Here is a 56,355-nt window from a genome sequence, read left to right on the forward strand (position 1 = left end):
TCAACCCCGACACGCGCACGCAGTTCCACACCCTGCGGCACACCGACTCGACGTCCACCGCCACGAACACCACCAGCATCGCGCTCGACCTCGCCGCGCACTCGGGCTACACCTACGACGACCGCGCCGCGGAGGTCGCCTACACCGGCACGTGGAGCCACGTCGGCACCGAGGTCAACTACACCGGCGGCGACTACCAGCACACCGAGTCGTTCTCCGAGACCACCGGTGACAGCGTGAGCATCCCCTTCACCGGCACCGGGATCCGCTGGGTGACGTCGAAGGAGACCAACCACGGCATCGCCGACGTCTACCTCGACGGCACGAAGGTCAGCTCGGTGGACCTGTACGCGCCGAGCAAGCAGAACCAGGTGAGCGGCTACGAGGTCCGCGGCCTGCCGTCCGGGGCGCACACGCTGAAGATCGTCGTCAGCGGCCAGAAAAACCCCGCCGCGAACGGGCAGTTCGTCGTGGTGGACGCCGTCGACCTGCTCTCCGGCAGCGCCGACTACTACCCGGTCGTGCCGCAGCAGCCCGGCACCGGCGTCACGCTCAACGGCCGCCAGTCGAAGATCCTCGTCGCCGGGTACGACCTCGGGCAGACGCGGATGCAGTACTCGACGTCGGAGATCATGACGTCCGCGACCATCGGCGGCCGGGACGTCGCGGTCCTCTACGGGGACCACGGCGGCCCGGGGGAGACCGTCCTGCGGTTCGCGCAGCAGCCGTCCGTGCGGGTGCTCGACGGGAACGCGGTGGCCACTTGGGACTCCGCACGCGGTGATCTCCGGCTGAACTACACGCACGACGGCCTGACGCGCGTACTCGTCACCGCACCCGGTGCGCGGCCGCTGCTCCTGCTGCTCGCGGACAAGGCGACTGCGGCGACGTTCTGGCGCCAGGACACCGCGGCCGGCCCGGTGCTCGTCCGCGGCACCCACCTCGTGCGGACCGCGGCCGACCAGCACGGCGTCCTCGCGCTGACCGGCGACACCGGCACCGACGGTGCCTTCGAGGTCTTCAGCTCGGCGAAAGCCGTGCTGTGGAACGGTTTCCCGGTGCCGGTGCGGCCCACGCCGAGTGGCAGCCTGGCCGGGACGCTCCCGACCGCGCAGCCCGTGAAGCTGCCCGCGCTGACCGGCTGGAAGCAGCAGCAGGAGTCCCCGGAGAGCCAGCCGGGGTTCGACGACTCGTCGTGGCCGGTGGCCGACAAGGACACCAGCAACAGCTCGACCACGGTCGGCACGAAGCCGGTGCTCTTCGCCGACGACTACGGCTTCCACACCGGCAACACGTGGTACCGCGGCCGGTTCACCGGTGACGGGCGGCAGACCGGGATCACGCTGGCGAGCCAGAGCGGTGGTCCGGCCGGCGCGTTCTCGGTGTGGCTCAACGGGGTCTTCCTCGGCAGCTCGAAGGACCTCCAGCACACGTTCGACTTCCCGCCGGGCGTCCTGCGGCAGGGGGAGAACGAGATTTCCGTGCTGACGGTGAACATGGGCCACGAGGAGGACTACAACGCCGGCAACGGCAACAAGGCCGCGCGCGGGCTCACCTCCGCCCGGCTCACCGGGGCGCCGCTGACGTCGGTGACCTGGCGGCTGCAGGGCGTCCGCGGCGGCGAAACCGGCCTCGACCCGGTCCGCGGCCCCCTGAACACCGGCGGGCTGTACGGCGAGCGCGCGGGTTGGTCGCTGCCCGGGTTCCCGGACGGGAGCTGGAACCGGGTCACCCTCCCGGCGAAGAACACGACCCCCGGGGTGAGCTGGTACCGGACCACCGCGGACCTCGACCTGCCGCGTGGTCAGGACACCTCGCTGGGCCTGACCATCACCGACGACCCCGCGCGGCAGTACCGTGCGCTGATCTTCGTCAACGGCTGGCAGCTCGGCCAGTACGTCAACTACCTCGGGCCGCAGCACAGCTTCCCGGTCCCCACCGGGATCCTGAACCCCAACGGCCGCAACACGATCGCCATCGCCGTGTGGAACCTCGACGGCAGCACCGGCGGGCTCGGCAAGGTCGAGTGGACGAACTACGGCAGCTACCGCTCGCCGCTGGCGGTCCGGCAGAACGTCTCGCCCGGCTACGACCCCGCGCGGTACGCCATGCCGCCGGCCCCGGCGGCCGGGGTGTCGCTGGCCGTGCCGGACACGGCCTCCGCAGGCCAGGCGTTCACCGCGTCGGCGACGGTGCGGGTACCGGCGGGCGCGCCTCCGGCGTTCGACGTCGCCCCCGCGCTCACCGCCCCGGCGGGCTGGACGGTCGGCGCCGCCTCGCCGCGCACGGTGAAGCGGATCGACGGCGGCGGTTCGGCGACGTTCTCGTGGACCGTGACGCCACCGTCCACAGTGGATACCGCACCGTTGAAGGTCGCGGTGACGTACCGGCAGGCCGGCCACCCGGGCTCGGTCACCGACGAGCGGATCGTCGGCGCGGTCCCACCCGTGCCGCCCGCCGGGCAGGTGGCGGTCAGCTCGCTGCCCTTCCTCAGCGCGACGAACGGCTGGGGCCCGGTCGAACGCGACACGAGCAACGGCGAAGCGGCCGCGGGTGACGGAAAACCGATGACCATCGGCGGCGTCTCGTACGCGAAGGGCCTCGGCGTGCACGCGCCCGGCGACGTCCAGCTCTACCTCGGTGGCGCCTGCACGCGGCTGACCGCTTCGGTCGGGGTGGACGGCGAAACGGGCGCCAACGGCAGCGTCGCCTTCAGCGTCGCGGTGGACGGCCAGACGCGGGTGACGACGCCGGTGGTCCGCGGCGGGCAGGCGGCGGTGCCGGTCGACGTCGACGTCACCGGGGCGCAGGTGCTGGACCTGCTGGTGTCCGACGGCGGTGACGGCAACGGCAGCGACCACGCGGACTGGGCGCTGCCGACGCTCACCTGCCGGTAGCCTCGGGAGCGTGGTGTTCGATTCCGCTCGTTTCGACCTGCGGCCGTATGCCGGTTTCGACTTCGGCCGCTACGTCCGGCGGACGTTCTGCAGCTGGGAGCAGGCGGGCTGGCGGTCCCTGCTGGTGCAGCGGTTCGAGCACGTCCCGGTCGCCGAGGACCTGGCGCTGCCCGCCGCCGCGGACCTGCACCTCGTGCTCCCGTTGTCCGGGAGTGCGGAGATGGAGTCGAGCGACGGCGGCAGGCCGGAGCGCATCCCGTGGGTCCCGGGGCGGCTCCAGGTGGACGTCCCGGACCGGCCGTCGCTCCGCCGCTACCGCGGGGACGAGTCGATGCGCAGCGTCCAGGTCCACATCCCGCGTGACACCGTGGACACGGTCGCGGCGCAGCTCGGCGGCGCGGTGGACTACGAGGCCGTGGCGGCGTCCGTCGCGAAAGGAGACCCGCTGCTCGAAGAAGCCGTCCGGGCAGTCGGTTTTCCCGATGGGGCAAGCGAGTTGTACGCCGACTCCGCGGCCACCTTCCTGACCACGCACCTGCTCACCCGGCACGGGCGGCTGCGCGCGGACCGCCCTCCGGAGCGGGAGGACGCCCGGGTGCGCGCGGTCGTCGCGCTCATGCGCGAGCGGCTCGCCGAGCCCATCACGCTCGCCGATCTCGCCGCCGAGGCGCATCTGTCCGTCTACCACCTCGTCCGCGTGTTCCGGAACACGACGGGCCAGACCCCGCACCGGTTCCTCACCCGGCTGCGGATCGACGAGGCGAAACGGCTGCTGCGGGACACCGACCTGGCGCTCGACGCGATCGCGCGGCGGTGCGGGTTCGCGAGCCCCGGCGCGCTGTCCACCGCGTTCCTGCGCCACACCGGCGTGCGCCCCTCGGTCTACCGCAATTCCTGACCGGCAGACCGCAATTCCGGGGATGGGGCCGGGCACGAGCGCGGCCCTACGGTTCCGGCATGGCGCCCGAGCCCTTCGAGATCCACATCCCCGAGCGCGACCTCTCCGACCTGCGCGCGCGCCTGGACCGCGTGCGGCTCCCCGAACCCGAGACCGTCCCGGACGCGACGCAGGGGCTCGAGCTGCGGCGGCTCACCGCGCTGATCGACGAGTGGCGGCGGCACGACTGGCGCGCGACCGAAGCCCGGATGAACGCTCTCCCGCACTACCGGGCGGAGCTCGACGGGCTCGGAATCGCCTTCTGGCACGTGCGTTCGCCGGAACCGTCGGCGCTGCCGTTGCTGCTGACGCACGGCTGGCCGGGTTCGGTGCTGGAGTTCGAGCAGCTGCTCGGTCCGCTCACCGATCCCGTCGCCCATGGCGGTTCCGCGGAGGACGCCTTCCACGTGGTCGTGCCCGCGTTGCCGGGTTTCGGCTTCAGTGACCGGCCGCATGAGCCGGGTTGGCACCCGGGCCGCACGGCGCGGGCGTGGGCGGACCTGATGACCTCGCTCGGCTACCCCCGCTTCGCGGCACACGGCGGGGACTGGGGCGCGCACGTGAGCACCGAGCTGGCCCGGTTCGTGCCCGAGCGGGTCGTGGGCCTGCACCTGACGATGCCGGTGGCGTCACCCCTGCCGGAGGACCGGACGGCGCCGACCCCGGACGAACAACGCATGCTCGACCGCCGCGACCGGCACCTGGCCGACGGGTACGGCTTCGGGATGCAGATGGGCACGCGACCGCAGACGATCGGGTACGCGCTGCTCGACTCACCCGCCGGGCTGGCCGCCTGGCTCGGTGAGAAGTTCGCCGCCTACGCCGATTCCGACGGCGTGAGCCTGGCGCAGCAGCTCGACACCATCGCGTTGTACTGGCTGACCGGTACCGGTGCCTCCAGCTCCCGCTGGTACTGGGAGGCGCTCCGGTGGGTGCCGCGCAGCGCGGAGGAGGAGAACGCGCTGCCCGTCAGCGTGCCGACCTTCTGCTCGTCGTTCCCCGCCGAACCCTGGCCCACCGCGCGCCGCTGGGCCGAGCGCCGCTACCGGGACCTGCGCAGCTGGCACGTCCTGGACCGCGGCGGCCACTTCCCCGGGCTGGAGCAGCCCGCCGTTCTCGTGTCCGAGATCAGGGACGCGTTCCGCGAGATACGCACGACAGGATGAGGAAAACCGGATAATGCAGTCCTACGACGTCACCGTCGAGACCTCCGCGCCGCCTTCGGCGGTGTGGTCCCTGCTGCTGGACGCCCGCAGCTGGCCGACGTGGTCCGCAGTCGACGCACTGGAAACCGGCCAGTCACAAGGCCTTTCCGCCGACGGTCACGACGAGGTCGGCGCGGTGCGCGCGTTCCGCACCGGGAAGGTCGTCACCAAGGAGCGGATCACCGCGCTGGAGCCGGGCCGCCGGTTCGCCTACGAGGGCGTGGAGAACCCGCAGCTGAGCGACTACCGGGCGGCGATCGACCTGCTGGAGCTGCCCAGCGGCGGCACGCGGATCCGGTGGCACGGCACGTATTCCGCGCGGTGGGGGATGCGCTGGTTCATGCGGCGCTACCTCCGCCAGTTCATGGGCAGGATGGCGGCGGGGCTCGCGGAGCACGCCGCGAAGGCGGGCTAGCGTGGTCGCACCGTTCAGTTCGCCAGCACCGTGACCGGCTCGCCAGGCGACGCGTGGTGGCGCCACAGGTGCTCCGCGACGTCGTCGGGTTCGTGGGTGAGCCCCGGGCCGACCGCGCCGACGATCGTCACGCGGCCCACGCGGATTCCGCGCGCGGGCAGCGTTTCCGCGAGCAGGCCGACGTAGCTGGTCAGCCCCGCGTAGGCGATCGCGCTCACCGCCCGCTCCGCGCTCGGCCGCACCGCCGCGCCACCCGTGGTGAACAGCAGCGTGCCGGAACCGCGTTCGAGCATGCCCGGTACGACGCTCCGCACGACCGCGACGGCACCGACGACGCTGAGGGCCAGCGCGTCGCGGACGTCGGCGGGAGTGGTGTCGAGCACCGGCCGGATCAGCCCGATTTCCGGGAGCGGGCTGAAGCAGACGACCTCCGGCACGCCGAGCGCGGCGGTCAGTTCGCCCAGCGCCCGCGTGATGTCCTCGGGATCGGTGATGTCGCCGGTGGCCGCGACGGCGTGGTGACCTTCCGCGCGCAGGCCGTCGACGATCCCGTCGAGCCGGGACCGGGTACGGGAAACGAGTCCGACGGGGTGCCCCTCCTTGGCGAACCTGCGGGCGACGGAGGCCCCGATGCCAGGCCCCGCGCCGACGACGAAAACCGGGTTGTTCATGGTCCCCATTCTGGGCGGCGGGAGGCGGGTGCCGGGAGGGTGCAGTTCTCCCAGCCACCGCCTGCGGTCAGGCGACGGGGATGAGCGGGGTGTCGAGGAGGAGGCGGTCGCCGTCGACGCCGTGGTCCAGCGCGGCCGCCACGTCCTCGTGGGGCGTGCCCAGCCGGACCGCGCTGACCTCGTCGAGCAGCCGGTAGTGGTCGGGGTCGAGCTGGGTGTCCAGCGCGCTCAGGTACCCCGCGAGCTGGGCCGGGGTCCGCGGTCCCACGATCGGGATCATCGAGGTCCGCGCCAGCTGCGCCCGCCGCCGCAGCCACGCCAAGGCGACCTGGAGCGGGCCGGCGCCGCTCTTCTCCGCGACCGTCAGGACGGCGTCGAGCACGGCGGCGCGCTGCCCGGTCTCGGTGGCCGTGCCCCGGCTGGTGAGCCGCCCCTGCTCGCCACGGCGGTACTTGCCGGTCAACAGGCCGCCGGCCAGCGGTGAGTACAGGACCACCCCCAGCCCGTGGGCCTCGGCCATGGGCAGGAGCTCGCGTTCCGCGGACCGCTCCGCCAGGCTGTACTCGGTCTGGATCCCGGCCAGCAGGGCCGGGTCCGCCGGCTCGGCGCGAACCGCCGCGCCCGCGGTCCGCCAGGCCGGGAAGTTCGACAACCCGCCGTAGCGGATCTTCCCGGCCCGGACCAGCTCCTCGAAGCCGGCCAGGATCTCCTGCACCGGAGTCACCCCGTCGGGGAAGTGCGGCATCAGGACGTCCACGTAGTCGGTCTTCAACCGCCGCAGGCTCGCCTCCACGGAGCGGATCATGGTCTTGCGGCTGTTGCCCGTCGTGCCCGGCCGCACCGGCAGGCTCCTGCTCCCGCTGTACTTGGTGATCACCACGTAGTCGTCGCGCTCCCGGCCCAGCAGGTCGCCCAGCACGCTCTCGGCCTCGCCGTCCTGGTAGATGTTCGACGTGTCGAAGGTGGTGCCCCCGGCCGCCACGAACGCCTCGAAGATCGCCCGTGCGCCCGCCCTGCCGGCCGCGGCGGGTGCCGACCCGAAGTTGGCCGTGCCCAGCACGTACTCCGAAACCCGGAGCCCGGTTCGTCGTCCGAAGGTCTGATAACGCATGAACGCCTGCTTCCTCGGCATCGGTGTGGGTACGCTGACGGACGCTAGCACAAAAAACGAATGGTCGTTCTCTTATGCCCAAGGTCACCCAGGACCACCTCGACGCGCGCCGGCAGCAGATCATCGACGCCGCCCGGGCCCGCTTCGCCACGCACGGCTTCGCGCGGACCTCGATGTCCGACCTCGTGGCGGCCTCCGGACTCTCCGTCGGGGCGATCTACCGCTACTTCAAGAGCAAGGACGAGATCATCGCCGCCATCTGCGCGCAGTCGAGCCAGGTGCTGCCCGGCGAGCTGACACCGGCGGCGATCTCGGGCTTCCTCGACCACATCCGCACGCTGGCCAGGGAGCAGGACCACGCCCGGCTGATCGCGCAGATCTACGCCGAGGCCGCCGTCTCCCCGCCGCTGGCCGCACTCGTCCGGTCCCAGCTCGACGAACTGCGCCACGCGGTGGCCGCGCTCCTGCCGAGGCACGGGGCGGCGCGCGCACACCGCATCGCGGAGGCGTTCGTCGCTCTCTGCCAGGGGTACAACAACCAGCTCGCCGTCCGGGGCGACGTCGACCCGGCTCCCTACGCGGCGGCGCTCACGGCGATCGTCCACTCCTGACCCCGGCTGCTTCAGCCCTTCAGCGAACCCTGCAGCAAGGCGGTCACGAACCGCCGCTGGAAGACGAGGAACACGACGAGCGTCGGCGCCAGTATCAGCAGCGAACCCGCGCACAGCAAGGGGATGTCGGTGCCCCACTGTCCCTGGAACGCCCCCAGCGCACCGGCCATCGTGCGCTTCGTGGGTTCGTCCACGAGCACGATCGCGAGCAGGAACTGGTTCCACGTCCACAGGAACAGCAGGATCGCCAGCGACGACAGGGCCGGGGTCGCCAGGGGCACGTGGATGCGCCAGAACAGCTGCCACGTGTTCACGCCGTCCACCCTGGCGCTCTCCGACAGCTCCCGCGGCATGTTCACGAAGTGCGCCCGCATCCAGTACACCGAGAACGGCATGTACAGCCCGATGAGCGGCAGGATGATCGCCCACCGGCTGTTGAGCAGCCCCATGTCCCGCACCTGGAAGTACAGCGGCGTGATGATGCCCTCGAACGGCAGCGTCAGGCCGAGCACGAACGCCAGGAACACCACGCGGCCGCCGGGCATCCTCAGGTGCCCGGTCGCGAAGCCCGCCATCGTGGCGATCACCAGCGACACCGGCACCACGCCGAGCACGATGAGCACGCTCGACTTCAGGAACTCCGCCAGCCGCGCCACTTCGAACGCGCGGAGGAAGTTGCCCCACTGCGGATCGGCCGGCCAGTCCAAACCGGACGGATACGTCCCCTCCGGGTGCAGTGCGGTGACGAACAGGCTGACGAACGGCAGCAGCGTGGCCGCCATCAGCAGCACCAGCAGCACCCGTCCCGTCCAGCCCTCGCGGCGAACGCCGATCACGCGGACTCCTCCCTCGTCAGGCGCTGGACCGGCAGCACCAGTGCGAGCACCAGCACCATGAGCACGACGGCGAGCGCGGAGGCCAGCCCCACCTCCCGCTGCGAGAACGCGAGGTAGTAGATCTCCAGGCCCGGCACCATCGTCGCGTTGCCGGGACCGCCCTGTGTGGACACGTAGACGATGTCGAAACTCGCCAGTGCCGCGATCATCGTCACCGTCACGGCCACGCCGATCTCCTGGCGCAGCCCGGGCACGGTGATCGAGAAGAACTCGCGGACCGGGCCGGCGCCGTCGATGCGCGCGGCCTCGTACAGCGCCGGGTCGATCTTGCTCAGCCCCGACAGGAACAGCAGGATGCACAGGCCGAGCAGGACCCAGGCGCCGATCACCCCGACCGCGGGCAGGGCGGTGCCGGAGTCGCCGAGCCACGCCCTGGTCACCCCGCCGAGGCCGACCGCCGACAGGATCTGGTTGACGACACCGGAGGCCGCCAGCAGCCACGTCCACGCGATGCCGGCCGCGACGAGCGGGATGACCTGCGGCAGGAACAACACCGTGCGCGCGACGAGCGCGAGCCTGCTCTTCGCGATGCGGCGCAGCGTCGCCGCGATCGCGAGGCCCAGCAGCACCGGGACCCCGCTGAAGAACAGGATCAGCTTGAACGCGTTCAGGATGGACCAGTACAGGTCCGGATCGGTGAACACCTTGCCGTAGTTGCCGAGCCCGGCCCACGTGGAGGGCCCGATCCCGTCCCAGTCGTACAGCGAGTACTGGAAGGTGAGGAGGAGGGGCCGCACCACGAACACCGCGTAGACGATCAGCGCGGGCGCCACGAAGAGCCAGCCGAGCCAGCCGGTGCGGCGCCGTCGCCGCCGGGGCCGCGTGGTCCGCGCCACCGCGGTGGCACGCCCCGCCCCGGCGACGACTCCAGTCGGTCCTGCCATCGGGACCTAGCCCCCGACCTGCTCGGTGTAGTCGCGCTGCACCGACTGCAGCAGCCCGTCCGGTGTCTGGTCACCGGCGACGAGTTTCTGCAGTTGCGGGGTCCAGCTCTTGGCGTAGATCGCGCCGGTGGCGTTGGCGATGAAGTCCATCGCGGTGCCGTCCGCGTCGACCTGCGCCGCCGCCTGGAGCGTGCTCGCGGTGACCGTGCCCGGGGCGACCGACGGCATCGGCGCGTCCGCGGGACCCATCGGGTGCGAACCCCCGACCTGGACGGCGATCTCCCGCGCCTTCGGGTTCGTCGCGACCCAGTTCAGGAAGAACGCCGCGCAGTCCGGGTGCGCCGCCTTGGCGCTGATGCCCACCGTGAGCGGTGCCGACATGGCGGCGGGGCGGGCACCCGCCTGAGCGGGCGGCATCGGGAAGAAGCCCACCTTGCCGGGCAGGTGCTCGTCCAGGTTGCCGGACTCCCAGTCCCCGTTGAAGCTGAACAGGCCCTGGCCCGCGAGGAACCGGCTCATCATCTGCGCGTAGTCGACCGCGTTGACGTCCGGCGGGAAGTACCCGGCCTTGATCCACTGGTCGAGGTGCTGCGCCGCCTGCCGCGTGGCCGGGGTGTCGATGGTGGCGCCGGGTTTCTGGAAGATCCAGTCGTTGACCGGGCCGGGCTGCCCGTAGGCCGCCATGAGGTCCTGCAGCGGGAACGCCAGGCCACCCGTCGCCCCGCCGTTGAACTGCTGGATCGGCTGGATACCGGCGTTCTTCGCCTTCGCCAGCGCGTCGTCGAGCTCCGCGAGTGTCCTCGGTGGACTGGACATGCCGATGCGCGTGGCGAGGTCCTTGTTGTAGAAGACGCCGGTCGTGCTGAAGTTCAGGCCCATCGCGTACAGCGAGCCCGCGCCCCGCGGCCGGCCGCCGGGCCCCATCCGCAGCTGGGCGAGCTGCCCGGCGGGCCACTTGTCCCAGCCGAACCACTGCGCGTACCCGTCGAGGTTCTTCAGCAGCCCGTCCTTGACGAGTTCGGACACCTGGGGGAGGCGCATGAGGTCCGGCGGGTCGTCCGCGAGCACGCGCGGCGCGTTCTGGGTGATCACCGCGAACTGGTCCTCGCGGACGTCCCAGGTGACGTTCGGGAACTGCTTCGTGAACTCGTCGGTGAGCGCCTTGGACATCGGGAAGCCGGTTTCGAAGTACCCGCGCATCGTGACCGGCTGACTGCCGCAGGTCGGCGCCGAGGTGACCGCGGTGGCGGTGGCGTTCCCCGCTCCCGCGTCACCGCCCGGTCCCGAACAGGCGGCCGCGAGCGCGCCCGCGAGCACGAGGACGACGGGCAGCCGGGTGCGCCGGGTGGTGGGTGTTCGACGAGACAACTTTGTCCCCTCTCTGGCTCGGATTCGGCCGGTCCAGCGGGTCGGATCTTGCTAAACCGCGTTAGCATGGGTAGTCTCGGTGATCGGTTGAGCTGGTGTCAAGGCCTGTCCGCAGCGGAGCGGTGGCCGGAGCAGGCGGGAGCGCGGAGTTGAGCCCACGACGGGTCACGCTGGCCGATGTGGCCGAGGCCGCCGGGGTGTCGCGGTCCACCGCCTCGCTCGTGCTGTCCGGCCGCGGGGCGGAGCTGCGGATCTCCGCCGCGGTCCAGGAGCGGATCAGGGCGGCGGCGGACGAGATGGGCTACCGGCCGAACATGGTCTCCGCCGGGCTGCGCACGGGGCGCACGCGCACCATCGGCTTCGTGTCGGACACGGTCGCCACGTCGCGGCTGGCGGGCGACATGATCAAGGGGGCGATCGAAGCCGCCAGGGACCGGGGTTTCCTGTTGTTCATCGGTGAGTCCGAAGGGGACGCCGAGCTCGAGGGCGCGCTGCTCGAAGCCATGCACGACAGGCAGGTCGACGGGATCGTGCTCGCCTCGATGTACACCAGGCGCATCAGCGTGCCCAAGAGCCCGCGGCCGACGTCGGTCGTGCTCCTCAACGCCGTGCCGAAGACGTCGTCGCCGCTGCCGGTGGTGGTGCCCGACGAGGTCGAGGCCGGCCGCACGGCCGCGCGCGTCCTGCTCGAAGCCGGTCACCGCGAAGGGATCCACCTGATCGGTGTCGGGCCCAGCACCCGCAACGTCCCGCGGGACAGCGTCGCCGCGGTGGAACGGCTCGTCGGCGTCCGCGAGGTCTTCGCCGAGGCCGGGGTCAAGCTCGCGGGCGGCGCCCTGTGCCGTGACTGGCAGCCCGAAGAGGGCTTCGCCGCGACCACCGAACTGCTCTCGCGCGCGACACCCCGTGCCCTGATCTGCCTCAACGACCGGATCGCCTTCGGTGCCTACCAGGCGCTGGACGACGCCGGGCTGACCGTACCGGATGACGTATCCGTGGTCTCGTTCGACGACCACTCGCTCGCCGGCTGGGTCCGCCCCCGGCTCACCACCGTGGCGCTCCCGCACTACGAACTCGGGCGCAAGGCCGTCGAGGTGCTCCTCGCCGAGATCGACGGCACCGCCACCGGGGAGAAGTTCCACCGGGTGCCGATGCCGCTGCGCGACCGCGATTCCGTCGCGAGCCCCCGACGTTGAACCACGCACCAGGAGGTCCTCGATGCTGCGCCTGCCCGACCACTGGTTGTGGGACAGCTGGTACACCACCGACGACGACGGGCGGCACCACGTCTTCTTCCTGCGGGCGTCCCGCGCGCTGCTCGACCCCGAACGGCGTCACCGGCGCGCCTCCATCGGCCACGCCGTGTCGGCCGACCTGCGGAACTGGGAGCTGACGGCCGACGCCCTCGTCCCCGCGGACGCGCCGGCCTGGGACGACCTCGCGACCTGGACCGGGTCCGTCGTGCGGGGCCCGGACCGGCGGTGGTACCTGTTCTACACGGGGGTCCGCGACGACGGCGACCACGTGGTGCAGCGGATCGGGCTCGCCATCTCCGAGGACCTCCACACGTGGCACCGCTTCGGCGAGAAGCCGTTGGTCGAACCGGATCCCACCTGGTACGAGCACTGCGGTCGCGCCGACTGGGCGGGGGAGGCCTGGCGCGACCCGTGGGTGTTCCCGTCGCCGGACGGGGACGGCTGGCACATGCTCATCACGGCCCACGCGAAGGGCGAGGACCCGCTTCGCGGCGGCGGCGTGGTCGGCCACGCGCGCTCGTCCGACCTCCTCACGTGGCGCGTCGGGCCACCGCTGACGCGTCCGGGCGGCTTCGGCCACCTCGAAGTCCCGCAGGTCGCCGTCGTGGACGGGCAGCCGCTGTTGTTGTTCTGCAGCAACGTCGGAGAGCGCGTCGCGGCGGGCAAGGTGTGGGTCGTGCCGGGTCCTTCGATGACCGGGCCGTGGGACCTCTCCCTCGCGCGGCCCGTGGCCTGCCCGGGGTGGTACGCGCCGCGGCTGGTGCGTGACGGCGATTTCCGTTGGCACCTCATCGGTTTCGTCGAAGAGCGGGACGGTGCGTTCGCCGGTGAACTGGCGGACCCGGTCCCCGTCCGCTACACCGACGCGGGCGGCCTCGAACCGCTCACGTGACCTGCCCGGTACTGCCCCGGCGCCACGCCGAACTCACGCTTGAACGCGTGCGAGAACGCGAACGGCGAGGCGTAGCCGACGCGCCGCGCGACGGACGCCAGCCCCAGGTCGGTGTCGCGCAGCACCCGGGCCGCGAGCGTCATCCGCCAGTGCGTCAGGTACGTCATCGGGGCCTGGCCGACCAGATCCGTGAACCGGCGGGTGAGCGTGGTGCGGGACAACCCCGCCGCAGCGGCCAGCTCCTCGATCCGCCACGGCTTGTCCGGCGCGGCGTGCATGGCTTCGAGCACGGCGGTGATGGCCCGGTCCCGGAGCGCGCGGGGCCAGCCGAGGTCCTCGTGGTCGTCGAACCAGGCGCGGATCAGGTAGACGAGCAGGAGGTCGAGCAGGCCGGCGAGCGCGGCGTCCCGGCCGGGGCGCGGGTTCGTCGTCTCGGCGGCGAGCAGGCCGAGCGCCGCGCGCAGGCGGCCGTGGTCGCCGGCGTGGGCGGGCAGGTGCAGCACGTTCGGCAGCGTGGCCAGCAGCGGGTGGGTGCGCCGCCGGTCCAGCCGGTACTTCCCGCACAGCAGCTCCACGTTCCCCGTCTCGTCCGGCACGGCGTCCTCGAACGGCACCGGGTGGCCGGGGTCCCGCGACTCGGCCAGTACGTGGCCGTGGCCGGCGGGCAGCAGCACGACGTCGCCGGGACCGAGCTGCACCGGGTCCCCGTCGTCCATCAGCAGCCAGCCCGAGCCCCGCACCACGACGTGGAAACCCGCGCCGTCGTAGGACGCGAAGCGGTACGACCAGGGGGAGCCCACGCGCGCCCAGTTCGCCGAGGGGCGGCCGGTCCGCATCACCGCGATGATGTCGCTGAGCAGATCCACACCCGGAACTCTACTGCCCGCGCGCTGACACGATCGCGTATGCAATCGGGCTGATCGATCATTTATCGGCCCGTTGTGGCGGGCTAGCTTGGCGGCATGAGTGATTTCACCATCGGTGCCGTCGAGGTGACGAAGGTGCCCGAGTGGACCGGCGAGATCGCGCCCGCGCGGTTCATCGTGCCGGACAGCACCCCGGAGATCTGGCGGGACAACGAAAGCTGGCTCGCCCCCGACCACTGGCACCCGGAGACGGACAGCTACCACGGCTCGGTGCAGACGTGGGTGCTGCGCAGCGAGGGCAGGACGGTGCTCGTGGACACCGGCGTGGGCAACGACCGCGACCGGCCGCAGATCCCGCTGTTCGACCACCTCGACACCGATTTCCCCGCCCGGCTCGCCGCGGCCGGGGTCCGGCCGGAGGACGTGGACGTCGTGATCAACACCCACATCCACTACGACCACGTCGGCTGGAACACCGTCGGCGGCGAGGACGGCTGGGAACCGGCGTTCCCGAACGCCACCTACGTCATCCCGGCCGTCGACCAGCGCTACTTCGCCCCCGAGAACGCCCACCGCCGCCCGGCACCCCGAAACGACTTCGACCGGTTGCGGCGCAAGGGAAGTCTCCTCGTCTACGCCGACAGCGTCGCGCCCGTGCTCGGCCGGGCCACGCTGTGGGAGGGCGGCTACCGGGTGGATGCGAACCTCACCCTCGAACCGGCGCCCGGGCACACACCGGGCTCGTCCGTGCTGCGCGTGCGCTCCGGCGGCGACCGGGCGGTGTTCGTCGGGGACATCCTGCACAGCCCCGTGCAGATCATGGAGCCGTCGTGGAACAGCTGCTTCTGCGAGGACCGCGAGCAGGCGGCCGCCACACGGCAGCGGGTGCTCGAACAGGCCGCGGACGAGCGGGAGATCGTGGTCCCCGCGCACTTCGCGGGCGCGGGCGCGGTCGAGGTGAAGCGCGACGGCAGCCGCTTCCGGGTCGACCGGTGGGTCGGCTGACGCCTCAGCAGGTCTCGCGGACGTACCCTGGCGAGCCGGCCGGGGTGACGTCGCGGTCCCGCCGGACGATGCTGAGTGAGCCGCCCCAGCGGTCGCACGCGTGCGTCAGCCCGGCGTCCGTGTACTCGACGACGAGCACGTGATCGCCGAACGCGCTCGTGTACTCGTCGCAGCCGTCCTGTTCGCCGCATTCCTCGGCGACGGCGAAGTCGAGCCCGTTCGCCTCGTGCCGCCCGGCCAGCTCCGCGGTGTTCTTCTGCGCGACGGCCAGCCCTTTTTCGTGTGCGTGGGCGGACAGCAGCCGGATGAAGGCCTGGGCGTCCTCGGCGGTGAGGAGGTCGTGGGAGCGGGTGTAGCTGTCGTAGTTGTCGGGCTCGATCGCCTGGTAGCCGCGGGCGGCGCAGTCGTCCACCCACCCGTTCACCTTCGCGGCGACGCGCTCGCGCTTCGCCGGTGTCCGCACGTCGAGCAGGGCTTCGTTCCAGTCCTCGTCGATGATGGGTTCGCCGTTCGCGTCACGCAGGACCAGCTCGTCCCACTCTTCCTCCGTTCCCGGCTGGGCCTGGAAGGCGTTGACGTAGCAGATGTTGTAGAGCCCGGGAGCGGCAGGCGCGCTGTGGTCCCGGCTGACGACCTGGACCCCGGCGGGCGGCGGGTAGGCGCCGCCCAGCTGGTAGTCGAAGGCAGCCTTGGCCGGCGGGATCACCGGCACGGGCGGCGCGGCCGGTGCACACGCACCACAGAAGGCGACGACCGCGAGCGCGGCCCAGACGGGACGGGGGAACAACGACCGGACTCCGATCTCGGCGCGGGAGGACCCGTCGATCCTGGCACGCCCGCTGCCAGGGGTTGGGGCCGGGAGTTTCGCCGGGGTGGGGTGGTCGCCTGGCGCTCGTTCCCGGGGGCTCGTGGCCGGTGTCGCCGTCGGTGGTTGGGGAGGGGTTTCGCCGGGGCGGGGTCGTCGCCCGGCGCCCGTTCCCGGGGCACGCGGCCGGTGCCGTCGCCCGTGGTTGGGTGAGGGGTTTCACCGGGGCGGGGTGACCGCCCGGCGCCGGTTCCTGGGGGCTCGCGGCTGGTGCCGCCGCCAGTGGGCGGGTCGGGGATTTTCACCGGCGCGAAGTGACCGCCCGGCGCCCGTTCCCGGGGGCTCGCGGCCCGTGCCGCCGCCATCGCGGCCCGTACCGCCGCCACCACGCAGGTCGGGATTCCCGGCCGGGCGCAAGCGTCTGCCACAGAGCCGGTTCCCGGTGCCCGTCCTTTTCGATCCCCGCGCCCGCAACGCGCGCGGGAGCAGGCGGCCCGCGAGGCGCTGCCGCACTCCGAACCACCCGGCCCAGGACACCTCGATCTTCTCTATAACGACCAACACAGACTTGATTGCATGGCCGAGTCTGGCGCATACTGCGGACGGGCTGCCGGGAACGGGCCCGGGAGCGCGAGCAGAGGAGCAGCCATGTCCGAGAACGTGGTGGTCGCCGGGGTCGGGATGATCCCGTTCACGAAGGCGGGGCGCAGCGAGAGCTACGACGTCATGGGCGCCAAGGCCACCAGGCAGGCGCTGGCCGACGCGGGGATCGACCTCGCCGACGTGCAGCAGGCCTACGCCGGCTACATCTACGGGGACTCGACGGCGGGGCAGAAGGCGCTCTACCAGGTCGGCAAGACCGGCATGCCCATCGTCAACGTCAACAACAACTGCTCCTCCGGTTCGTCGGCGCTGTTCCTCGCCCGGCAGGCCGTCGAGAGCGGCACGGTGGACGTCGCGCTCGCGCTGGGGTTCGAGCAGATGGAACCGGACGTCGAGGGCCGGTGGCCCGAGCGGCCGCACCCGCTGGAGGACTTCGTCAAGGTCGTGCTCGGCAAGTACGGCATGCCGGAGGGGCCGCTGCCGGGCGCCGCGTTGTTCTTCGGCGCCGCGGGCAACCAGTACGTCGAGGAGTACGGCATCGACCCGAAGGTCTTCGCGAACATCACCGTGAAGAACCGCCGCCACGCGGCGAACAACCCCTACGCCGTCTTCCGCGACCCGCTCACGGTCGAGGAGGTCCTCGGCTCACGCACGATCTACGGGCCGCTGACCAAGTTCCAGTGCTGCCCGCCGTCGTCCGGTGCCGCGGCCGCGGTCGTGGTGTCGAAGGAGTACGCGAAGAAGCGCGGGCTGCGTGCCGACGTGGAGATCGCGGCGCAGGCGCTGGTCACCGACACCCCCAGCACCTTCGAGGGCGACATGAAGCGGCTCATCGGTTTCGACATGACGGCCGCGGCGTCGAAGCAGGTCTACGAGAAGAGCGGCATCGGCCCCGAGGACGTGCGGGTCGCCGAGGTGCACGACTGCTTCACGACGCACGAGTTCCTGATCTACGAGTCGATCGGCTTCACGCCCGAGGGCACGGCGGAGAAGTTCGTCCTCGACGGCCAGGGCACCTACGGCGGGCAGGTGGTCGTCAACCCCTCCGGCGGGCTGATCGCGAAGGGGCACCCGATCGGCGCGACCGGGCTCGCGCAGTGCGCGGAACTGGTCTGGCAGCTGCGGGGTGAGGCCGGCGACCGCCAGGTCGACGGCGTGAACGTCGCACTGCAGCACAACCTCGGGCTCGGCGGCGCGGCCGTCGTGACCATGTACCGGAAGGCCGGCGCCTGACGTGGGGAAGCTCGAAGGGAAATCCGCGCTCGTCACGGGTGCCGGACGCGGCATCGGCCGTGCGATCGCGCTGAAACTGGCCGCGGAAGGCGCTTCGGTGGTCGTCAACGACCTCGACGACAAGCCGGCGCTGGAAGTCGCCGAAGCGATCGAGGCCGCGGGCGGCCGGGCGGTCACGGTGCCGGGCAGCGTGACCGCCGCCGGGTTCGCGGACCGCTTCGTCGGTGCCGCGGTGACCAGCTTCGGCGGCGTCGACATCATCGTGAACAACGCCGGGTACACGTGGGACTCGGTGATCCAGAAGATGACCGACGAGCAGTGGGGCGCGATCCTCGACGTGCACCTCAAGGCGCCGTTCGACATCCTGCGTGCCGCCCAGCCGGTGATCAGCGCGGCGGCGAAACGGGAGGCCGGGCAGGGCGCGGTCGTGCACCGCAAGGTGGTCAACATCTCCTCGGTCGCGGGGCTGCGCGGCAACGCCGGTCAGGCCAACTACTCGGCCGCGAAGGCGGGCATCGTCGGTCTCACCAAGACACTCGCGAAGGAGTGGGGCCGCTACCGCGTCAACGTCAACTGCGTCGCGTTCGGCTTCGTCGAGACCCGGCTCCTGGCGCCCACCGGGAGTGCGCCGATCGAGGTCGAGGGGCGCGAGATCAACGTCGGTGTGCAGCCCACCGCGCTGGCGGCGCTGAAGAACATCATCCCGCTGGGCCGGGCGGGCACACCGGAAGAGGCGGCGGGGTCCGTGGTCATGCTGACCTACCCCGAAGCCGACTACGTCTCCGGCCAGGTCCTGGTCGCGGGTGGGGGTTTCGAATGAGCATCACGGACTTCTCCGGGCGCGTCGCGTTCGTGACCGGCGGCGCCCGCGGCATCGGGCTGGGCATCGTGCGGGCGCTGCTGCGCCGCGGGGTGCGGGTCGCCGTCGCCGACGTGGATCCCGGGGCGCTGGAGCGGGCCCGCGAACTGCTCGGCGTGCCACCGGAACAGCTGCGGTGCTACCAGCTCGACGTCGCCGACCGCGAGCAGTACGCCGAGGTGGCGTCCACTGTCCACAGTGAACTCGGCACGGTGTCGTTGCTGTTCAACAACGCCGGGATCATCGACTCCGTGAGCCCGAGCAGGCTGTCGCCGCGGATGTGGGACCACGTCATGGGGATCAACCTCAACGGCGTGTACCACGGGATCGAGGCGTTCCTGCCCGGCATGATCGCCTCCCCGCTGCGCTGCCACATCGTGAACACCTCGTCCGAGGCGGGGTTGCTCGAAGCGCGGTCGGGATTCCTGTACCACGCCAGCAAGTTCGCCGTGGTCGGCCTGAGCGAGTCGTTCCGGCGGGAGCTGGCGCACTTCGACATCGGGGTGTCGGTGCTGTTCCCCGGACCGGTCGCGACCGACATCGTCGAGAACACGCGGGGGCTGCGGCCCGACACCGCGCCCACCCACTCGCCCCGCATCACGCGGATCCTCGACGACGCCCACCGGGTGCTCAAGGAACAAGGCGCCTCGCCCGACGCCGTGGGGGAGCTCGTGCTCGACGCGGTCGAGACGAACGCGCCGTACATCGCCACGCGCAACGAAATCGGTGACTTCCTGCGCCGCCGCACCGACGAGCTCGTGGCCGCGATGGAGCACGCCGAGAAGTTCCTGGCGAGCCACGAGCTGCCCGAGGGGAAAGCCGGATGACGCACCGGGTCGCGATCGTCAGCGCCGTGCGGACCCCCATCGGCCGGGCGGGAAAGTCCTACGCCGGCGTGCACCCGGTGGACCTGCTCGCCGCGTCCCTCAAGGGCGCGGTGCGCGGTCTGCCGGACCCCGCCGCCGTGGACCAGGCACTCGTGGGCTGCGTGTACCAGGTGGGGGACCAGTCGGCGAACGTGGGCCGCAACGCCTGGCTCGCCGCCGGTCTGCCGGTCACGACACCTGCGTCCACAGTGGACACGCAGTGCGGTTCGTCCCAGCAGGCGGTCAACCTCGCGGCCTCGCTCGTCATGGCGGGACAGGCCGACCTCGTGGTGGCCGCCGGGGTGGAGTCGCTCGGGCGGGTGACGCCCGACCTGAGCCGTGAAGGCGGAGATCCGTACCCGCCGTCGCTGCGCTCCCGCCACGGCATGCCGCACCAGGCCGTGGCGGGGGAGGCGTTCGCGCGGGCCTACGGCATCAGCCGCGCCGAGTCGGACGCCTTCGGCCTGCGCAGCCACCTGCGGGCGCACGCCGCCTGGGAGAACGGGATCTTCGACGACCACGTGGTCACTGTGGACGGTGCGGACGGGCCGTTGCTGACGCGGGACGAGGGCATCCGCGGCGACAGCACGGCGGAGAAGCTGGCGGGCCTCAAGCCCGCGTTCGACGCCGACGGCGTCATCACCGCGGGCTCCGCCAGCCAGCTGTCCGACGGGTCCGCCGCCGTGCTCCTCGCGTCCGAACGCGCTGTCGCCGAGCACGGTCTCACCCCGCTCGCGTGGGTTCGCCGGGTCGTCAGCGTGGGGACGGATCCCGACCTCATGCTCGAAGGCCCGATCGTGGCCACCCGGCGGCTGCTCGACGCCGAGGGCCTCACGATCGGCGACTTCACGCTCGTCGAGGTCCACGAGGCGTTCGCGCCGGTGGTCTGCGCCTGGCAGCACACCTACCGCGCCGAGGAGGACCGGCTGAACCCCCACGGCGGCGCCATCAGCATGGGCCACCCGTTCGGCGCGTCCGGCGTCCGCCAGCTCGCCGACCTCGCCCACGGCCTGAAAACCCGGGCGGGACTGGGCCTTTCGGTGATGTGCTGTGCCGGCGGGATCGGCACCGGCACGGTGCTGGAGGCGGCGTGAGCGGCGGTTCCGGCGTGGCCGAGCACGGACGGCGCCGGATCGACGAGATCGGCGAGGAGAGCCGCCGCCGGATCCTCGACGCGGCGGAGGAGCTGTTCGCCGACCGGGGTTTCGAGCGGACGTCGTTCGTGGACATCGCGAAACGGTCGGGGATCAGCCGGGGCAGCATCCCGTGGCACTTCCGGAACAAGGACGGGCTGCTGATGGCCGTGCTGGCCAGGGCGATGGACCGGTTCCTGCCGCCGGAGCGGTACCAGCGGTCCCTGCCCTCGCTGGCCACCCTCCTGCTGGACTACGAGAGCTGGGCCCGCAGCGGGAACTCCGCGCTGATCTTCATGGTGCTGACCGAGGCCATGGGCAGCACCGGCGCGGTGCGCGGTCAGTACCAGGAGTTCTTCGAGACACGCCGCCGGCGCGTCGTCCGGTGGCTGCGCGCCCAGCGGCCCGCGGGAGCCGGCGGCGGCGCCGACGACCGGGAACGCGCCGCCGCCGTCGCCCTCAACGGTGCCGTCATGGGCATCCACCTCCAGTTCCTCGTCGATCCCGAAGTCGATCTCGAGGCCGCGCTCCAGTCGCTGGCCGCGCTCGTGGACACCAACCTCGCCGTCGTGTGGGGCGGCACGCGCGACCCCTGACTTTCTGTGCTGTATGACATAGAGTTGATCCAACTGTCAACGACGACCGAAAGTAGGTGCGCCATGGACGTCGCGGAACTGCAGCGGCTGCTGGCCGCGAGCCCGCCGGAACCGTTCGTGCGGACGATGGCCCGCCTCGCCGACGAGGACCCGGATTTCGTGTCCATCGTCTGCGAGGGCGACGCCATCACCCGGCGGGAGTTCGAACGGCGCTCGAACCGGCTCGCCAGGGCCTACGCCGAGCGGGGAGCCGGGTTCGGGGACTACGTCGCGATCGCGCTGCCCAACGGCATCGAGTTCTACCTCGCCTTCTTCGCCGCGCTGAAGGTCGGCGCGGTGCCGCTCCCGCTGTCCTACCGGCTGCCGGTCGTGGAGCGGCAGGCCATCCTCGACCTGGCCAAGGCGGCGCTCCTCGTCGGCGTGGCCGAGGGCGAGCACCCCGGCTACCCCGCGCTGCCCGCCGGGTTCGAGCCGGACGCGTCGGTGAGCGAAGAACCCCTGCCGGAGGTGGTTTCCCCGGCGTGGAAGGCGCCGACGTCCGGCGGCAGCACCGGCCGCCCCAAGATCATCAGGGCCGGTTCGGGCGCGGAGGGCTCGCCCGCGATCAACCAGTTCTTCTACCACTACGCCGCCGACGACGTGCAGGCCGTGGTGGCGCCGCTGTACCACAACTCGGCGCTGGCGGCGTCCGTCGGCGGCCTGCTGCTGGGGCAGCGCCTGGTGGTGGCGAAGAAGTTCGACGCCGAGGACGTCCTGCGGCTCATCGGCGAGCACCGGGTCACGTGGGTGACGCTGGTGCCCACGATGATGCACCGGATGTACCGGCTCATCGAGGCCGGCGGCCGGTACGACCTGTCGTCGATCCGCGTCCTGCTGCACCTGGCGGCCAAGTGTCCCGAATGGCTCAAGGAGCAGTGGCTGGAACTGCTCGGCCCGGAGAAGGTGCTGGAGATCTACGGCGGCACCGAGTCCATCTCGATCACCTTGATCACCGGCGAGGAGTGGCTGGCGCACCGGGGTTCGGTGGGGCGGCCGTGGATCGGTGACATGAAGGTCTTCGACCCCGACGGCAACGAGCTGCCTCCCGGGGAGGTCGGCGAGATCTACATGAAGGGCGCCGAGGGCATGGGGCCCAGCTATGAGTATGTCGGCGCCGAGGCGAGGACGATCGGCGGCTGGCAGACGCTCGGGGACCTGGGCTGGAAGGACGAGGACGGCTACCTCTACATCAGCGACCGCCGCGTGGACATGATCGTCAGCGGTGGCGCCAACATCTACCCCGCCGAGGTGGAGAACGCGATCGACCAGCACCCCGCGGTGCTGTCGTCCGTCGTGGTCGGCCTGCCCGACGAGGACCTCGGCCAGCGGGCCCACGCCATCGTGCAGGCCGAGCCCGGCACCACCGCGCGGGAGGTCCTCGACTTCCTCGCCGACCGCCTGGTCCGCTACAAGATCCCGCGGTCGGTCGAGTTCACCGACCAGCCGTTGCGTGACGACTCCGGCAAGGTGCGCCGCAGCAAACTGCGCGACGCCGCCATCGAAAGGATGAAAACCCGTGCCTGACCCCACCTACGAGCGGATCCGCTACGACGTCCCCGTCGAGCGGGTCGCCCGGATCACCCTGGCGCGCGCGGACAAGCGCAACGCGCAGGACTACCGGATGCTCCACGAGATCGACCACGCGTTCCAGCGCGCGACGCTGGACGACGACATCCGCGTGATCGTGCTCGCGGCCGACGGACCGCACTTCTCCTCGGGCCACGACCTGGCGAGCACCGCCACCGGGGCCGACTTCGAGCCCAGGGTCATGACCGGCGGCTACGCCCAGCCCGGGCAGGCGGGCCCGATGGCCAACGAGGAGGAGTTCTACCTCGGGATGTGCTGGCGCTGGCGCAACGTGCCGAAGCCGACCATCGCGCAGGTCCAGGGCAAGGTGATCGCGGGCGGGCTGATGCTGGTGTGGCCGTGCGACCTCGTCATCGCCAGCGAGGACGCGACGTTCGCCGACCCGACGGTGGCGCTGGCGGTCAACGGGCACGAGTACCACACGCACCTGTGGGAGCTCGGGGCGCGCAAGGCGAAGGAGATGCTCTTCCGCGGCAACTCGCTGACCGCGCGCGAATGCGAGAGCCTCGGCATGATCAACCACGTCGTGGCGCGTGAGGACCTGGAGAAGTTCACGCTGGACATGGCGTCGGAAATCGCGCAGCGCCCCGCTTTCGGGCTGAAGCTGGCGAAGATGTCGGTGAACCAGGGGCTGGAGGCGCAGGGACAGCTCAACGCGCTGCACACCGCGTTCGCCCTGCACCAGGCCGGGCACGCCAACGCCCGCGCGGTCTTCGACGGTTTCCCCGTCGACCCGAGCGGCATCGAGGTGATGCGGCAGCTGTCGAAGGGTTAGCTCGTCGTGGGGCAACGGGCGGTTTCCGTTGCCCCACAACGCTTTCAGGAGGGAATGGAGTCGAGCAGGGCTTCCATCCGCATCCGCACGTAGGGCTTCATCGAGCCGTCGGTGTGGATCCACATCGCCTTGGCCTCCATGCCCGCGATGACGCTCTCGCCCGCCGAGTCGATGGTGACGCCCGACTGGAGGTTCCCCTCCGCCTGCTTGCGCGTCTGGCCTTTGTGGACGGTCTGGCTGCCCAGTAGTCCGTCGGTGTGCTCGAGGATCCCGGTGGCGACGTAGGCGGGGCAGAGCACGCTCACGTCGATGCCGTGCTTTTCCGCCGGTTGCCGCAACGCCTCGGACAGCCCGACCACCGCGTACTTGCTGGTGGTGTACAGGACGTTGGCGTGCCCGACGAGGCCCGCGCCGGAGGCCGTGTTGACGATGTAGCCGCCCTTCCCGCGCTCGATCATGCGGGGCAGGAAGGTCTGCAGCCCGTTGACCACGCCGACGACGTTGATGTCGAGCACCAGGTCCCACTTCTCGTAGGTCAGGTCGGGGAGTGCCGAGGCCGGGGCGATCCCGGCGTTGTTGAACAGCAGGTCGACGGGTCCGAGCCTGGCTTCTGCCTCGTCGGCGGCCGTCGCGAAGCCCTCGCGGTCGCGGACGTCGAGCCGGAAGACCTCGACGTCGGTGACCGAGGAGAGTTCCTCCTTGCTCCGGGCCAGGGCCGCTTCGTCGATGTCCGCGAGCGCCAGCCGGACGCCGCGTTTGGCCAGCGCGCGGGCGATGCCCAGGCCGATGCCCTGGCCACCCCCGGTGATGAAGGCGACCGAGCCGTTCCACTCCCTCACAGAACCACCTCGTGTATATCGTACGGACAACTCTATGTTAGTCAGCATAGCGGAGGCAGGCATGAACGACAGTGGCCACTGGACGGCGGGCTACGAACGGTACACGGCGTCGGTCGGCGGAGAGCCCCTCAGCTGGCTGGAGTTGGCGGGTTCAGGTGGCGGGGGTTGGGCGGCGGCGGAGGCCGGGTGGGTGGATCCGGCGGCCGGGGCGAGTGGGGAGACGGGCGGCTGGCGGGGGGCGAATGACCAAGCTGGCCCGTCCGGCGCCTCCAACCAATTTGAGCCGCTCGGTGCGCCCGATCAGCCCGAGCACTCCGGCGAGCCCGGCCAAGACGGCCAGCCCGGCTTGTCTGGCCAGTCCGGCTCGCCCGGTCAAGGCGACCAGCCCAGCCAAGCTGGCCCGCCCGGCGCGCTCGAGCCCTCCGGCTCGCCCGGCCAAGGTGGCCTGCGCAGCCTCTCCGTCCCCTCCGGCTCGCCCGGCCCGCCTGAGCACTCCGGCCAGCCCAGCCTCTCCGGCCAGCCCGACCCGTTCGACCTCTCCGGCCACGGCGGCCCACCCAGCCTCTCCGGCCAGTCGGGCGGCTCTGGCCAGCCCGCCCCCACCGCTCAGCCCGCCCCCACCGGCCAGCCCGCCCGAGCCAACCCGCCCCACCGGCCCCACCCCTCCAACCGCCCCGATCCGCCTGTCGTGCTGGTGCACGGCGTCCAGGGCAGCGCGCTGGAGCACTGCGAGCTGGGCCGCCGGCCGGGTGGGCCCGTGCACCTCCTCGACCTGCGCGCACACGGCCGCACCCCCGCGGCGCCGGGCAACCCGAGCGCGGGCTCGCTGGCCGACCAGGTCGGGCTCGTCACCACGTTCGTGCGCGAGGTTGTCGGGCGGCCGGTGGTGCTGGCCGGGAACTCCTTCGGCGCGATGGTCTGCGCCCACGTCGCACGCACCGCCCCGGACGCCGTGCTCGGGCTCGTGCTCATCGGGCCCGCGGTGCGCCCGTCCCGGATCCCGGTGGACCCTGTGCGGGTGCTGCAGTGGCTGGTGCAAAAGGCCCGCGTGGCAAGGGATCGCTACGACGCCGACGTGCGGTCCGGCCGCCGTCGCGAGGACCCGGACGCGCTCACCGCCGAGGCGACGTCCTTTGTGGACTCGATCCCCGACGCATACCTGACGGCGCTCCGTGCCGAACCCGAGCCCGCGTGGTCGGTCGGCAACCCGGCCGGGCGCGCCGCGCTCTGGCGCACCCGCAACGACGCGCTGGTGCAGCTCAGCCGCCCCCGCAGGTGGATCGACCTGCTCAGGACCCTGACCCCGCCCGGGCTCTGGCTGCACGGCACCGAGGACCCGATCATGCCCCGCGCCACGGCCGAGACCGTCCGGGCGCTGCTCCCGGGGTGGCAGGTGGACACGATCCCCGCGACCGGACACCTGCCACACCTCGAACGAGCCGGGTGGACCGCGGAACGCATCACCTCGTGGCTCGGATCCCTGCCGCGCCGCTAGGACACCCGCGGGGAGCAGCTCGGTGGGCCGTCACGTCGCCCGACCGCGGAGCGCACCCCCACGTGGCTCGAATCCGTGCTCCCCGGCGGGGGAGCCGCTCAGGACCCGCACTGAGCGCGCCAACCCCTAAGCCACCTTGATGATCGTCCGCCCCGCGGTGCGGCTGCGGTGGGTCATCGCATCCGGTGCTTCCGCCAGCGGGCGGACCTCGCCGACCAGGGGCTTCAGCCGCCCGTCCCGCAGCCGCCTGGCCAGTTCGGTCAGCTGGCCCCGGTCCGGCTCCACCACGAAGAACACCGCCCGCCCGTCCTTGGGCTGCACGGTCGGCGGCCCGGGGATGGTGACGACGGTGCCGCCGGGACGCACCAGCGCGGTCGACTGTTCGAGCACGCGACCGCCGATCACGTCGAAGACCACATCCACCTCACCGGCGCTCGACAGCGGATCGTTGTCCAGGTCCAGGAAGGCCTGGGCGCCGAGGCCGAGCACGGTGTCCCGCGCGGCGGCCCGGCCGGTGCCGATCACCCTCGCCCCCGCGTCGACCGCGAGCTGGACGGCCAGCGACCCCACCGCACCCGCGGCGCCGTGGATCATGACGGTCTGCCCGGTCGCCAGCCCGCCGTGGACGAACAGCCCCTGCCACGCGGTCAGCCCCGAGATCGGCAGCGCCGCTGCCACGGTGAAGTCGATGTCGGCGGCCAGCGGCGCGAGGTTGCGGGCCTCGACGGCGGTGTACTCGGCCAGCGAGCCGTCGCGCGCCCAGTCGGCAAAGCCGAACACCCGTTGCCCGACGGTGAGGCCGGTGGTGCCGTACCCCAGCTCGACGACGACCCCGGCCAGCTCGTGCCCCGGCACGGTCGGGGTGCGGTCGTGCCCGGCGCGGTCGGTCCAGGTGGCGGGCCAGTCCAGTTCGCCGGGGGTGAACCCGGCGGCGTGCACCTTCACGATGACGTCGTTCTCGGCGGCGTGCGGCGAGGGCAGGTCGGCCAGGGCGAGTCCGCCGGAACGGTCTCGTGCGACGATGGCTTTCACGTCGATTCCTTTCGTGACAAGGGTTTCCGCCGTCAGCTCGGCCAGGCCGAGCCGAGGACCCGGTCGACCATGGTCGTCCGGTGGAAACCGGGGATGAAATGCTCCAGCACGTCTGAGTTCACCGTGCCGTTGGTCGTTTCCGGGCGGTTCTTCAACCCGTCGAGGTAAGTGCTGAGGAATTCGTTCTTGAAATCGCCCCGGGGGTGTTCGGCGAGGATATCGGCGACCTGCTCCCCGGCCAACCCGTCGACACCGAACCCGATGACGTCGGTCAGCACGCCGAGGTACGTCGCGGCGATCTCCGGTCCCATCCGTTCCGGCACCTCCGGCGTGGTGTGCAGCGCGATCGCGGTCCACACCGTTTCCGCGGCGGCGGGGGAAAACCCGTGTGCGAGCAGGAACTTCCGCCCGTGGTCGGCCCCGTCGAGCTCGAACCGCTGCACGGCGTCGGAAAACGGGTTCGCGAGCCCGGTGTCGTGGAACAGGGCGGCCAGGTAGAGCAGTTCGGGATCCGGGTCCACCCCCAGCCGCTGGGCGTGGATCCGGCCGAAGAGGTAGACCCGGCGGGAATGGTGGTAGAGGAGCGGGCTGGTCATTTCCCGGACGAGGCGGGTCGCCTCGGCGGTCGCTGTGGTTTCGGGGATTTCCACCCCTGCGATGACTTCCGGCATGACCCCATGCTGACGCGGACCGCGTCCCGGGCGCCGCCTTCGTCCGGCCAGGAACCCCTCGAATCAGGACGCTGTGCTACCAAGGGGTGTGTCTTCGTCCGTTGCCGTCCTCGTCTACGACGAGGTGACCCTGCTGGACATCGCCGGTCCGGCCGAGGTGTTCAAGGAGGCGAACCGGTTCGGCGCCGACTACCGGATCGTGCTGGTGTCGCCGACGGGGGAGGACGTCACGTCGAACCTCGGGTTCAAGGTCGCGGTCGACGGCCCCGTGTCCTCCCAGCCCTCGCCCGACACGTACCTGGTGCCGGGCTCCCCGCGGTTCCCGCGCACGCGGGTGCCGCGAGCCCTGGCGGAGGCCGCGCGGGTCCCGGCGGCGGGAGCACGCCGGGTCGTCTCCATCTGCACCGGCGCGTTCGTCCTCGCCGCCGCCGGTCTCCTCGACGGCCGCCGCGCGACGACGCACTGGCAGGCCGCACACGAACTCGCCGCCCGCTGCCCGACGTGCCACGTCGAACCCGACGCGATCTACGTCCGCGACGGCGGCATCTACACCTCCGCCGGGGTGACGGCCGGTATCGACCTGGCTCTCGCGCTCGTCGAGGAGGACAACGGACCGGACCTGACACGTCAGGTCGCCCGCGCGCTGGTGGTGTACATGCAGCGTTCGGGTGGCCAGTCGCAGTTCTCGGCCCCGCTGCAGGGCCCGCCGCCCCGGTCCCCGGCACTGCGGAAGATCACGGACCTGGTGACGGCGGACCCGCGGGGGAACCACTCGCTCGGCGAGCTCGCGAAGCACCTCAACATGAGCACCAGGCACCTCACCCGGCTCTTCCACGACGAACTGGACACCACCCCGGCCCGGTACGTGGAGAACATCCGCTTCGACATCGCCAGGGCGCTGCTGGACCAGGGGCACAACGCGACCCAGGCCGCGTCCCTCGCGGGTTTTCCCAGCTACGAGAGCATGCGGCGGGTGTTCGCCAAGCGGCTGTCGATCAGCCCGGCGGCCTACCAGCGGCAGTTCAGCACCGCCCGCCGATGAGTTTCGCGCGCGGCGCCGGTCGGTACTGGTGTCCCGGCCCGATGGCCAGCTCGCGAAACCGATGAGGTGCTGTCATGTCAGTCGTGCTCCCGCAGCGGCCCGCCACGCGGACGGGTCGTGCCCCCGCCGTGGTGCGGCTGCTCGTGCTCTCCACGTTCGTCGTGATCCTCAACGAGACGATCATGATGAACGCCATCCCGCGGCTGATGGACGACCTCGGCGTCTCGGAGGCGTCGGCGCAGTGGGTGTCCACGGCGTTCATGCTGGCGATGGCGGCCGCGATCCCGGTCACCGGCTGGTTCCTGCAGCGGTTCACCACGCGTCGCGCCTACGCCAGCGCGATGGGCGTGTTCCTCGCGGGCACCGCGCTGGCGGCCGTCGCGCCGTCGTTCGAGGTGCTCCTGGTGGGGCGGGTCGTGCAGGCCGCGGGCACGGCGGTGATGATGCCGCTGCTGATGACCACGTTGCTGACCGTGGTGCCGCCGTCGGACCGCGGGCGCGTGATGGGCACGGTGACGCTCGCGATGTCCGTGGCGCCCGCGCTCGGGCCCGCGGTCGCCGGGGTGGTCCTGCAGGCGGGTTCGTGGCGGCTGTTGTTCGTGGTCGTGCTGCCCGTCGCCGCCGCCGTGACCGCCTTGGGACTGCGCAAGCTGGACGACATCGGGGAACCGGTGGTGAGCACGATCGACTGGCCCAGCGTGGCCGTGGCGGCGCTCGGTTTCGGCGGCGTGGTGTACGGGCTGAGCCTGTTCGGCGGGAGCGGCGGCACCGGACGCGGCGTGGTGGTCGTGGCCGCCGGGCTCGCGGCGATCGCGGTGTTCGTGCTGCGGCAGCGCAGGCTCCAGCGCTCCGGCACGCCGTTGATGGACCTGCGCACGCTCGGGCACCGCACCTACCGCCTGACGCTGGCGCTGCTGGCCGCCTGCTTCCTGGTGCTGCTCGGGGCGATGATCCTGCTGCCGCTGTACCTGCAGCACCTGCGGGGGCTCAGCCCCCTCGAGACCGGCCTGCTGGTGATGCCCGGCGGGCTCGCGATGGGGCTGCTGGGCCCGACGGTGGGCAAGGTGTTCGACCGGTTCGGCAGCCGGGTGCTGGTGCTGCCGGGGACGATCGGCAGCCTGGTCGCGCTCGCCGGGTTCACCCAGGTCTCGCCGACGATGCCGTACTGGCAGGTGCTGGCGCTGCACACGCTGCTGATGGTGAGCCTCGCCGCGACGTTCACCCCCGCGTTCACCCTGGGGATGGGCGCGCTGCCCCAGCACCTGTACTCGCACGGCAGCTCGCTGCTGGGCACGCTGCAGCAGGTCGCGTCGGCGCTCGGTACCGCGCTCGCGGTGACGGTGATGTCGTCGCGCGCCGGGCACTTGGCCGCCGAGGGCGTGGCCGCGGGACCGGCCCAGCTCGGCGGGATGAAGCTGGCCTTCGCCGTCTCGGCCGCGCTCGCGGTGGTGACGGTCGTCCTCGCGGCGAGGCTGCCCAACCGGCTCCCGGTGGCACACGACTGATCCGCGGTCAGCCGCGGTGGGTCCAGGCAGGCGCTTCCCGCGGCTGACCGGCGTCGAAGGTCTCTCGTGACGAGACGACCTTCGGCGCGTTGTGCTTCGCCCAGTCGTTCAGGGCCGTCAGCAGTTGCCCGGCGTCGCGGCCGAGGTCGGTCAGGCGGTACTCGACGCGGGGCGGCACGGTGGCGTGGACGCGGCGGTCGACGAAACCGTCGCGTTCGAGCGTGCGCAGCGTCTTCGTGAGCGACTTCTGCGTCACGCCCTCGACCGACCGTTTCAGCTCGCCGAACCGCAGCGGCCGGTCCGCTGCCCGGAGCAGCCCCAGCACGTAGAGCACCCACTTGTTGGCGAGCACGTCGACGATCGTCCGGGAGGGGCAGTCGGCGCTGAACACCGGCAGCGACTTGGTATCCATCAGGTACCTATATATCCGACCGGTGCCTTCTATACAAGCGATACCGGCGTGGGCAGACTCCGTGGGGACACCAAGATCCACGAGAGGACCACGCATGACACGCTGGGCGAAACGCCCCGAAGGCTCCAACTGGGGCGAGTTCGGCGAAGACGACCAGCTCGGCAGGCTGAACCTGATCACGGCCGAACGTCGCCGCGCGGCGGCGGCGGAGGTGCGCGAGGGGATCGCGTTCCCGCTGAGCCTGCCGCTCGACTTCCCGAAGGGCGAGTACGCGCACGGCCCGCGCAAGCCCCCGAAGCTCGCGAGCACCCCGCTCGGGCACAACAACCACTTCCTGCCCGGCGTCGACGACGTCGTCAGCGACGACTTCGCCACGATCTACCTGCAGTACTCGACGCAGTGGGACTCGTTCTCACACGCCGGTGCCCTGTTCGACCTGGACGGCACCGGGGAGCCCGTCGTCTGCTACTACAACGGCTACCGCGCTGGGGCCGACGTGATCGGCGAGCCGGACGGGTCGGTCGAGCCGCGGGCCCGCGCGCTGGGCGTCGAGAACTTCGCTCAGAGCTGCGTGCAGGGGCGTGGCGTGATGGTCGACCTGGCGGCCGCCGTGGGGCACGACCGCGTCGGTGTCGGGTACGGGATGTTGACGGAAATCCTTGCCGCACAGGACATCGTGATCGAGCCGGGGGACGTCCTGTGCCTGCACACGGGCATGACGAAGATCATGCTCGACCTCGGCGACGACCTGACCCACGAGGTCCTCGACGGCAGCTGCGCCTACCTCGACGCCACCGACGACCGGCTCCTGCAGTGGATCACCGACAGCGGGGTTTCCGCGATCGTGGCCGACAACCTCGCGGTGGAGCGGTTCAGCCTGGAACCGGCGCCGGGCGCGCGGAACGTCCTGCCGCTGCACGACCACTGCCTGTTCCGGCAGGGCATCCCGCTCGGCGAGATGTGGTACTTCCACGACCTCAACGCCTGGCTCCGGGAGCACGGCCGCTCCCGTTTTCTGCTCACCGCGCCGCCGCTGCGGCTCACCGGCGCCGTCGGGTCACCGGTGAGCGGGGTCGCCACGGTATGACGCGACGAACGAGCGGTGAAGCCCGACCGGACTCGACCGCTTCGCGCGCCCGGCCCAGTGAGCGCCGCTCGTAGGTGCGCAGCGCGGCGGGCACCGCGTCGCCGCGGGCCTCGGTGAAGGCCTTGGCGACCTCGTCGGCGAGCACCTCGGCGTCGGTGAGCGCGACGCCGAAACCACGGCCGGTCATCGGGGTGGACACGTGTGCGGCGTCGCCGACGAGAGCGATCCTGCCGCGCGCCAACCGATCCGGGACGTACTCGGCGACGGGGGTGCCGGTGACGCCGCGGCGCCGCAGGCAGGCGCGGACCGCCTCCCGCCACGCCTCCGGCCACTGCTCGGCTTCGGCGTCCAGATCGGCGACGAGGTCGGTCGGCATGTCTTCAGGCCGCAGGGAATGCTGGACGACCTCGCCGTCGACGCACCCCTTCGCGCGCAGCAGGTCGTTGCGGCGCGGGTCGAACCACGCCCAGCCGAGCCGCCGTTGCCCGGGCGGCGCGGACTCGGCGAGCGGGTAGCCGAGGAGGCAGTCGCTCCCGGCGTCGAAGATGTCCATGCCGGGCCACGGCCCGCGAAAGTCCATTTCGGACTCTTCGGCGATGCCGAGCCAGATGACGTACCCGGCGAAGGCCGCGTCGGGGTGTTCGGGGGCGACGTGCCGCCGGGCCACGCTGCGGTGCCCGTCCGCGCCCACCACGAGATCGCCGTGGTGGAGCACGCCGTCCGCGGTCCTCGCCCACGCGGACGTGGCGTCCTGGCCGACCTCGACGACGCGGGCGCCGTGGACGAGTTCGATGTGCGGGTCCGCTTCGGCCGCCCGGCGCAGCAGGCCGTGTGCCTGTGCCCAGCTCTGCAGGTGCGGGCGCGGGCCGTCCAGTGCGGCGGCGGTCGCTTCGGGGCCGGCCAGCCCGTCCGCGCCGAACAGCCGGTGCAGGTTGCCTTCGGCGCCGCCGAGGGCCGCGCCGGTGCGGGGTTGCGGGCCCGAGCGTTCGAGCACCGTCACGCCGATGCCGTACCGGGCCAGGCCCAGCGCGGCCATGAGACCGGAAAGCGAGCCGCCGACGACGACGGCCGCGTGCTCAGTGGTTCGCATGCCTCCAGTCAACGGCGGCGGCCCGAGCCGTGGCAGGATCATTCTTTCCAGGGACAGGCAGTACCACTCAGCGACGCCGCACCGCGGCGAGCCGGTCCGCCAGCGCTGCCACGATTTCGTCGGCCGCGGCGAGCTGGTCCGGGGTCAGCGCGTCGACGAACAGTTCGCGGACCGCGCCCAGGTGCGGGACCGTCGCGCCGCGGAAGGCGGCGGCGCCCTCGGGGGTGAGGACGACCTCGGCCCCCCGGCTGTCGGTCGGGCAGTCCTCGCGCCGGATCAGGCCGCGCCGCTCCATCCTGGCGAGGTGGTGGGACAGCCTGCTGCGCTCCCACCCGGCTTCGGCGGCGAGCTGGGACGACCGCAGCCGCTGCCCGTCCGCCTCGCTCAGCGCGAGCAGGACCGTGTAGTCGGCGGGGGACAGGCCGCACTCGCTCTGCAGCCGCGAGCCGAGCTCGGTGCGCAACGCCTCAGCGGTCTCGATGAACCCGCGCCACACCCGCAGTTCCTCCGTGGTGGGCAGCACCCGGTGCCGTCGTGCTCGGCTCATTCCACCTCCTGGTTGACACGTCAATCATACCGGCGTATCACGGGGGAGAAGAGATTGACGCGTCAATTACTTGGGAGGAGTGCCCGATGTCTGATCTGGTGTTCGGGCTGGACACCTTCGGCGACGTGCCCGAGGACGACTCCGGCCGTCTGCTGTCGCACCCCGAGGCGATCCGGCAGGTCGTCGCCGAGGCCGTGCTCGCCGACGAGATCGGCGTGGACGTGATCGCACTCGGCGAGCACCACCGCCCGGAGTACTCGATCTCCACGCCGGAGACCGTGCTGGCGGGCATCGCGACCCGCACTTCGCGCATCCACCTGTCCTCCGGTGTCACGGTGCTGAGCTCGGACGACCCGGTCCGCGTCTTCCAGCGGTTCGCGACCGTGGACGCGCTGTCGAACGGCCGCGCGGAGATCATCCTCGGCCGGGGTTCGTTCACCGAGTCGTTCCCGCTGTTCGGCTACGACCTCGCCGACTACGACCGGCTCTTCGAGGAGAAGATCGAACTGTTCGCCCGGCTGCTCGACGAGAAGCCGGTCACCTGGAGCGGCACGCTGCGCCCGCCCCTGGAGGACGCCGACGTCTACCCGAAGACGGAGTCCGGGCGCCTCACGACGTGGGTCGGGGTGGGCGGCTCGCCGCAGTCCGTCGTGCGCACCGCGCGGTACGGCCTGCCGCTCATGCTCGCCATCATCGGTGGCTCGCCGAAGCGCTTCGCCCCGTACCTGGACCTGTACCGGCGGGCCGCGGCCGAGTTCGGCACGACCGCGCACCCGGTCGGGCTGCACTCGCCGGGGTTCATCGCCGACACCGACGAGGAAGCCCGCGAGGTGTTCTGGCCGCGGTACCGGGTGATCCGCGACCGGATCGGCCGCCAGCGCGGCTGGCCGCCGATCCGCCGCGAGGAGTACGACCGCGAGATCGAGCACGGCTCGCTGTACATCGGCTCGCCGGAGACGGTCGCCCGCAAGATCGCGGGCGCCGTGACGGACCTGGGCGTCGGCCGGTTCGACCTGATCTACAGCAGCGGCTCGCAGCCGGCCAGTGCGCGGCTGCGCGCGGTGGAGTTGTACGGCACCAAGGTGATCCCGATGGTGCGGGACCTCGTTTCGGAAGCGGCATGAGTGACGCTTGCGAGCGAATCATCGGCGTCGTGCTCGCCGACGTGACAGCGCTGTCGCGGCTTGCCGCGTCCGGACAACCAGCGGCACACCTGAAAGGTAGGGCAGCATGACCACTATCGGCATCCTCGGCGCGGGCAAGGTCGGGACCGTGCTCGCGCGGCTCGCGGTCGCGGCCGGGTACCGGGTCCTCATCGCGGGTTCCGGCGCTCCGGAGAAGATCGCGCTCACCGTCGACATCCTCGCCCCGGGTGCGGTCGCGACCACCGCGGCCGAGGCCGCCGGTGCGGCCGACGTGGTGATCCTCGCCCTCCCGCTGGGCAGGTACCGCGAGATCCCCGTCGAGGCGCTGGCGGGCAAGCTCGTCGTCGACGCGATGAACTACTGGTGGGAGGTCGACGGGATCCGCGACGACCTGAACGACCCGCGCACGTCGTCGAGCGAGACCGTGCAGACGTACCTGCCGGGCTCTCGCGTCGTGAAAGCCTTCAACCACATGGGTTATCACGACCTCGAAGACGGCGCCCTCCCCGCGGGAGCCCCCGGCCGCAGGGCGATCGCCGTCGCCGGGGACGACCCCGCCGACGTGGCCGCCGTGGCGGAACTGGTCGATGCGCTCGGCTTCGACCCGGTCGGGGCCGGTCCGCTGGCGGAGGGTGTCCGCCTCGAACCGGGCGCGGAGGCGTTCGGCGCCAACGTCACCGCCGCGGAGCTGCGCGCGATCCTCGGCCGCTTCCCGGATTCCGAGCGGGGACAGGTGGTCGCCCGCGCCCAGGGTGTTTCCCTGGTGCGACCGGGAGGGAGGTCGCGCGAGGCTGGTTCCGTCGAACCGGGAGCGGAGGAACCATGACCAGTACAGCAGCCTCGCCGGTGACGCGGCGTGAGCCGGAGCTGACCGGGCAGACCGTCGTGCTGATCGGCGGCAGTGCCGGGATCGGGCTGGAGACGGCCCGGCGGGCGCGGTCCGAGGGCGCCGAGGTCGTCCTCGCCGGCCGCGATCCCGGCAGGCTCGCCCGTGCGGCGGCGGAGGTCGGCGCGAGCCACAGCGCGGCCTTCGACGCCACGGACAGCGCCGCCCTCGCGCGGTTCTTCGAGGACCTGCCGGGGCCCATCGACCACGTCCTCGTCACCGCCGGTGGCCCGCGCTACGGGCCGCTGCTGGAGATGTCCGCGGACGACGTGCGTGAGGCGCTGAGCGATCACGTGGTGCTGGCGCTGGAGGTCGCCCGCAACGCCGTCGGCAGGATGCGGCCCGGGGGCACGCTGGTGTTCATGGGCGGCACCGGCGGCAGGCGCATCGGCCACGGCCTCGGGATCGCCTCGGCCGCCACTGCGGCGCTGCCCCCGTTCACGGCGGCGCTCGCGCTCGAACTCGCGCCGGTGCGGGTGAACCTCATCGCCCCGGGCTTCGTCGACACGCCGTTGTCGGCGTCGCTGCTGGGGGACCGGCTCGACGAGCGCCGCGCCGAGTTGCGGGCGACGCTGCCGATCGGCCGGGTCGTCGGGCCCGAGGACGTCGCCGCGCTCGCCGTGCACCTCATGACCAACACGGCTCTCACCGGTGCCACGTACGACATCGACGGCGGACAGCAGTTCGTGTCGTGAGCGCGCTTCGCCACCGCGGGCCGCGCCGAGCGGCGGCCCGACGGTGGCGAACGCGACCTGGGGGCTACGCGAGCACGGCCTGTGACACGTGGTCCAGCACGAAGCGGGCGGCGCGGTCGAGCGCCGCGTCCGCTTCGTCGAGGATTCCGGCGGAGGACTGGAACACGTGCGGCACGTCCGCGGTCACGTCGAGGATGACGTCGACGCCCGCGGCGGCCGCGCGGGCGACGAAACGGGTCGAGTCGTCCAGCAGCACCTCGTTCGAGCCCACCTGCACCAGCAGTGGTGGCAGTCCCGCGAGGTCGGCGTACACGGCGGGGCTCAGCAGCGGCTGCCGCGGGTCCTGCCCGGCCACGTAGTGCGCCAGCAGCTGGCCCAGCGACTCACGCGTGAACAGCGGGTCGACCCCGGCCTTGGTCGTCATGCTCTCGCCGCTGAGCGTCGCGTCGAGCGCGGGCGAGAAGGCGACCGCCCCGGCGGGTAGTGGCAGCCCGGCGTCGCGTGCCGCGAGCATCGTCGTCACCGCAAGGCCGCCTCCGGCGGAGTCACCGGCGAAGACGATCCGCTCGGCGGGCACGCCCTGGTCGAGCAGGTCGCGGTACGCGGCGAGGGTGTCGTCGATCGCCGCGGGGAACGGGTGTTCCGGGGCCAGCCGGTAGTCCGGGGAGACGGCCCGCATGCCGGTGCGGTGCACCAGTCCCGCGGTGAGGGCCTGCGCCGTGGCCGGTGAGCCGACGACCCAGGCTCCGCCGTGGAAGTACAGGATCGTGCCCTCGGCGGTCACGCGCTCCGGCTCGAACGCCAGCGCCGGGCGGCCGCCGATCTCGGCGGGGGTGATGGTGACGCCGGGCGGGATCGGGCGCCCGGCCGTCATCGCGCGGAAGCCCTCGCGCAACTCGGCGGGCGGCCGGCTGGTGTCGAACGTGATCGACCGGATCGCGGCGTCGAGCGCCGCGCGCTGGGCCTGGCTCATGGTGTCCTCCTGGTCTCCGGTGCGGGAACGTGTCCCGTAACAGGCGACGGCGGAAGGTTATTCCAAGGAATGTACTATCGGGCAGAGGGAGGTGTGGGATGGCGAAACTCGCGCAGGTGTTCGCCGACCTCGTCCGGTTCGAGACGCGGCTCTACAACGCGGTGGACGACCGGTTGCGGGCCGAGCACGGGCTGAGCGCGGGCCAGTACGAGTTCCTGAAGATCATCGCCGACCGGGCCGACTGCCGCGTGCAGGACCTGGCCCGCGAGGTGGCGATCACGGTGGGTGCGACGAGCAAGGGTGTCGACCGGCTCGAGGCCCGCGGCTGGGTGAGCCGCCGTCCGAACCCGGCGAACCGCCGCTCGTCGCTGCTCGGCCTGACCGAGGAGGGCCGCAAGCTCCTCGACACGGCGACGGAGACCTTCGAGGACGAGCTGAGCACCTGGCTGGACGAACCGCTGACCGCCCGGTCGCTCGACCAGTTCGCCGCGACGCTCGCGCGCCTGCGGCGGACCGTCGAGGACGCCGGCGTGGGCCTGCCGAGGGGATGACCGCCCGGCCTCAGGCGGGCGGGGTGAACCGCCCGTCCACGGCCGTCCAGCCGCCGTCGACCATGAGGGTGGACCCGGTGACGTAGGCGGCCGCGTCGGAGGCCAGGAACACCACGGCGCCCGCCAGTTCCGACGGTTTCGCCCAGCGGCCCAGCGCGCCCTTCGTGGCGTAGGCCTGGTACCAGCCCGGATCGGCCTTGATCTGGTCCGTCAGCGGGGTTTCCACGACCCCGGGGGCGATCGCGTTGACGCGCACCCCCGCTTCGCCGAACTCCGCGGCCGCGGTCTTGACGAGCTGGATGGCACCGGCCTTCGTGGCGGCGTACACCGACTGGCCGGGTTCGACGACGAAACCGCGCACGGAGGAGAAGACCACGATGCTGCCGCTGCCCCGCTCGACCATCCGGCGCCCGAAGGCGCGCAGCACGGTGAAGGTCGCCTTGAGGTTCAACGCGACGACCCGGTCGAACTCCTCGGGCGCGTAGTCGAGGATCCGCTTGCGCACGTTGGTCGCGGCCGTCAACACGAGCACGTCGAGGTCCCCGAGTTCCGCTGCGGCTCGCTCCACGGCATCGACGTCGGTGATGTCCAGTGCCAGCGCGTCGCCACCGGCGTCGGCGGCGGTCGCCTTCGCGGTCTCGGGGTCCTTGTCGGCGCAGATCACCTGGGCGCCGTGCGCGGCCAGCGCGAGCGCGGCCTCCCTGCCGATGCCCCCGGCGCCGATGAGCAGCGCGCGCTTGCCGTCGAGCCGGAACAGCGTGGTGTAGTCGGTCATGGGGTCCCTCATTCCGGCCGGATGACGGCCATGCGCGTGACGGTCAGTTCCTCGATCGCGAAGCGCGGTCCCTCCCGGCCGATGCCGGAGTCCTTCACGCCCCCGTACGGCATGATGTCCGAGCGGAACCCGGGCACCTCGTTGACCACGACGCCGCCCACCTCCAGTTCCTCGACGGCGGCGAACGCGGTCGCGAGCGAGCGGGTGAAGACGCTGGCGTGCAGGCCGTAGCGCGAGCGGTTGACCAGCTCCAGCGCCGTCGCCACGTCGGGCACGGAGCGGACGGCCACGACGGGCGCGAAGATCTCCTCGCACCAGGCGTCGGCGGTTTCCGGGACGTCGAGCAGGATCGTCGGCTCGATGGTGCGGTCCACCACCCGGCCACCGTGCAGGACCTTCGCCCCGGCCCGCTCGGCCTGTTCGATCCAGTCGAGCGTCCGCCGCGTCGCGGCTTCGTTGATCAGTGGCGCGACGCGGGTTTCCGGGTCGCGGGGATCGCCGACCTTCAGCTCGCCGATGCGGGCCGTGAGCTTGCCGACGAACTCGTCGCGCACCGCCTCGCACACGATCACGCGTTGCACCGCGATGCAGGCCTGGCCGTTGAAGTAGTAGCCGCCGCGCAGCACCGCGTCGGCCGCTTTGTCGAGATCGGCGTCGTCCGCGACGACCAGTGCCGCGTTGGAACCCAGCTCCAGCAACACTTTCCGCGGCGCGGCGTCCCGCGCGATCTGGTGTCCCACCGCGGCGGAGCCGGTGAACGACACCGCCGCCACGCGCGGATCGGTCACCAGGGTGTGGCCGACCTCCGCGTCCCCGGTGATCACCTGCACGATCTCGGGCGGCGCCCCGTGCCGCGCCGCCGCCTGCCGGACGAGGTCCGCCAGCCACAACGCCGTCAGCGGCGTGGCGGGCGCGGGCTTGCAGATCACCGGGCAGCCGGCGGCGATGGACGGCGCGATCTTGTGGCTGGCCAGCAGGAGCGGGCCGTTGAACCCGGCGATCCCGACGACCAGCCCGATCGGCCGGCGCGTCCAGAAGCCGATCATCCCGGCGCCGGAGGCCTGCAGGTCCAGCGGCACGGTCTCGCCGTGGATGTGGGCGACCTCCTCGGCCGCCGCCGACCAGGTGAACACCGTGCGCGAGAACTCGACTTCGCAGTCGCCCCTGGTCTTCCCCGTCTCCGCGATGAGCAGTTCGACGAACTCGTCCGAATGCGACCGGAGCGCGGCCTCGACGTCGAGCAGGATCGCGCGGCGGACCGCCGAGGTGAGTCTGCCGACCGGCTTCACGGCCGCCGCCCCGGCGGCGAGCGCTGCGTGCGCGTGCTCGACCGAACCGACCGGGGCGTGCGCCACGACCGAGCCGTCGTAGGGGAACACCACCGGTGCGGTGTCGGTGCCGGTGACCCAGCCGGGGCCGACCGGCAGTCCGGAGCGGAACTCGGGCAGTGCGGAACCCGCCTGCGAACCCATCAGAAATTCTCCTCTGGACGAAGAGCTGGTCCGACCAGCTAGCGAGTCCGAGCATGGCTCAGTACGCACGGGGACGTCAAGCGCCGACGAGGGAAATCCATGCTCATGGGCTTGACGACAGGCAGTCGGTGAGTCAGTCTGACGGCGTTGTATCCAATGTCGGAAAGGCGAGCCGTGGTCAGTCGCGAGGACGGGGGAGCAGCTCTGTCGCGGGTCCCGCTCGTCGACGAAACGGCCTCGATCATCCGCGAGCGGATCTACACCCACCGCTACCCGACGGGCTCGTGGCTGCGGCAGGAACACCTCTCCGCCGAGCTGGGCGTGAGCCGCACCCCGCTGCGGGAGGCGTTGCGGCTGCTGGAGCAGGAGGGCCTGGTCAAGGTCACCGCGGGACAGGGCGCCCAGGTCATCACCGGCGACCTGGACACGCTGCTCGACGCCTACCAGCTGCGTGCCGTGGTCGACGGCCTCGCCGCCCGGCTGGCGGCGGAGCACAACCACGGTGCGCACCTGCGCCACCTCCGCCGCGCCATCGAGGTCCAGCGGTCGACGGTGGACCCGTGGGCGCCCCGCGACTACACGGAGTCCAATGTGGACTTCCACGAGCACGTCCTGCACCTGTCCCGCAACGAGTTCGTGCTCGGCCAGCTGCCGATCCTGCGAATGACCGCGCAGGTGTTCGCGCCGGTCGCGCTCGTCCGGCCGGAGAGCGCGCTGCGGGCGATCGCCGAGCACACCGCCATCGCCGACGCCATCGAGGCGGGGGACGGCCCCGCCGCCGAACGGCTCGCGCGGGCCCACATCGAAGCCACCATCACCGAACTCGAGCGGAAGAAGAAGTCGGCGGCCGAGGACGCGTCCTGACCTCGACGATCCGGAGTCAGCGCACAAAGGAGTGAAACGCCGGGATGCCCAGTTACTACGTGGCCTCCGACATCGGAGGCACCTTCACCGACACCGTCGTGATCGACTCGGACGGCGGCGTCGGCCGCTACAAGTCCTCCACCGTGCCCGACAACCCGGCGCAGGGCGTGCTCGACACGCTCGAGCTCGCGGCGGGTGAGCGCGGTGTCCCGCTGGAGCGGCTGCTGGCCGACGTCGAGGTGTTCGCCCATGGCACCACCGTCGCCACCAACGCCATGCTGGAGGGCCGCAGCCGCAAGGTCGGGCTCATCCAGACCCGCGGGTTCGGCGACACGCTCCCGATCATGCGCGGGTTCAAGGCGACCGGCCTGGAAGAGGACGAGATCAAGCGCTTCCGCACGCTGGTCAAGCAGCCGGCCGCGGTGCCGCGGCGGCTCATCGCGGAGATCACCGAGCGCGTCGACTACGCCGGGCGCGTGGTGTGTCCGCTCGACGAGGCCGACGTCCGGCGCGCGGTCCGTGAGCTGAAGGACGCGGGCGCCGAGGTGTTCGCGGTGTCCCTGCTGTGGTCCTTCGCCAACGACGTGCACGAAAGGCGCGTCGCGGAGATCATCGAGGAGGAGGTGCCCGGCGCGTCGGTCACGCTGTCGTCGGAGTTCCTGCCGCGCATCGGGGAGTACGAGCGCACGCTGACCACCGCCGTCAACGCGAGCCTGCGCCCGGTGCTGAAGACCTCGCTCGACTCGTTCGAGAACACCCTCGCGAAGGCGGGCCTGAAGACCGGGCCGTTGCTGATGCAGTCCAACGGCGGGCTGGCGACGTTCGCGGAGGTCGAGAAGCGGGCCGCCGCGACCGTGATGTCCGGCCCAGTCGGCGGTGTCGTCGCGTCGCAGTTCGCCGGGGCCCGCAACGGGTACCGCAACATCGTCACCACGGACATGGGCGGCACGAGCTTCGACGTCGGTCTCGTCCTCGACGGCCGCCCGGTCATGTCGAACACGACGCTCATCGGCCGTGACGAGCTCGCGCTCCCGTCTGTCGCGGTGCGTGCGATCGGTGCGGGTGCGGGTTCGATCGCCTCGGTGCGCAACGGAGTTCTGCGCGTCGGCCCGGAATCGGCCGGTGCCCGTCCCGGTCCCGCCTGCTACGGCCGGGGCGGGACCAGGCCCACCGTGGCCGACGCCGATCTCGTGCTCGGCTACCTGAACCCGGACAACTTCCTCGGCGGCAGGCTGAAGCTCGACGTGGACAAGGCCCGCGCGGCGATCGAGGAACATGTCGCGAAGCCCGCGGGGCTGTCCGTCGAGGAAGCCGCCGAGGGCATCAAGACCATTGTGGACGCTCGCATGGCCGACCTGGTCCGCCAGGTCACGGTCGAGCAGGGCTACGACCCGGCCGACTTCGCCGTCTTCGCCTACGGCGGCGCCGGGCCGCTGCACGCCTTCTCCTACGGCGCCGAACTCGGCTGCCCGCAGATCGTCGTGCCGCTCACCGCGTCCGTCCACTCGGCGTTCGGCATCGGCTGCTCCGACCTGACGATGGTCGAGGAGCTGTCCAAACCCCTGCAGACCCCGCCCGGCACGACCGACCATGCGTCCGCGCTGGCACCGGAGGAGCTCAACGCCACGTTCGACGAGCTGGCCTCCCGCGCCCGCCGCGACCTGGTCGCCGCCGGGGCCGCGCCGGAGACGATCTCGTTCGCGAAGTTCGTGGAAATCCGGTTCCGCGCGCAGATCCACGTGCTCACCGTGCCGGTCGAGGCGGAGCGGATCACCGCGGCGGACGTCAACGCGATGGTCGAGAAGTTCGTCGAGATCTACGAAGGGCGCTTCGGCAAGGGCGCCGCGTTCCTCGAAGGCGGGCTGGAAATCACCACGTTCCGCGTGGTCGCCACGAGTCCCGTGCCGCGGGCCGAGTTCGACGCAGGCACGCTCGGTGCGGTGGGCGGCGCCGAACCGGGCACGCGGCGCGTGTTCTCCGGCGGCCAGTGGCGCGACGCGGCGGTGTACCGCACCGAGCACCTGCACGACGGGCTGCGCATCGAGGGGCTCGCGATCGTCGAGCTGCGGGACACCACCGTCGTGATCGGTCCCGGGCAGGACGCCGAGATCGACCGCTTCGGCGACATCGTCATCCAGAACCGCTGACCGGGAAGGGAAAACACGCATGACCACCACCGTCGACCCGGTCACCTACGAGGTCATCCGGCACAAGCTCTGGTCCATCAACTCCGAGGGCGGCACCACCGTCGAGCACGTCTCGGGCTCACCCGTCGTGCACGCCACCGACTACAACTTCGGCATCTACACCGCCGCCGGTGAGATGGCGATCATCGGCACCTACCTGCTCACCCCGATCTACACCGGCGCCATGGCGATCGAGGTGTTCCTCGACCGCTACGACGACATCGAGCCGGGGGACGTCTTCATCATCAACGACCCCTACCTCGCCGCGATGCACCAGAACGACGTCCAGTTCTGCAAACCGGTGTTCCGCGACGGCGAGATCGTGGCGTGGCTGGGCTGCATGGCCCACCAGGTCGACCTCGGCGGCATGGACCCGGGCAGCTGGTGCACCACCGCGACCGACGTGTTCCAGGAGGGCATCCGCATCCCGCCGGGCCGGATCGTGCGCAAGGACGTGCTGAACCAGGAGCTGTGGGACACCGTCGTCCTCAACTCCCGCATGCACGACACCGTGGCCAACGACTTCCGCGCGTTCCTGGCCGGGCTACGCGTGGCCGAGCAACGTTTCCACGAGCTGTGTGACCGCTACGGCGCTGACGCCGTGCGCGCCACGATGGAGAAGACGCTCGACAACTCCGAGGCCGATCTCCGTGCCCTGCTTCGGGAACTGCCGGACGGCGTGTACGAGCACACGTCCTATTTGGACCGGCCGGGTGGCGACGGCATCGAGCTGTTGCAGGTGCCGTGCCGCCTGGAGAAGACCGGCGATCGGCTGGTGTTCGACTTCTCGGACGCGAGCCCGCAGTCGCCCGCCTACGGCATGACCACTCGTGGCGGTCTGCTCGGCGCGGTCGCGACGCTCATGCTGATCACCTTCGGCGCCGACATCCCGTGGAACCACGGCCTGATGCGGCCGGTCGAGGTCACCGCGCCGGACGGGCTGTGCGTCACGGCGGTCGAGCCGATGCCCGTCTCCGGCGGTGCCGCGGGCGCGAACTGGACCGCGACCTGCTCGGCCGGGGGCGCGATCGCCAAGATGCTGTCCTTTTCGGACAAGTACGAAGGTTACGCTTTCGGGCCCTCGGACGGTTCCTGGCAGCTCAACCAGTTCGGCGGGATCGACCAGCACGGCGAGCCGTTCGCCTCGATGTACATGGACTCCCTGCTGTGGGGCGGTCCCGCGTTCTCCTTCCGCGACGGGGTCGACGCCGGGGGAGCGATGGTGATCCTCTCCGGCGGCGCGACCGACGTGGAGCAGCAGGAGATGCGCCATCCCTTGCTGTACCTGTGGCGCCGCATGGTGCCGGACTCCGGCGGTGCCGGAACTTTCCGCGGTGGCAACGGGATCCAGTTCGCGCTGACCCCGATCGACACGCAGGAGGTCACGGGCGTGCTCGGCACCCACGGTGTCGCACTGCCGAACCGGACCGGACTGTTCGGCGGGCTGCCGGGCTCGTGCGCCCGCTTCGAGCGGGTGACCGGGGCGAACGCGCTGGAGCGGTTCGGTTCCGGCGCACCCGTCGAGGCGCTGACCGAGCTCGACGGCGAGCACCAGGTGTTGCCCGGGGTGGCCCCGGCCGCCCGGATCGCGTACGGCGACGTCTTCGAGTGCACCGTGCAGAACGGCGGCGGCTACGGCGATCCGCTGCTGCGCGACCCGGCGAAGGTGCTGGCCGACGTCGAATCCGGCGCGGTCAGCGTCGAAGCGGCCTCGCGCCTCTACGGCGTCGCGCTGCGGGACGGCGAGGTCGACCAGGCGGCGACCGACGCCCTGCGGGAACGTATCCGGGAATCCCGCCGCAGCCGGATGATCAGCCCCCAGGCGGAACCCGTTGCGGTGTCGGGCGAACCGACCGGGATCTGGGGTGCGGCGCTGCTGACGCACCGGACCGCCGACGGGCTGGTCGGGTCGTGCCGCCACTGTGGTCAGGTGCTCGGGGACCTCACCGGTGGATGGGAGAAGGTCGCGGGGCGCGTGCCGCTCGGTCCGGAGGACCTCGGCTCTCGCGTGGAGGTCCACGACGCGCTCGGGGCGGTGGCGTACGTCTGCCCGCACTGCGTGACCGCGTTGTGGGTGGACGTCGAGCCCGCGGACGGCAAGACGTGGCGCGACTTCGCTTTGCAGGACTGAACATGCGCACTCACCACCTTGCCGTGATCGGCGGCGACGGCATCGGACCCGACGTGACCGCGGCAGCGCTCGCCGGGGTCCGGGCCGCCGCCGACCGGTACGGCTTCGCCGTCGAGACCACGGATTTCGACCTGGGCGCCGAGGCGTACCTGCGCTCCGGCGTCGCGCTCGACGAGGCTGCGCTCGCTGAGCTGCGCCGGCACGACGCCATCCTGCTCGGCGCGGTCGGCGATCCGCGCGTGCCGCCGGGTGTGCTCGAACGCGGGCTGATCGTGGCGCTGCGGGTCGCGTTCGCGCAGTCGGTCAACGTCCGGCCCGTGCGCCTGTACCCCGGGGTGCGGAGTCCCGTCGTGGGGGTGTCGCCGGAGAACTGCGACCTGGTGATCGTCCGCGAGAACACCGAAGGCCTCTACGCGGGCGGCGGCTCGACGTCGCACCCGGGCACGCCCAACGCGGTCGCGATCCAGAACTCGATCACGACGGTCGCCGCGACGACGGAGGCGGTCGAGTTCGCGTTCCGGCTCGCGGCGGCGCGCCGGAAGCGGTTGACGTTGTGCCACAAGAAGAACATCCTCGTGCACGCGGGTCAGCTGTGGCAGGACGTGGTGGACGAGGTGGCCACGCGGTACCCGGACGTGGAGCACGACTACGTGCACGCGGACGCGCTGTGCCTGCACCTGCCGCTGGACCCCGGCCGGTTCGACGTCGTGGTGACGGACAACCTGTTCGGCGACATCCTCAGCGATCTCGGTGCGACGGTGCAGGGCGGGCTCGGAGTGGCGGCCAGCGCCAACCAGAACCCGCGGGGCACGGCGCCGAGCATGTACGAACCGGTGCACGGCTCGGCGCCGGACATCGCGGGGAAGGGCTGGGCGAACCCGGCCGCGGCGGCGTTGTCGGCGGCGCTGTGCCTGGCGGGCCTCGGCGAGCGGGACGCGGCGTTGGCGCTGGAAGCCGCTGCGGCGTCCGTGCTGGCGGAGATGCCGGCCCTGTCCGGCCCCAGCATGGGCGGCGACACGACCGCGATCGGCGACCGGATCGCCAAGCGGGTCACGGACGTGGACCCCGCCGCGATCGGTGACCCGGCGCGGTCGCTGATGACCGCGCTCGCGGGGATCGTCGGAGGCTGAGCATCGCGGCGGGAGGGGGTGGCTGGCCGGTCTCGGCGGGCTGCCGCGGCGTCCGGTCGCGGCGGGCTGCCCGGTCAGGGCGGGGAGCGGGTGGCGATTCGGCGGTGATCGGTGGCCGGGGCCGCCTGCCTCGGCTGCGGCGGTGTCCGTGCTCGGCGGGCTGCCTGCCCTGCCCGGGGCCTGGCATGGGCGGTGATCCGGCGTGATCGGTGGCCGAGGCTGCCTGCCTCGGCTGCGGCGGTGTCCGTGCTCGGCGCGGTGTCCGCCCTGTCCGAGCCTGGCATGGGGTGGCGATCCGGCGGCGGTCGCTGGTGGGGCCGCCTGCCTCGGCTGCGGCGGTGATCGGTGGCCGGAGCCGCTCGCCCCAACCCCGGCGGCCTCCGCGCTCGGCGAGCTGCCCGCCCGCCCGGGCCTGGCGTGGGGTGGCTATCCGGCGGTGATCGGCCGAGGCCGCTCACCTCAACCCGGCGGCCTCCGCGCTCGGCTGCCCGCCCGCCCGAGGCCAGGCACGGCTGCCGATCCGGCGGCGGCCGCCGGCCCGGGCCGCTCACCGGCGACGGCGCTCGCCGGTATCGTCGGAGGCTGAGGATCGTGACGGCGGGAGGGGTGGCAGTGGACGGCGAACGGCTCTTCCAGCGGGTCGTCGACCACGTGCAGGACGCCATCGCCTCCGGTGAGCTCAAGCCCGGCGACCGGCTGCCCAGCGAGCGCGAGCTCGTCGAGCAGTTCGGCATCGGGCGGGCGTCGGTGCGGGAAGCGTTGCGGGTGCTGGAGAACATGCACCTGGTGAAGTCGCGGCCGCGGGACCCGCGCGGGCCGTTGGTGCTGCCGCTGTCGGTGGAGCCGGTGCGCCGGTCGGTGGCGATGCTGACGTCGGGCGGCGCGTGGGGGCTCGCGGAGCTGGTGCAGTTCCGCATGATCGCCGACGCGGCCGCGAACCTGCTCGCCGCGGCGCGCCGCACCGACGAACAGCTCCTGGCGCTGGAACGCAACATGGCGCGGATGCGGGCCTGCCTGCACCGGGGCTACGCCGAGTTCAGCCGGGCCGACCTGGAGTTCCACGAGCTCATCGCCGAAGCCGGGGGCAACCCGCTCGTCCAGGTCTACGGCGACGTCACGCGCGAGGCGATCCTGAAGCTGATCCAGCAGACCATCCTCGACGCGGACGACCAGACGGCGCTCATGCTGCAGTCCATCCGCCACCACAGGGCGGTGTTCGCGGCGATCTCCGAGCGGGACGGCCTGCTGGCCTCACGCCTCGCCCGCGAAACCCTCTACGCCTACTACGCCGACTACGTGTCCCCTGCGGACAGGGAGATCATGGCCGACCTGGTTCGCGAATGCGGCGGGCGGTTGCCGGGTTAGCCCGCATCAGCAGGTAGCCGGACCGGAAACGCTCGCCCTCGTGCGGCGCGCGCTCCATGCGGCCGACCTCGCTGAACCCGGCTTCCCGCAACAGGTCCGCCAGCGCGTCCGGCGGCCATTCGTACGCGGGCGCGACCTTGTGGTCGACCTCCCGCGGCAACGGGCCGTCCCCGGCGAGGAAGCCCAGCAGCAGGTGACCGCCCGGCGCCAGCACCCGCCGGAACTCCGCGCCCACCGCGGGCAGCTCCGGTGGCGGCGTGTGGATGGTGGAGAAGAACGCGAGCACCCCGCCGAGCACCCCGTCGCCGAGGTCGAGCGCAGTCATCGAGCCCTCGTCGAACCGCAGCCCGGGGTGGGCGCGGCGGGCGAGGGCGACCATCTCGGCGGACAGGTCCACGCCGAAGGTGTCCAGCCCGAGCGCGTGCAGGTGCGCGGTCACCTGCCCCGGACCGCACCCGACGTCCGCGACCGGCCCCCGGTCCCGCACGAGTTCGGCGAACGCGGCCAGCAGCGCCCGTTCCAGCGGCAGGGTTTCCAGCATGTCGCTGAACAACTCGGCGTAGAGCGCCGCGACGGCGTCGTAGGCGTGCGAGACGGAGTCGGTCACGGCGGAAACCCTAGCCGCCGCCGGGAATCAGACGGGCGGCCAGTTCCGCAGCGCCAGGTCGGCCACCTGCTCCAGTTCGGCGCGTTCGGCGCCGCCCGCGGCCTGGACCGCGATGCCGTGCGCCACCGTCATGACGTAGCGGGCGAGCACCGCGGGATCGGTGCCCGTAGGCAGCTCACCGCCGTCGACGGCCTGCTGGAAGCGGTCACGCAGCCGCGCGCACACCTCGTCCCGCCAGGCGATCAACGTGTCGCGCGCCGGCCGGCCGAGGTCCCCCGCCGCGAGCGCGCCCTGCACCGCCAGGCAGCCGTGCGGGAAGCCGGGCTGGGTGGTGGCGCGCACCGAGCCGGTGAGGAACGTGGCCACCACCTCCCGGGCGGTCGGCTCCTCCAGCGCCTGGCCGACGTAGGCGGCGGGGCCTTCGGCATAGCGCCGCAGGACCTTGTGGAACAGCTCCTCCTTGTTGCCGAAGGCCGCGTACATGCTGGTGCGCGCGATGCCCATGGCGTCGGTCAGGTCGGTGAGGCTGGCGCCTTCGTAGCCCTGCCGCCAGAAGACGACCATCGCGCGCTCGAGTGCTTCGTCCTCGTCGAAGCCCCTCGGCCGGCCGATCGGAGCTTTCCCGCTGGAGCCCATGACCGCATGGTATGCCCCTTCGGCACCGATCGGTCAGGAAGTGGGGGCACCGCCGAGCCGCGCCCTGCGGTGCGCGGCCATGCGCACGGGCGCGTTCGCCGCGCCGTACCCCGCGTAGCCGCCGATCCGCTGCACCACCTCGAAGAACACCCGCGAACCGGTGCCGAGCGGGGTGCAGAAGTGCAGGAACTCACCCCGTTCGTCGCGGTCGTAGAGGATCGAGTGCTCACGCAGCTTCGCGAGCAGCCCAGCGGGCAGCTCCAGCCGCGCGTCGAGGTCGTCGTAGTAGTTGTCCGGGATCTCCAGTGTCCGCAGGCCCAGCGCCCGCATCCGCTCGGCGCTCGCCACCACGTCCTCGCTCGCGAGCGCGATGTGCTGCGGGTCCTGCACACCCGGGGCCCACTCGCCGCGCCGCAGCACCGCCACGCTCAACGCCAGCCGCACCCGGTGTCCCGGATCGGCCATGGGCAGGCTGCGCACGAGGCCGAACGGCGCCGCGAACTCGGCTGCCGCCTCGGGCCGCAGGCCCAGCACCGACCGGTAGAACAGGGCCGCGCCGTCGAAGTGGTCGAAGGGCTGGGTCAGCGCGACGTGGTCGATCCCGGTCAGTCCCGTGTCGTGGCGTGGCCCGTCCACCGGGGTGAAGTCCGCCAGCCACGCGTCGGTACGGGTCAGGAACACCGCCGTCCCGTCCGGCGCCTCCACCGCGGTCAGGTCCGCTTCGTCCGCGCGGTGTTCGCGCGGCAGCTTCGGTGCGAGCAGCTTCTCGGCCCGGTCCGCCGAGGCGGCCGGGTCGGCGCTGTCCACCGCGATCGCCCCGATCCGCGTCCCGCCGCTCGCGTCCGCGGAGTTGAGCAGCACGCGCACGTTTCCCTGCTGCCACAACTGAACCGGCTTCGACCGGTGCTGTCCGGCGTGGGTGAGGCCGAGCGCGGCCAGCGTCGCCGCCGTCTCCGGCCCGGCCGCGCTCAGCTCGACGAAGGAATGCCCCGCCAGCTCCGGCGGCGCCGGGATGTCGGTGTGCCCCACGGCTTCCTGCAGACTCACCAGCGATCGCATCGCGTCCACCGCCGCCGGCCGGGGGTCGGCCTGGCGGAAGACGTCGTTGAACACCTCCAGCGACAACGGCCCGTCGTACCCGGCGGCCAGCACCGCCCGCAGGAAACCGGGGAGGTCGAACGAACCCTGCCCGGGGAAGAGCCGGTAGTGGCGGCTCCACTGCAGCACGTTCATGTCCAGCCGCGGCGCGTCCGCCAGCTGCAGGAAGAACAGCTTCGACGCGGGGATCGTGCGGATGCCCGCCAGGTCCGTGCCCCGGGAGAGGATGTGGAAACTGTCCAGGCACAGCCCCAGCGCGGGGTGGTCCGCGCGCCGGACGATCCGCCAGGAGTGGTCGTAGGTGTTGACGAACCGGCCCCACGCGAGCGCCTCGTAGGCGATCCGGATCCCGCGCTCGGCCGCCCGCGAAGCCAGCAGGTGCAGCTGTTCGGCGGCGAGGTCGTCGTCGTCCACGGCGTCGGGGGAGACGGTGGAGCAGACGAGCAGGGTGTCCGCGCCCAGCTGCTCCATGACGTCGAACTTGCGCTCGGCGCGGCGCAGGTTCGACGCGAGCACGTCCGGCGGCACCGCCTCGAAATCCCGGAACGGCTGGTAGAGCTCGATGGACAGGCCGAGCTCCTCGCAGTGCTTGCGCAGCGCGGCGGGGGATTCCGGCGAGGCGATGAGGTCGTTGTCGAAGATCTCCACCCCGTCGAACCCGGCCGCGGCGGCCGCGGTGAGCTTGTCCTCCAGCGTGCCGGACAGGCAGACGGTGGCGATGCTCCGGCGGTCAGTTCGGGACATGGGCATCCTCACGGACGAGCGTGTCGAAGTGGCGGAGCATCCGGTCCGCGTCCGGTTCGAGGCCGGTGAACAGCCGGAACGCGTCCGCGGCCTGGAAGACCGCCATCCGGCCCCCGTCGAGCACCCGGCACCCCCTGGCGCGGGCGGTCGTGAGCAGTTCGGTGTCCAGCGGGCGGTACACGACGTCGGCCACCCACAGCTCCGGCCGCAGCAGCTCCGGTGGCACGGCCGAACCGGGGTGCTCGCGCATCCCGGTGGGGGTGGCGTGCACGAGACCGTCGGCGCCGCGCAGCGCGGTGGCGAGGTCGTCCGCGCGCCGCGCCCGGTCCGCGCCGAAGCGGCGGCGCAGGTGCGAGGCGAGCGTGCCGGCACGGGACCGGTCCGTGTCGACCACGCGGATCTCGCCGGCCCCGAGGGTGAGTAGCGCGTGTGCGACCGCGACCCCGGCGCCGCCCGCGCCGATCAGCACGACGTGGTCGAGCGGGGCGTCCGCGAGCCCGGCGCCGACGCTGCGGGCGAACCCGGAGACGTCGGTGTTGTGCCCGATCGCCTTGCCGTCGCGGAAGACCACGGTGTTGACCGCGCCGAGCGCCGCCGCGTCGGGGGAGAGGTCGTCGAGGTGCTCGATGACCAGCTGCTTGACGGGGTGCGTGACGTTGAGCCCGGTGAACCCGGTGAGCCTCGCCGCGGCGAGCACCTCGCCGACCGCGGCGGGCGGCAGGCCGAGCGCGTCCAGGTCGAGCAGGCGGTACAGGTAGCGGAGCCCCAGCGCGGCCGCCTCGTGTTCGTGCAGCGCGGGGGTCAGCGACGGCCCGATCCCCGTGCCGACCAGTCCGATCAGGTGGCTGTCACTAGAGATCACTCGGTCTCCTCGCACGCAGGCAATGTACGAACTGGCTAGTTAATTGTACGCACCAGGGGGGCCCGGCGGAAGAGGCGTTACAGTGGCGGCACTGGAAACACCAGCTCGGAGGGGACTTCTTGAGCGCGCAACCCGGCGAAGCCGCAGGGGCGGAGCGCACGCGCGACCGTGACCGCACGCGTGCCGACATCCTCGAAGTCGCCACGCGCGAGTTCGCCGACAAGGGGTACGACGGCGCCAGGGTGGACGAGATCGCCGCGAAGACCAGCACCACCAAGCGGATGATCTACTACTACTTCGGCAGCAAGGAGGGGCTCTACATCGCGGTCCTCGAACGCGCGTACGCGTTGATCCGCGGTCTGGAGCAGGAGCTGGACGTCGAGCACCTCAGCCCCGCCGACGCGATCCGCCAGCTCGCGGAGCTGACCTTCGACCACCACGAGTCCCACCCCGACTTCATCCGCCTGGTCGGCATCGAGAACATCCACGGGGCCGAGCACATCGGGCGCTCGTCCATGCTGTCCGGGCTCGCGACGCCGGCGCTGGACGTGCTCGGCCGGATCCTCGAACGCGGGCGCGCCGAGGGGATCTTCCGCGACGACGTGGACCCCCTGGACGTGCACATGATCATCAGCGCGTTCTGCGTGTTCCGGACCGGGAACCGGTACACGTTCCGCGCGATCTTCGGCCGGGACATGCTCGACCCCGGACGGCGTGCGCACTACCGCACGATGCTCGGCGAGCTGGTGCTGGACTACCTCACCGCGCGCTGAGCCGCCGCCGGATCGCCTCTTGACAAGCGTCCTCGCGTGCCACAGCATCTCCAATTAACCATCTGGTACATAACTATCCAGTCCGTTCAATCCTGCTTCTGCAACGGCGCGACAGAGGAGATCGACGTGACCGCCCAGCCAGACACCAGCGGGGGCACGCCCAGGAAGGCCGCGCTCGCGGCGTGGATCGGGAGCGCGCTCGAGTACTACGACTTCTTCATCTACGGCACCGCCGCGGCCCTCGTCTTCGGCAAGGTGTTCTTCCCGGCCTCGAACCCGACGGCGGGCACCCTGCTGGCGCTGTCCACGTTCGGTGTCGGCTATGTGACCCGGCCGCTGGGCGGGATCCTGCTCGGCCACCTCGGCGACCGGTTCGGGCGGAAACGCGTGCTGGTGCTCACCCTCCTGCTCATGGGAGTGTCCACAGTGCTCGTCGGCTGCCTGCCGAGCTACGCGAGCGCCGGGCTCGCCGCACCCGTCCTGCTGGTGGTCCTCCGGCTCCTGCAAGGGCTTTCCGCGGGCGGCGAGCAGGCGAGCGCCAACTCGATGAGCCTGGAGCACGCGCCCGACCACCGCCGCGCGTTCTTCACGAGCTTCACCCTCAGCGGCACGCAGGCGGGCCAGATCGTGGCGACGGCGGTGTTCCTGCCGGTCGCCGCGCTGCCCTCGCCGGCGCTGCTGTCGTGGGGCTGGCGGGTCCCGTTCTGGCTCAGCGCGGTCATGGTGCTCGTCGGCTACCTGATCCGGCGCAGGCTGCAGGAGACGCCGGTGTTCGAGCAGGAGGTCAAGGGCGAGGCGGCGAAACTGCCGCTGGTCGTGCTGCTGCGGGACCACTGGGCCGACGTGCTGCGGGTGATCGTCGCGGCGCTGATCGCTTCGGTGAGCACGATCTTCACCGTGTACGCGCTGAGCTTCGCGGTGAACACCGTGGGCCTGTCCAGGACGCCGATGCTGTGGGTCGGGGTGCTCGCCAACATCGCCGCGGTGGTGTCGATCCCGTTGTGGGCCAAGCTTTCCGACCGCGCCGGGCGCAAACCGGTCTTCGTCATCGGCTCGCTGGGGTGCGCGGTGCTGATCTTCCCGTACCTCGGCTCGATCGCCGCGGGGTCGTGGGCGTGGATCTTCGTGCTCGGCATCGCCATGTTCGGTGTGGTCTATACCATGACGAGCGCGGTGTGGCCGTCGTTCTACGGGGAGATGTTCCCCGCGCGCGTGCGGTTGTCCGGTATGGCGATCGGCACGCAGATCGGGTTCGCGATCAGCGGTTTCCTGCCGAGCATCGCGGCCGCGGTCGGCGGTTCCGGCAAGGGCGCGTGGCTCGGGGTCTCGCTCTTCACCGCGGGACTGTGCCTGGTCAACGTGATCGCGGTGGCCACCGGGCGGGAGACCTACCGGGTGCCCACGGACCGGCTGGGCCTGAAGGACCCCGCGCCGCTGCCGGTGAAGACCGAGGTGCGTGGTTGAGCACCTACCGCGTCTACGCGCTGTGCTACGCGCGGCGCACCGGACGGCGTGGCCAGCACTTCTGCGGTTACGACGAGCGCTGGGACGAGCCGCACCCCACGGCGTACTACGTGTGGCTGGCCGTTTCGGCGGAGCACACCGTGGTCGTCGACACGGGGATCGGCCCGTCCCGCGCGGAGGGTTTCGACGACTACGTCGAGCCTTCCGCGCTGTTGGCGGAGTTCGGGGTGCCGGCGGGGTCGGTGGACCGGGTGGTGCTGACCCACCTGCACTACGACCACACCGGCACCGCCGCGGCGTTCCACTCCGCCAGGTACGTCGTGCAACAGTCCGAAGTGGACTACTGGACCGGCCCGGTTGCCGCCCGCATAGAGCGGGAGAAGTGGCTGGTGGACCCCGGCGACGTCGACGCGGTCCTCGGGTCCGGCCGTGCCGACGTCGTGTCCGGTGACGCCGAGGTGCTGCCGGGGCTGAGCGTGCACCTGGTCGGCGGCCACACCGCGGGCATGCAGGTGGTGCGGGTCTCGACGGAGCGCGGCCGGGTCGTGCTCGCGTCGGACGCGAGCCACTTCTACGAGAACATCGAGGACGACCGGCCCTTCCCGATCCTGCACTCGATGCCGGGCATGTACGCCGCGTTCGACCGGATCAACGCCCTCGCCGATGCCCCGTCGCTGGTCGTCGCCGGGCACGATCCCGAGGTGCTGCACCGGTTTCCCGCCGAGACCGAGCGCGTGGCCCGGATCGCGTAGGAATCCCTACTCGATCGCGTGACGGCGGTTGCCCGCGCCGCCGCCTTCTGCCCATAGTTGTCCCACCGGCACCCGCCGACAACGCGAAATACGTGCATTCCGAACATCGGAGATTCTGTCACATTTCGCGGTTCTTCCCCTGAGAATCCTTTGTGGACAGATCAGGACGTGGAGAACCATGGGTGTGGAACAATTCGCCAGTGACACGTGGGACGTCGTGGTGGTCGGTGCGGGGCCGGCCGGTGCGAGCGCGGCCCGCGCGGCCGCCGCGGCGGGGTGCCGCGTGCTGTTGCTCGAACGGGCGGCGATACCGCGGTACAAGACCTGCGGCGGCGGGCTGATCGGCTGCTCCCAGCACCACCTGCCGGAGGGCCTGCCGCTCACCGTCCGGGACGAGATCGACGCGGTGACCTTCGGCCTGCGGGGCCGCAGGGAACGCACGATGCGGTCCGCCGGGCGCTGCAAGATGGTCTTCCGCGACGAGCTCGACGCCGCGCTGACGCGGGCCGCGGCGAGCGCGGGCGCCCTGGTGGCGGACCGGACACCGGTGCTCGCCGTCGAGGACGGGCACGGCACCGTCACGGTGCGGACCGCGGCCGGTGCCCGGGTGCGTGCCCGCGTCCTGGTGGGCGCGGACGGCAGCGCGAGCCGGATCGGCAGGCACGTCGGGGTGCGCTGCGAGCAGGTGGATCTCGCGCTGGAGGTCGAGGTGCCGGTCGGGCCGCGGACGGCGGACCGGTGGCGCGGCCGCATGCTGATGGAGTGGGGCCCGCTGCCCGGTTCCTTCGGCTGGGTGTTCCCCAAGGGCGACATCTGCACCGCGGGCGTCGTGGCGGCGAAGGGGCGGGGCGAGGACACCAAGTCCTACCTGCGGGAGTTCCTCCGGCGCCACGGGCTCGACGAGCGGGTTCCCGTGCACGACACGGGACACCTGACGAGGTGCCGCCGTCCGGACTCGCCGCTGGCGCGGGGCCGCGTCCTGCTGGCCGGTGACGCCGCCGGGCTGTGCGACCCGTGGTCGCGCGAGGGGATCTCCTTCGCGCTGCGCTCGGGCGCGTGGGCGGGCGAGGCGGCCGCGCGGATGGTGCGAGCACACGACGAAGCGGAGCTCCGGCGGGCACGCGGCGCGTACACCGCGGCCGTCATGACGACGCTCGGCGCGGAGATGCGGGCCTCCCGCCGGATCATGGACCTCTTCACCCGGCGGCCCGGCCTCGTCCACACGGCACTGACGTCCGTCCCGCCGGTGTGGCAGCGGCTCGACTCCTACCTGGCGGGCACCGCCACCATCCCCGACGTCCTCGGCACGCGCCCCGCCAGGGCCGCGCTGGCGGTCGCCGGGCTCCTTCCGTGAACAGAGAGGACTTCCTCATGGCGACAGACCGGAACCAGACCCCCGTGGCGATCATCGGCACGGGCTGCCGCACCCCCGGCGGGGTCACCTCCGCCGACGAGCTGTGGCAGCTGCTGCTGGACCGCCGTGACGTGGTGCGGGGCTCGGATCCGGGACGACGCTGGGACGTGGGCGAACGGGTGGTGCCCGCCGATCTCGCCGGCTCGGGGATGCTCCGCAGCGGCTCGTTCCTCGACGACATCGACCTGTTCGACCCGGGGTTCTTCGGGATCCCCCCGCAGGAGGCCGCGAGCGTCGACCCGCAGCACCGGCTGCTCATGGAGACGACGTGGGAGGCGCTGGAAGACGCCGGTGTGCCGCCCCGGTCGCTGGCCGGTTCGCGCACGGGGCTGTTCGTCGGGATCAGCGGTGCCGACTACGCGAAGCGGTTCACGCTCGCGGACTTCAACGTCTACCACGGCATTTCCGCCGTCCCGTCCGGCGCGCCGGGCCGGATCTCCTACATCCTCGACGTCAACGGCCCCTCTCTCGCCGTGGACGGGGCCTGCGCGTCGTCGCTGATCGCGGTGCACCTGGCGTGCCGTTCGCTGCACGACGGCGAGAGCGACCTCGCGCTGGCCGGCGGGGTCACCGTGCAGCTGGAGTGGGGCGGGCTCGTGGGT

53 protein-coding genes (2 of these 53 cut by a window edge) are annotated in these 56,355 nt (G+C 71.9%); 33 read left to right on the forward strand and 20 right to left on the reverse strand.

Annotated elements, in window-relative coordinates; translation table 11 throughout:
* The 4 genes in view from BMZ92_RS11450 to BMZ92_RS11465 are tightly spaced (at most 59 nt apart) and all read left to right on the forward strand, a layout consistent with a single transcriptional unit that may run on beyond the window.
* Positions 1–2,897, forward strand: partial view of a beta-galactosidase gene (locus BMZ92_RS11450; protein ID WP_091505986.1) — the 3' portion only. It extends 1,183 nt beyond the left edge of the window; the window shows 2,897 of its 4,080 coding nt (coding positions 1,184–4,080); its start codon lies beyond the left edge, outside the window; the stop codon is at positions 2,895–2,897.
* Positions 2,898–2,907: 10 nt separating this feature from the next.
* The gene (locus tag BMZ92_RS11455) at positions 2,908–3,795 is read left to right on the forward strand and encodes an AraC family transcriptional regulator (RefSeq protein ID WP_091505988.1); all 888 of its coding nucleotides are present in this window, start codon (positions 2,908–2,910) and stop codon (positions 3,793–3,795) included.
* A 59-nt stretch (positions 3,796–3,854) separates the two neighbouring features.
* Positions 3,855–5,000: an epoxide hydrolase family protein gene (locus BMZ92_RS11460; protein WP_091505989.1), complete on the forward strand. Its 1,146-nt coding sequence runs from the start codon at positions 3,855–3,857 to the stop codon at positions 4,998–5,000.
* A gap of 13 nt (positions 5,001–5,013) precedes the next feature.
* Positions 5,014–5,454, forward strand: coding sequence for an SRPBCC family protein (locus BMZ92_RS11465; RefSeq protein ID WP_091505991.1), 441 nt, complete (start codon positions 5,014–5,016; stop codon positions 5,452–5,454).
* Positions 5,455–5,468: 14 nt separating this feature from the next.
* Here BMZ92_RS11465 and BMZ92_RS11470 read toward each other — a convergent pair whose 3' ends face one another.
* Both BMZ92_RS11470 and BMZ92_RS11475 read right to left on the reverse strand, forming a co-directional pair.
* Positions 5,469–6,125 (reverse strand): SDR family NAD(P)-dependent oxidoreductase, encoded by a 657-nt coding sequence (locus BMZ92_RS11470; RefSeq protein WP_091505993.1) that lies wholly within the window; start codon positions 6,123–6,125, stop codon positions 5,469–5,471.
* Positions 6,126–6,192: 67 nt separating this feature from the next.
* The gene (locus BMZ92_RS11475) at positions 6,193–7,236 is read right to left on the reverse strand and encodes an aldo/keto reductase (protein WP_091505994.1); all 1,044 of its coding nucleotides are present in this window, start codon (positions 7,234–7,236) and stop codon (positions 6,193–6,195) included.
* A gap of 74 nt (positions 7,237–7,310) precedes the next feature.
* Between BMZ92_RS11475 and BMZ92_RS11480 the strand changes: the two genes are divergently transcribed.
* The gene (locus BMZ92_RS11480) at positions 7,311–7,847 is read left to right on the forward strand and encodes a TetR/AcrR family transcriptional regulator (RefSeq protein ID WP_091505996.1); all 537 of its coding nucleotides are present in this window, start codon (positions 7,311–7,313) and stop codon (positions 7,845–7,847) included.
* Positions 7,848–7,858: 11 nt separating this feature from the next.
* Here BMZ92_RS11480 and BMZ92_RS11485 read toward each other — a convergent pair whose 3' ends face one another.
* Genes BMZ92_RS11485 through BMZ92_RS11495 form a run of 3 tightly spaced genes read right to left on the reverse strand, consistent with a single transcriptional unit; the run spans position 7,859 to position 10,995 of the window.
* Complete coding sequence (locus BMZ92_RS11485) at positions 7,859–8,683, reverse strand: carbohydrate ABC transporter permease (protein ID WP_091505997.1); 825 nt, start codon at positions 8,681–8,683, stop codon at positions 7,859–7,861.
* The gene (locus tag BMZ92_RS11490; RefSeq protein ID WP_091505999.1) at positions 8,680–9,627 is read right to left on the reverse strand and encodes a carbohydrate ABC transporter permease; all 948 of its coding nucleotides are present in this window, start codon (positions 9,625–9,627) and stop codon (positions 8,680–8,682) included. Before BMZ92_RS11490 ends, BMZ92_RS11485 begins: the two co-directional genes overlap by 4 nt.
* 6 nt (positions 9,628–9,633) lie before the next feature.
* Positions 9,634–10,995, reverse strand: coding sequence for an ABC transporter substrate-binding protein (locus BMZ92_RS11495; protein WP_091506001.1), 1,362 nt, complete (start codon positions 10,993–10,995; stop codon positions 9,634–9,636).
* Positions 10,996–11,144: 149 nt separating this feature from the next.
* Here BMZ92_RS11495 and BMZ92_RS11500 point away from each other — a divergent pair, with 149 nt between their 5' ends.
* Together BMZ92_RS11500 and BMZ92_RS11505 are read left to right on the forward strand one after the other, a co-directional pair.
* Positions 11,145–12,191: a LacI family DNA-binding transcriptional regulator gene (locus BMZ92_RS11500; RefSeq protein WP_091506002.1), complete on the forward strand. Its 1,047-nt coding sequence runs from the start codon at positions 11,145–11,147 to the stop codon at positions 12,189–12,191.
* A 22-nt stretch (positions 12,192–12,213) separates the two neighbouring features.
* Positions 12,214–13,143 carry a glycoside hydrolase family 68 protein gene (locus BMZ92_RS11505; RefSeq protein ID WP_091506004.1) on the forward strand — a complete coding sequence of 310 codons (930 nt, stop codon included), beginning with the start codon at positions 12,214–12,216 and terminating at the stop codon, positions 13,141–13,143.
* On the opposite strand, the gene BMZ92_RS11510 is transcribed toward BMZ92_RS11505, so the two are convergent.
* On the reverse strand, positions 13,107–14,009 hold the full coding sequence (locus BMZ92_RS11510; RefSeq protein ID WP_091506005.1) for an AraC family transcriptional regulator: 903 nt from the start codon (positions 14,007–14,009) through the stop codon (positions 13,107–13,109). The two genes, BMZ92_RS11505 and BMZ92_RS11510, sit on opposite strands and share 37 nt — an antisense overlap.
* 96 nt (positions 14,010–14,105) lie before the next feature.
* Here BMZ92_RS11510 and BMZ92_RS11515 point away from each other — a divergent pair, with 96 nt between their 5' ends.
* Entirely contained in the window at positions 14,106–15,014 is a 909-nt protein-coding gene (locus BMZ92_RS11515) for an MBL fold metallo-hydrolase (protein WP_091506007.1), read from the forward strand.
* 4 nt (positions 15,015–15,018) lie between these two features.
* Here BMZ92_RS11515 and BMZ92_RS11520 read toward each other — a convergent pair whose 3' ends face one another.
* Complete coding sequence (locus tag BMZ92_RS11520) at positions 15,019–15,801, reverse strand: endo alpha-1,4 polygalactosaminidase (protein WP_245783008.1); 783 nt, start codon at positions 15,799–15,801, stop codon at positions 15,019–15,021.
* Between the two features lie 666 nt (positions 15,802–16,467).
* Between BMZ92_RS11520 and BMZ92_RS11525 the strand changes: the two genes are divergently transcribed.
* The 7 genes from BMZ92_RS11525 (at position 16,468) to BMZ92_RS11555 (ending at position 23,510) form a co-directional block, all read left to right on the forward strand.
* The gene (locus BMZ92_RS11525; protein WP_091506010.1) at positions 16,468–17,655 is read left to right on the forward strand and encodes a lipid-transfer protein; all 1,188 of its coding nucleotides are present in this window, start codon (positions 16,468–16,470) and stop codon (positions 17,653–17,655) included.
* A gap of 1 nt (position 17,656) precedes the next feature.
* Complete coding sequence (locus BMZ92_RS11530) at positions 17,657–18,475, forward strand: SDR family NAD(P)-dependent oxidoreductase (protein ID WP_091506012.1); 819 nt, start codon at positions 17,657–17,659, stop codon at positions 18,473–18,475.
* The gene (locus BMZ92_RS11535; protein ID WP_091506013.1) at positions 18,472–19,341 is read left to right on the forward strand and encodes an SDR family oxidoreductase; all 870 of its coding nucleotides are present in this window, start codon (positions 18,472–18,474) and stop codon (positions 19,339–19,341) included. The genes BMZ92_RS11530 and BMZ92_RS11535 overlap by 4 nt, the downstream gene beginning before the upstream one ends.
* On the forward strand, positions 19,338–20,474 hold the full coding sequence (locus BMZ92_RS11540) for a thiolase family protein (RefSeq protein ID WP_091506015.1): 1,137 nt from the start codon (positions 19,338–19,340) through the stop codon (positions 20,472–20,474). Before BMZ92_RS11535 ends, BMZ92_RS11540 begins: the two co-directional genes overlap by 4 nt.
* Positions 20,471–21,109 (forward strand): TetR/AcrR family transcriptional regulator, encoded by a 639-nt coding sequence (locus BMZ92_RS11545; RefSeq protein WP_177228646.1) that lies wholly within the window; start codon positions 20,471–20,473, stop codon positions 21,107–21,109. Before BMZ92_RS11540 ends, BMZ92_RS11545 begins: the two co-directional genes overlap by 4 nt.
* 63 nt (positions 21,110–21,172) lie before the next feature.
* Positions 21,173–22,672 carry an AMP-binding protein gene (locus tag BMZ92_RS11550; protein WP_218153440.1) on the forward strand — a complete coding sequence of 500 codons (1,500 nt, stop codon included), beginning with the start codon at positions 21,173–21,175 and terminating at the stop codon, positions 22,670–22,672.
* Entirely contained in the window at positions 22,665–23,510 is an 846-nt protein-coding gene (locus BMZ92_RS11555) for an enoyl-CoA hydratase (RefSeq protein ID WP_177228647.1), read from the forward strand. Before BMZ92_RS11550 ends, BMZ92_RS11555 begins: the two co-directional genes overlap by 8 nt.
* Positions 23,511–23,554: 44 nt before the next feature.
* Here the strand turns inward: BMZ92_RS11555 and BMZ92_RS11560 are convergent, their stop codons facing one another.
* Entirely contained in the window at positions 23,555–24,349 is a 795-nt protein-coding gene (locus BMZ92_RS11560) for an SDR family oxidoreductase (protein WP_218153441.1), read from the reverse strand.
* 61 nt (positions 24,350–24,410) lie between these two features.
* Between BMZ92_RS11560 and BMZ92_RS38585 the strand changes: the two genes are divergently transcribed.
* Complete coding sequence (locus BMZ92_RS38585) at positions 24,411–25,844, forward strand: alpha/beta fold hydrolase (protein WP_281245167.1); 1,434 nt, start codon at positions 24,411–24,413, stop codon at positions 25,842–25,844.
* Positions 25,845–25,970: 126 nt separating this feature from the next.
* Here BMZ92_RS38585 and BMZ92_RS11570 read toward each other — a convergent pair whose 3' ends face one another.
* Together BMZ92_RS11570 and BMZ92_RS11575 are read right to left on the reverse strand one after the other, a co-directional pair.
* Positions 25,971–26,876, reverse strand: a complete 906-nt coding sequence (locus tag BMZ92_RS11570; RefSeq protein ID WP_091506020.1) for an NADP-dependent oxidoreductase — start codon at positions 26,874–26,876, stop codon at positions 25,971–25,973.
* Positions 26,877–26,908: 32 nt separating this feature from the next.
* Complete coding sequence (locus BMZ92_RS11575) at positions 26,909–27,547, reverse strand: HD domain-containing protein (protein ID WP_091506021.1); 639 nt, start codon at positions 27,545–27,547, stop codon at positions 26,909–26,911.
* 88 nt (positions 27,548–27,635) lie between these two features.
* On the opposite strand from BMZ92_RS11575, the gene BMZ92_RS11580 reads away from it, so the two are divergent.
* Both BMZ92_RS11580 and BMZ92_RS11585 read left to right on the forward strand, forming a co-directional pair.
* Positions 27,636–28,589, forward strand: coding sequence for a GlxA family transcriptional regulator (locus BMZ92_RS11580; RefSeq protein ID WP_091506023.1), 954 nt, complete (start codon positions 27,636–27,638; stop codon positions 28,587–28,589).
* 74 nt (positions 28,590–28,663) lie between these two features.
* Positions 28,664–30,094 carry an MDR family MFS transporter gene (locus BMZ92_RS11585; protein WP_091506025.1) on the forward strand — a complete coding sequence of 477 codons (1,431 nt, stop codon included), beginning with the start codon at positions 28,664–28,666 and terminating at the stop codon, positions 30,092–30,094.
* Between the two features lie 7 nt (positions 30,095–30,101).
* Here BMZ92_RS11585 and BMZ92_RS11590 read toward each other — a convergent pair whose 3' ends face one another.
* Positions 30,102–30,506 carry a winged helix-turn-helix transcriptional regulator gene (locus BMZ92_RS11590; RefSeq protein WP_091506027.1) on the reverse strand — a complete coding sequence of 135 codons (405 nt, stop codon included), beginning with the start codon at positions 30,504–30,506 and terminating at the stop codon, positions 30,102–30,104.
* 94 nt (positions 30,507–30,600) lie between these two features.
* Here BMZ92_RS11590 and BMZ92_RS11595 point away from each other — a divergent pair, with 94 nt between their 5' ends.
* Positions 30,601–31,593: a cyclase family protein gene (locus BMZ92_RS11595; RefSeq protein ID WP_091506029.1), complete on the forward strand. Its 993-nt coding sequence runs from the start codon at positions 30,601–30,603 to the stop codon at positions 31,591–31,593.
* Here BMZ92_RS11595 and BMZ92_RS11600 read toward each other — a convergent pair.
* Both BMZ92_RS11600 and BMZ92_RS11605 read right to left on the reverse strand, forming a co-directional pair.
* Positions 31,547–32,683, reverse strand: coding sequence for an FAD-dependent monooxygenase (locus BMZ92_RS11600; RefSeq protein WP_091506030.1), 1,137 nt, complete (start codon positions 32,681–32,683; stop codon positions 31,547–31,549). The two genes, BMZ92_RS11595 and BMZ92_RS11600, sit on opposite strands and share 47 nt — an antisense overlap.
* Positions 32,684–32,750: 67 nt before the next feature.
* Complete coding sequence (locus BMZ92_RS11605) at positions 32,751–33,230, reverse strand: MarR family winged helix-turn-helix transcriptional regulator (RefSeq protein ID WP_091506032.1); 480 nt, start codon at positions 33,228–33,230, stop codon at positions 32,751–32,753.
* An 86-nt stretch (positions 33,231–33,316) separates the two neighbouring features.
* Between BMZ92_RS11605 and BMZ92_RS11610 the strand changes: the two genes are divergently transcribed.
* From BMZ92_RS11610 to BMZ92_RS11620, 3 genes are all read left to right on the forward strand, one after another.
* Complete coding sequence (locus BMZ92_RS11610) at positions 33,317–34,354, forward strand: LLM class flavin-dependent oxidoreductase (RefSeq protein WP_091506034.1); 1,038 nt, start codon at positions 33,317–33,319, stop codon at positions 34,352–34,354.
* A 106-nt stretch (positions 34,355–34,460) separates the two neighbouring features.
* Positions 34,461–35,201: an NADPH-dependent F420 reductase gene (locus BMZ92_RS11615; protein ID WP_091506036.1), complete on the forward strand. Its 741-nt coding sequence runs from the start codon at positions 34,461–34,463 to the stop codon at positions 35,199–35,201.
* The gene (locus BMZ92_RS11620; RefSeq protein WP_091506037.1) at positions 35,198–35,956 is read left to right on the forward strand and encodes an SDR family oxidoreductase; all 759 of its coding nucleotides are present in this window, start codon (positions 35,198–35,200) and stop codon (positions 35,954–35,956) included. Before BMZ92_RS11615 ends, BMZ92_RS11620 begins: the two co-directional genes overlap by 4 nt.
* Before the next feature lie 64 nt (positions 35,957–36,020).
* On the opposite strand, the gene BMZ92_RS11625 is transcribed toward BMZ92_RS11620, so the two are convergent.
* Positions 36,021–36,929, reverse strand: coding sequence for an alpha/beta hydrolase (locus tag BMZ92_RS11625; RefSeq protein WP_091506039.1), 909 nt, complete (start codon positions 36,927–36,929; stop codon positions 36,021–36,023).
* Between the two features lie 98 nt (positions 36,930–37,027).
* On the opposite strand from BMZ92_RS11625, the gene BMZ92_RS11630 reads away from it, so the two are divergent.
* A complete protein-coding gene (locus BMZ92_RS11630; RefSeq protein WP_091506040.1) occupies positions 37,028–37,480 on the forward strand; it encodes a MarR family winged helix-turn-helix transcriptional regulator in 453 nt (150 codons plus the stop codon).
* A 10-nt stretch (positions 37,481–37,490) separates the two neighbouring features.
* Here BMZ92_RS11630 and BMZ92_RS11635 read toward each other — a convergent pair whose 3' ends face one another.
* The gene (locus BMZ92_RS11635) at positions 37,491–38,267 is read right to left on the reverse strand and encodes an SDR family NAD(P)-dependent oxidoreductase (RefSeq protein ID WP_091506042.1); all 777 of its coding nucleotides are present in this window, start codon (positions 38,265–38,267) and stop codon (positions 37,491–37,493) included.
* The gene (locus BMZ92_RS11640; protein WP_091506044.1) at positions 38,264–39,727 is read right to left on the reverse strand and encodes an aldehyde dehydrogenase family protein; all 1,464 of its coding nucleotides are present in this window, start codon (positions 39,725–39,727) and stop codon (positions 38,264–38,266) included. The genes BMZ92_RS11635 and BMZ92_RS11640 overlap by 4 nt, the downstream gene beginning before the upstream one ends.
* A 174-nt stretch (positions 39,728–39,901) precedes the next feature.
* Between BMZ92_RS11640 and BMZ92_RS11645 the strand changes: the two genes are divergently transcribed.
* The 5 genes from BMZ92_RS11645 to BMZ92_RS11665 all read left to right on the forward strand — a co-directional run bounded on the left by BMZ92_RS11645 (position 39,902) and on the right by BMZ92_RS11665 (position 47,403).
* Positions 39,902–40,591 carry a GntR family transcriptional regulator gene (locus tag BMZ92_RS11645; RefSeq protein ID WP_245783009.1) on the forward strand — a complete coding sequence of 230 codons (690 nt, stop codon included), beginning with the start codon at positions 39,902–39,904 and terminating at the stop codon, positions 40,589–40,591.
* A 44-nt stretch (positions 40,592–40,635) separates the two neighbouring features.
* On the forward strand, positions 40,636–42,738 hold the full coding sequence (locus BMZ92_RS11650) for a hydantoinase/oxoprolinase family protein (protein WP_091506046.1): 2,103 nt from the start codon (positions 40,636–40,638) through the stop codon (positions 42,736–42,738).
* A gap of 19 nt (positions 42,739–42,757) precedes the next feature.
* A complete protein-coding gene (locus tag BMZ92_RS11655; protein WP_091506047.1) occupies positions 42,758–44,908 on the forward strand; it encodes a hydantoinase B/oxoprolinase family protein in 2,151 nt (716 codons plus the stop codon).
* Positions 44,909–44,910: 2 nt separating this feature from the next.
* Positions 44,911–46,038, forward strand: coding sequence for a 3-isopropylmalate dehydrogenase (locus BMZ92_RS11660; RefSeq protein ID WP_091506049.1), 1,128 nt, complete (start codon positions 44,911–44,913; stop codon positions 46,036–46,038).
* A gap of 591 nt (positions 46,039–46,629) precedes the next feature.
* A complete protein-coding gene (locus BMZ92_RS11665; RefSeq protein WP_091506050.1) occupies positions 46,630–47,403 on the forward strand; it encodes a FadR/GntR family transcriptional regulator in 774 nt (257 codons plus the stop codon).
* Here BMZ92_RS11665 and BMZ92_RS11670 read toward each other — a convergent pair.
* Genes BMZ92_RS11670 through BMZ92_RS11685 form a run of 4 tightly spaced genes read right to left on the reverse strand, consistent with a single transcriptional unit; the run spans position 47,357 to position 51,350 of the window.
* On the reverse strand, positions 47,357–48,010 hold the full coding sequence (locus tag BMZ92_RS11670; RefSeq protein ID WP_245783010.1) for a class I SAM-dependent methyltransferase: 654 nt from the start codon (positions 48,008–48,010) through the stop codon (positions 47,357–47,359). The two genes, BMZ92_RS11665 and BMZ92_RS11670, sit on opposite strands and share 47 nt — an antisense overlap.
* Positions 48,011–48,037: 27 nt before the next feature.
* A complete protein-coding gene (locus BMZ92_RS11675; protein ID WP_091506052.1) occupies positions 48,038–48,646 on the reverse strand; it encodes a TetR/AcrR family transcriptional regulator in 609 nt (202 codons plus the stop codon).
* 33 nt (positions 48,647–48,679) lie between these two features.
* The gene (locus BMZ92_RS11680; protein ID WP_091506054.1) at positions 48,680–50,488 is read right to left on the reverse strand and encodes a bifunctional sugar phosphate isomerase/epimerase/4-hydroxyphenylpyruvate dioxygenase family protein; all 1,809 of its coding nucleotides are present in this window, start codon (positions 50,486–50,488) and stop codon (positions 48,680–48,682) included.
* Entirely contained in the window at positions 50,475–51,350 is an 876-nt protein-coding gene (locus BMZ92_RS11685; RefSeq protein WP_245783011.1) for a shikimate dehydrogenase, read from the reverse strand. The genes BMZ92_RS11680 and BMZ92_RS11685 overlap by 14 nt, the downstream gene beginning before the upstream one ends.
* 119 nt (positions 51,351–51,469) lie before the next feature.
* On the opposite strand from BMZ92_RS11685, the gene BMZ92_RS11690 reads away from it, so the two are divergent.
* The 5 genes from BMZ92_RS11690 to BMZ92_RS11710 form a co-directional block, all read left to right on the forward strand.
* Positions 51,470–52,123: a TetR/AcrR family transcriptional regulator gene (locus BMZ92_RS11690; RefSeq protein ID WP_091506055.1), complete on the forward strand. Its 654-nt coding sequence runs from the start codon at positions 51,470–51,472 to the stop codon at positions 52,121–52,123.
* A 126-nt stretch (positions 52,124–52,249) separates the two neighbouring features.
* On the forward strand, positions 52,250–53,587 hold the full coding sequence (locus BMZ92_RS11695; RefSeq protein ID WP_091506057.1) for an MFS transporter: 1,338 nt from the start codon (positions 52,250–52,252) through the stop codon (positions 53,585–53,587).
* Complete coding sequence (locus tag BMZ92_RS11700; RefSeq protein ID WP_091506058.1) at positions 53,584–54,339, forward strand: N-acyl homoserine lactonase family protein; 756 nt, start codon at positions 53,584–53,586, stop codon at positions 54,337–54,339. Before BMZ92_RS11695 ends, BMZ92_RS11700 begins: the two co-directional genes overlap by 4 nt.
* 178 nt (positions 54,340–54,517) lie before the next feature.
* A complete protein-coding gene (locus tag BMZ92_RS11705; RefSeq protein ID WP_091506060.1) occupies positions 54,518–55,693 on the forward strand; it encodes a geranylgeranyl reductase family protein in 1,176 nt (391 codons plus the stop codon).
* 17 nt (positions 55,694–55,710) lie between these two features.
* Positions 55,711–56,355, forward strand: partial view of a type I polyketide synthase gene (locus tag BMZ92_RS11710; protein ID WP_091506061.1) — the 5' end (the start) only. 5,445 nt of this gene lie beyond the right edge of the window; only the first 645 of its 6,090 coding nucleotides appear in the window; the start codon lies at positions 55,711–55,713; its stop codon lies off the right edge, out of view.

Source organism: Amycolatopsis sacchari (genome assembly GCF_900114035.1).
Lineage (GTDB): Bacteria > Actinomycetota > Actinomycetes > Mycobacteriales > Pseudonocardiaceae > Amycolatopsis_E > Amycolatopsis_E sacchari.

Coding starts and splice junctions, on each gene's coding strand:
- BMZ92_RS11460 (WP_091505989.1), top strand. CDS start 3,855: ATGGCGCCCGAGCCCTTCGAGATCCACATCCCCGAGCGCGACCTCTCC.
- BMZ92_RS11465 (WP_091505991.1), top strand. CDS start 5,014: ATGCAGTCCTACGACGTCACCGTCGAGACCTCCGCGCCGCCTTCGGCG.
- BMZ92_RS11470 (WP_091505993.1), bottom strand. CDS start 6,125: ATGAACAACCCGGTTTTCGTCGTCGGCGCGGGGCCTGGCATCGGGGCC.
- BMZ92_RS11475 (WP_091505994.1), bottom strand. CDS start 7,236: ATGCGTTATCAGACCTTCGGACGACGAACCGGGCTCCGGGTTTCGGAG.
- BMZ92_RS11480 (WP_091505996.1), top strand. CDS start 7,311: ATGCCCAAGGTCACCCAGGACCACCTCGACGCGCGCCGGCAGCAGATC.
- BMZ92_RS11490 (WP_091505999.1), bottom strand. CDS start 9,627: ATGGCAGGACCGACTGGAGTCGTCGCCGGGGCGGGGCGTGCCACCGCG.
- BMZ92_RS11505 (WP_091506004.1), top strand. CDS start 12,214: ATGCTGCGCCTGCCCGACCACTGGTTGTGGGACAGCTGGTACACCACC.
- BMZ92_RS11515 (WP_091506007.1), top strand. CDS start 14,106: ATGAGTGATTTCACCATCGGTGCCGTCGAGGTGACGAAGGTGCCCGAG.
- BMZ92_RS11525 (WP_091506010.1), top strand. CDS start 16,468: ATGTCCGAGAACGTGGTGGTCGCCGGGGTCGGGATGATCCCGTTCACG.
- BMZ92_RS11535 (WP_091506013.1), top strand. CDS start 18,472: ATGAGCATCACGGACTTCTCCGGGCGCGTCGCGTTCGTGACCGGCGGC.
- BMZ92_RS11540 (WP_091506015.1), top strand. CDS start 19,338: ATGACGCACCGGGTCGCGATCGTCAGCGCCGTGCGGACCCCCATCGGC.
- BMZ92_RS11550 (WP_218153440.1), top strand. CDS start 21,173: ATGGACGTCGCGGAACTGCAGCGGCTGCTGGCCGCGAGCCCGCCGGAA.
- BMZ92_RS38585 (WP_281245167.1), top strand. CDS start 24,411: ATGAACGACAGTGGCCACTGGACGGCGGGCTACGAACGGTACACGGCG.
- BMZ92_RS11575 (WP_091506021.1), bottom strand. CDS start 27,547: ATGCCGGAAGTCATCGCAGGGGTGGAAATCCCCGAAACCACAGCGACC.
- BMZ92_RS11585 (WP_091506025.1), top strand. CDS start 28,664: ATGTCAGTCGTGCTCCCGCAGCGGCCCGCCACGCGGACGGGTCGTGCC.
- BMZ92_RS11590 (WP_091506027.1), bottom strand. CDS start 30,506: ATGGATACCAAGTCGCTGCCGGTGTTCAGCGCCGACTGCCCCTCCCGG.
- BMZ92_RS11595 (WP_091506029.1), top strand. CDS start 30,601: ATGACACGCTGGGCGAAACGCCCCGAAGGCTCCAACTGGGGCGAGTTC.
- BMZ92_RS11600 (WP_091506030.1), bottom strand. CDS start 32,683: ATGCGAACCACTGAGCACGCGGCCGTCGTCGTCGGCGGCTCGCTTTCC.
- BMZ92_RS11605 (WP_091506032.1), bottom strand. CDS start 33,230: ATGAGCCGAGCACGACGGCACCGGGTGCTGCCCACCACGGAGGAACTG.
- BMZ92_RS11610 (WP_091506034.1), top strand. CDS start 33,317: ATGTCTGATCTGGTGTTCGGGCTGGACACCTTCGGCGACGTGCCCGAG.
- BMZ92_RS11615 (WP_091506036.1), top strand. CDS start 34,461: ATGACCACTATCGGCATCCTCGGCGCGGGCAAGGTCGGGACCGTGCTC.
- BMZ92_RS11620 (WP_091506037.1), top strand. CDS start 35,198: ATGACCAGTACAGCAGCCTCGCCGGTGACGCGGCGTGAGCCGGAGCTG.
- BMZ92_RS11625 (WP_091506039.1), bottom strand. CDS start 36,929: ATGAGCCAGGCCCAGCGCGCGGCGCTCGACGCCGCGATCCGGTCGATC.
- BMZ92_RS11630 (WP_091506040.1), top strand. CDS start 37,028: ATGGCGAAACTCGCGCAGGTGTTCGCCGACCTCGTCCGGTTCGAGACG.
- BMZ92_RS11635 (WP_091506042.1), bottom strand. CDS start 38,267: ATGAGGGACCCCATGACCGACTACACCACGCTGTTCCGGCTCGACGGC.
- BMZ92_RS11640 (WP_091506044.1), bottom strand. CDS start 39,727: ATGGGTTCGCAGGCGGGTTCCGCACTGCCCGAGTTCCGCTCCGGACTG.
- BMZ92_RS11650 (WP_091506046.1), top strand. CDS start 40,636: ATGCCCAGTTACTACGTGGCCTCCGACATCGGAGGCACCTTCACCGAC.
- BMZ92_RS11655 (WP_091506047.1), top strand. CDS start 42,758: ATGACCACCACCGTCGACCCGGTCACCTACGAGGTCATCCGGCACAAG.
- BMZ92_RS11660 (WP_091506049.1), top strand. CDS start 44,911: ATGCGCACTCACCACCTTGCCGTGATCGGCGGCGACGGCATCGGACCC.
- BMZ92_RS11675 (WP_091506052.1), bottom strand. CDS start 48,646: ATGGGCTCCAGCGGGAAAGCTCCGATCGGCCGGCCGAGGGGCTTCGAC.
- BMZ92_RS11680 (WP_091506054.1), bottom strand. CDS start 50,488: ATGTCCCGAACTGACCGCCGGAGCATCGCCACCGTCTGCCTGTCCGGC.
- BMZ92_RS11705 (WP_091506060.1), top strand. CDS start 54,518: ATGGGTGTGGAACAATTCGCCAGTGACACGTGGGACGTCGTGGTGGTC.